We start from the raw sequence: 57,671 nt of genomic DNA on the forward strand, positions 1-57,671 counted from the left end.
ACCTGGGGTTCGAGTGGGAGGTCGCCTCCATAGCCTCCAAGGCCTTCATGGGGAATTGCAAACTGGAATCAGTCACCGCCTCCGCCGACGTCGGGTACAGGTCCTTCTCCGGATGCTCCAGTCTCAGGTCCGTCGAGCTCGGGGGGGTCTCCTCAATCGGATCCTATGCGTTCAGCGGGTGCAAGGCCCTCGAAACAGTGCATAATGACGGCACCCTCGAATCCATAGGCACGAGCGCGTTCAGCGGGTGCGCCTCCCTCTCCGACATAGACCTCAGAACAGTCAAATCCGTGGGGAAGCACGCCTTCTACTGCTGCGGGTCCCTTACAAGAGCTGACCTGAGCAGCGCCTATTCCATCGGCTACGGCGCGTTCAGCGGGACGGACCTGCAGGACATCAGATTTGGTGCACTCTCTTACGTCGACCCCAAGGCGTTCTTCAGATACGCCTTCTATGACGGCGACGGAAAGATCGGGGCCACCGCCGAGGACCTCAGCCTTCGCCACTTCACCGGCGAGGGCAAGGTCCTGAGACTGCACTCCGAACAATGAACGGCCGGGGTCCCCGGCCGAACCTTTCCATCAGACGGCTTTGCCACGGGCCGCCTTTCCCCGTTCCAATTCCCCTTCCCTTCGACCCAATTCTCTGCCCTTACCCAATCTGTTTCTGAGTAACCCCCGCTGGAATCCAGCGGTCCCTCCCAACCCTTGGGTCCCAACTGGCTATTCGAATCATCCACCCTGGCTCGGACCTTATCAGACTGAGCCATACCCATAAAAGCAATCGGCGAATTGAATGCGTTTCAGACGGGACAAAAACTTTTGAGGCGATGTGCCCGAACTGAGAGCCCTCAGCACGATCGCTCATGGGAGGCCATGTGCTCCATGAACTCCTTGGAATAAAGCGATGGCTTCACGATGTGGCCGGTGTTTGGGATCCTCAGAGTTATGCATCCCGGTATCCTGTCCGATATGAAATCGCCGAGCTTCGGCTCCACCATTATGTCGCTGAGGCCGTGAACGGACAGCGTCGGTACGGATATCGTATGGAGCCTGTCCCGCGTGTCAAAGCCATCCAGAGCGTGCATCTGGTCTTTGAGGCCCTTGGGATCCAAACCTTTCAGCGATCTGAGCGTCTTCCCTTTAGATTCCAATCCAGAGAAGAAATCCTCGGTGAAGCAGAATGCGTTGGTCATCATGCTGATGTATTCGGGATCTCCGCCCCTCAGAGCGCAGTCCACTATGCCGTTCATGAAGTAGCTCGATCTCGCCGGCCTATATGGATAGGCAGAGACGAGAGTGAGAGTGATGAGGCGCTCCGGATGCTGGATGGCGAATTCCTGTGCTATATGCCCTCCGAGAGACCATCCGAGCATATGGGCGCGGTAGATGCGAAGATAATCCATCAGCGCCAGAACGTCGTCCACGAAATCCTGGGGCTCTATGGTGTCTGAACCGTATTCGGTCGTCCCTGCGCCCCTGTTGTCGAAGACTACCACGCGATATTTGGGCGTGAGATCCGGGATTAGCTGCTTGAAGAAGCTGGTGTCCCCGGAAAAGCCTGTGATCAGCACTACCGGCGTCCCTTCTCCCTCTTCTTCGTAATGCATTCTGATTCCGTTTATCTCAGCGTATGGCATGTTGATTCGCTACGTCATCGGAATTCGGTACAAATACCCATGCACATAACCGCTTCAATTTCTTGTCTGGTAGTCGCCGAAACAATAGCAGACCTCGTTCCGAGCGCTCATTCCGGCCCTCTCCTGCCTGTTTTTTGGAAGGGACACGCAGATTGCCGGCCATTATGGAATCTTCGGGGGCTTCCTCCTTGACCGCGGAGCCCGCGCCGATAATGTATCTGCCGCCTATGGCCACCAGAAAAATGCGTCAACTTCGGACATCAGCAAGGCATCTGGAAGATGTCCGGATAATCCATGGAAGAGAAGAACTCGCAGAGCACCGGATTCATGGCGACTTCTAATCCCCCGCCGGACGGGCGCATAGCCCCTGCATATCCGCGGCGCTCTCTGGCCGCCTGGATCAGGGATTCTTCCCCGAAGAGAACATTCGCAACGAACTCTTTCTCTGGCCAGCCCCTGACTTCTGAAAGGTCGGTCTCGGTGCAGACGGAATAGCCCCGATACGCGATAGCATTGTTCCTGCTGCCCCTGACGAAGACCCTGTAGCCGCGCAGAACGAATTCTTTCCCTCCTGCGGGCACGACCTTGATGGACCGCGGGATAGCTATAATCAGCGTCCCGTCCTTCCTTCTGAAGGCGAACGTGAGGCTGCTGATTTTTGACGTGTCCGAAGGGTATCTGCGGATATCCAGGCGGTTCTCCGGATCCCCTGTTTTGACTATTCTGTAGACTGCTCCAAGATCCACGTTGTAATGGCGCAGAGAATCGTCAACGTTGGCCGGGTCGAAGATTTCCAGGTTCAGCCTCTTATGCTCTGGATCGTAATCTTTGCTGTCGATCGCTGCCAGGAACGAGCTCAGATTTGCCTTGGAATGGACCAGAACCGGCATAGCCCTCTCATCATCCGAATCTTGGTACAGGTATTGGATGTATTCGCTGCCGTTGATTTCTATGGTGCCTATCTGCGCGTAATAAGCGGTCTTGCCCCCATATCTGACGCAATGGGACATCATATCTAACCAGCGGATCTTGAGGACGTGCTTCAGCGTATCCCTGTATAAGTCGCCGTCGAACATGAAGAATTCCGGGTTCTCCCGGTCTGGGAAAAGGCTCATCTCGAACCTGTGGTCCTTGTAAGCCAGGAATTCGTCGACATTCTCGTAGCCGTTGTAAAGACGGTCGAAATCGCCGTAGTATCTCAGCAAAGCGGCGCTTTGGGTAGGGTCCAGGACGAAATATTTCCCGTCGATCTTTATGATGCTGAAAGCGTGGTTATGCATGTTTATGTGGTTCTCTATCCCCTGCCTCAGAAGAAGCTCCCCGAGGATGAGGCAATAGCCGAGGCATATGGTGCTCCCGGTGAGAAGGCCGCGCATGCTGTTGTCGTCATAGCAGGTTTTCATGCATCCGTAAGGTGGCACGGAGATGTTGAGGCCGTCCCTGTACGAATCGTTGTACTGGATCGTGGACGTTATGCGGCTGTGAAGATACGCGAATTTCTGGAAATTGTTCCAGCGGGGATTCATAGGCTTCTCTATGTCCGCGATCACCGCCAGAATGCGGACCAACTCATCCGATGCGTACATATGCGGGCCGAACAGAGTTTTCAGGGAACTGAGGGTGCAGCAATCGAAGCTGTCGGCGTTGTTTATGCGCAGACTGTTCCTGGCGATGTTCACGAAATGCTGGCGTATGAAATAGTCGGTGCCCTTGCTGAAACGATCCATCAGCCTCAGAAACTCGGCGCTCAGACCCAGCGTAGTCCTGAGACTTACATGGCGCGTTATGCCCGCCGCCGCAAGGAAGATCCCCTCCGCCTCCTCCTGAGAGAATATCCAGTTCGAGACGCGGGAATCCACCAGACGGAACAGGGCGGCGACATCCTTTTCCGCCCCGGGCATCCGGGCCGAGATCCTTTCGTATGCTTCCGCTCTCATTTCACGGTAGGGGCGGCCGCTCCAGCTTCCGGTCGGCTCATAAAACCATAGGTCGGCGAGCTCGCCGATAGCATGCTCATTCCCTTGCTAAGCTGCGATCTTGTACAGCCTGACGGCATCACTGCGAGGATTTGGCAGCCACTTCCCTTTCTCGAAAAGCTCCATCATTTTGGCCAGCGCATCCGGATCCCCTTTTTCGGCGGCCGTTCTGAACAGGCTGATGGCCTTGTCCATCGATCTGCCGACCCCGAAGCCGCTGGCATACATCTCTCCGAGAAGGAAACAGGAATGCGCATCCCCATCCTTCGCTTGACGCTCATAAAGCGCTGCCATTCTGACTGGCTGCGATTCGGATGCGTTTCCATCTTTATGGGAAACTTCCTTGGAATCAGATTGGGGATCAGTTCCTCCGGGCGGAAGGCTCTGCTCCGGAGATTCGGGTGCTGGCGGATCCGCCGGCGCGCTTTGCTTCCCCTTTCTGCGTAACCATCCGAACACCATCCCAACCGGACACGGTATCCGTCATGGAGGATAAGCCTGTTGCCGCCGGATGCAAAACCAAATAATATTGCCGAACAAGTATTACTAATATAGCCAATTAATAAAAAAGCATTCGTCCACTATATTTATGATGGACGCGATGCGAAACCATCAGGGAGTGCCGAAATGCGCGATGTATTCGGGATGATTTTGGAGAGAATGGAATCTTCGCCAGATAAATTGGCGATATGGACTGCCGAGGGGACCTTCACATATGATGAGCTGCGCGAATACTCCTCTCGGGCAGCGGCATCTCTGAAAAGGGACGGCCTTCAGAAGGGCCAGGGAATAACCATAGAGCTTCCCCGCTGCAAAGAATATATCGGCTTCATGCTTGGGGCATGGATGCTGGGGGCGTTCTTCGTCCCCTCTGACAGCGCTTATCCGGACGACAGGAAAGAATTCATCGCAAAAGACAGCGGAGCCATGATACGCGTGACCCCGGATTACGTTTCCGATCTTTCGGCGGCCCCCCTCGATCGCGATCCAGTGATCCCTTCTATGGGCGACAGAGCTTTCATCATCTACACCTCCGGATCCACGGGCCGGCCAAAAGGCGTCATCCACTCCCATCTCTCCATTTCTTCGTACGTCGAAAGGATCGAAGACATGTTCAATGTCATGGATTCCGACAGGTTCGCGAACCCTGCGGCGTTCACCTTCATCGTCGGGACCGCGATCATCCTCCCGCTGCTTGCGCTCGGGTGCGAAGACTACATAGTTCCCGCCGACGTGCGCATGAATCTCAACAAACTATCGGATTTCACCTCCGAACACGGCATAACCATGACATTCATGGCGCCGGCGATGCTCCCATACTTCCGCCAGAGGAAGAAGACGATCCGCTTGGTCATCATCGGCGGAGAGCGCGCGGTGAAGGCATGGTCTGATGATTTCGTCATTGTCAACGGATACGGGTCCTCGGAGACCTGCAGCATGGCAACCTGCTTCTTCCTCGACAGAGCTTACGACAATACCCCTCTGGGAAAACCTGCCAAAAACGTATGCGCCTACGTTCTGGACAAAGATGGAAAGGAAGCGGAGGAAGGGGAGATATGCTTCGCCGGACACTTCTCGGACGGATATCTCAACCTTCCCGAAGCCACCGCCAAGGCCTTCGTCCCCAACCCGTTCAAAAATCGCGATGGATTCGGCGTGATGATCCGCACTGGGGATATAGGACGCCGCCTGGAGGACGGGAATCTGCTGTTCCTCGAGCGCAACGATTGGATGGTGAACATCAACGGGCAGCGCGTGGAGCCCGGGGAGATATCCGGGGTCATGATGGGTTTGCCAGGCATCATCCAAGCCGCCGTGAAGGACTTCGAAGGCGCGGACGGCCAGACCTTCCTCTGCACCTATTACGCCGCGGCCGCTGACATCCCGGTGGACGCCGTACGCGACTATCTCAGAAGCAAACTGCCGGGATATATGGTTCCTGCGTATCTCATCAGGATGGATAGGCTGCCCCTGAATGCCAGCGGGAAGATCGACAGGAAATCCCTTCCGAATCCGACCGAACCAGGGAGCGGCTCGGCAATAACCGCCGGGCCGACCGATTTCGAGGAGAATGCCGTCACCAAAGGAGTGAGGGAGATTCTGAAGTCGATAACCGGAAGGGATGACTTCCGCTACGATGAGAACCTCGCATACTGCGGCCTGAGCTCTCTCACGGCAATCAAATTCACGTCGGAAGTGATGGGAAGGTTTGGCGTCGATTTGGATGTGATTTCGATGCTGGGAGGATGCTCCATCGCCTCGGTATCGGATGAGATAATCTCCAAGCTGGTGGAGAAATCCGCTTCGGCGCCCGCGGAGAGGAAAGAGCTCAGGGACATGTACCCTCTTACCGGCCCGCAGATGGGCGTATACCAGGCATGCTACGCGGATCCGGATACGGTGATGTACAACCTTCCGATGCAGGCCAGAATCCCGAAGAGCCAGCTGTCCGGCCGGAGTATCGATGATATAATCAGGAAGGTAGTAGAAGCCCATCCGGGCCTAAAATGCACCATCGGCCACGACGGCAAAGGGGAGCCGTGCATGATCCCCCACCCGGACGCGGAAGTCAGGATAGAGCGCATGGGAGGCTCGGAATCCGATCTGGAGGCATACCGCGGAACGTTCGTGAGGCCATTCGACCTGTCCGAGAGCCTGTACAGGATCGTGACCTTCGATATCGGCGATGATATCGCGCTGCTTATGGACTTCAGCCACATCATGTTCGACGGATCGTCCAGTCTGGTCCTGATGGACGACATAAAGGCCGCCATATCCGGGAGAGATCCGATAGCCGAGACTTACACCATGTTCGACCTCTCGGACGAGGAATCGGAACGTGCTGGGTCGGGAGACTATAGTCGTTCTTTGAAGTACTATAGTGAACTTCTGTCTGATGTGGACGGAACATCCCTGATACAGAGGGACGCCTACGGCGATACCAAGTCCAAAGGCCACCTGAGATCCAAGCTGAATCTGCGGCCGGAAAGCCTCAAGACGTTCGTAGAAGCGTCTGGATCCACGGAGAACGCATTCTTCCAGTCGGTGATGGGCTTCGCCCTGTCCAGATTCAACTGCACCGACGATTCGTGCCACGCCACGGTGCACAACGGCAGAAAAGGAGGGAGAACCTCGCGCTTGGTGGGGATGCTTGTCAAGACGCTTCCGGTCGTAGCCAGATACGATCTTGACGAAAGCCCGGGCGCGCTGGTAAAGCGCATGACAGACCAGCTGGCAGCCTCGATGCGGAACGACACCGTGCCTTTCTCGGAGATCAGCTCCCGCTTCGGCGTGACATCGGATGTGCTCTTCGCTTACCAGGGGATCCTGGATGATGAGGGCGTCCTCGACTCCCAGATGGAGATAAAGGATGTCAAAAACGCGCTGACCGTCCAGGTCTATCCCATGAAGGACGGCTTCCTCATTGATTTGGAGTATGACGCCTCGATGTATTCGAAAGGCATCATGGAAAGCTTCCTCGATGTCCTGCAGAGATGCTCGACGGATTTCATCGTATCGCCGACGCTGAGGGACGTCGCCATCGCCGGGGAAGATGACATCGCCCTGCTGAAGCGCGTGAACTCCACAGATTCGGATTATGACAGAAATAAGACTATAGTGGATTTATTCAGAGAAAGGGCAAAAGAGCGTCCAGATCGCCCGGCTGTTGAGTTTAATAGTACTATAGTCTCCTATTCGGAACTGGACAGGATATCGGACCACATCGCTTCGTTCATCGCGTCCAAAGGCATAGGCAAAGACCGGTTCGTCGCCATCCTGGTCCCGAGATCCGAATCCATGGTCATAGCGGCGATGGGCGTGGTGAAATCGGGCGCGGCATATCAGCCTCTGGATCCGACCTATCCGGAAGAGCGCCTCCTGTACATGATGGGAGACTCCGACGTCAAACTGCTGATCGCCGACCGCTCCTTGGCTGGCCTGGTCCGCGGATACGAATGCGACGTGCTGTACACAGACGAATTCGATGAAAGATTCGGAGGCCAGGCGCCGGACGTCCGCTCCCTGTCTCCCTCCCCGAAAGACGCGTTCGTTATCCTGTACACATCCGGAACCACCGGCAAACCCAAAGGGTGCGTCCTGGAAAACGGGAACATAGCTGCCTTCGCGAACTGGTACGGCGATGAGATCGGCCTGGGCCCAGAATCCAAATACGCGACGTACGCCAGCTTCGGATTCTATGCGTGCATGATGGACACTATGGTGCCCCTCTCCCGCGGATCCTGCGTATGCGTCATCCCGAACGAGATCCGCAGCGACCTCGCCGCGATGGACTCCTTCTTCACGGAGAAAGGAATCACCCACAGCTTCATGACCACGCAGATGGGCAGGATGTTCATGGAGACCATCCAATGCAGATCTCTGAGCCACTTCTGCACGGGCGGAGAAGCTCTGGTGCCGCTGAACCCACCGGATTGGATTGAATTCCGCAATCTGTACGGCCCCACGGAGACCACAGTCAGCGTAACATCATTCATCGTCAGAGACGACAGCCCTCTCTTGCCGATAGGGAAGCCGAACACAAACGTCAGGGTGTACGTCCTGGACAGCGACCGCAGGATAGTGCCGACTGGCGCGTGCGGGGAACTCTGCATAAGCGGGCCGCAGGTATTCAGAGGGTATCTCAACAACCCTGACAAAACCGCCTCCGTCCTCGTGGACAACCCGTATTCAGACGGGCCGGACCACCGGAAGCTTTACAGGACAGGAGACATCGTCCGTCTCCTTCCCGACGGCAACATAGATTACATAGGCCGGCGCGACGGAATGGTGAAGGTCCGCGGATTCAGGATAGAGCTCACCGAAGTCGAAAGGGCAATCCGTGCCTTCCACGGCATCAAAGATGCGACGGTGCAGGCCTTCGACGCCCCGTCCGGCGGGAAGCAGATCGCGGCGTACGTCGTCTCCGACGAAAAGGTGGATATCAAAGAATTGGAGAGCTTCATCCTCAGCACCAAACCGCCGTACATGGTCCCGGCGGTCACGATGCAGCTGGACAGCATCCCGCTCACGGTCAACAGCAAGGTCGACAGGAGGAAGCTCCCAGTCCCGGCGCTGGACTTCGGCAAGGCGACCCCGCCTCAGACGGAAACTCAGAAGCGCATATTCAAGATAGCAACGGAAGTGCTGGGCACGGATAAGTTCGGGATAGACACGGATCTGTTTCATGCAGGGCTCACATCCATAGGCAGCATCCGCTTCAACGTCCTGCTCTCCGATGAGTTCGGCATTCCCTTCAAATCGAAGGACATCAAAGAGAACAGCACCATCGAGAAACTTGAGAAACTGATAGAAAGCTCCGCCCCCGCCAAAACCTACGGGATCCAGGACGACTATCCCCTCACCAAATCGCAGGAAGGGATATTCGTAGAATGCATGGCCAGGCCGGAAAGCACCGTCTACAACATCCCGCTGCTGATCAGGTACGACGATTCGATCGATGAAGGAAAGCTGAAGGCGGCCATCGTCAAGGCGGTGAACGCCCACCCCTTCATGATGGCGACGATTTTCGCCGACCAATCCGGGGACATCCGCCTGCTCAGAAAAGGCCTGCCGACGTTCTCCGAGGAGGAGATAGAAGAGGTGACCGCAAAGTCCATCGACTCCCTGATGCCGACGCTGGCCCAGCCTTTCAGACTCATCGGCTCCAGGCTGTTCCGCATCAAGCTGATACACGCCGACAGGAACTACCTGTTCATCGAGATGCACCACATAATCAGCGACGGCACATCGATGAACATACTCACCGAAGACATCACCAAAGCCTATTCCGGCGAAGAGCTGAGCGCAGAGAAGTTCAGCGGATTCGAGGCGTCGCTCAAAGAGGCCGAGGAGAGGACCGATGAGGCCCTGTCGAAGGCGAAGAAGTACTACGATGGCCTTCTGGCCGGATACGACAGAGACTCTCTCCCCAAAGGCGACAGATACCATCCCGATCCGAGTGCCCCCAGCGTTTTCGTGATGGAAAGCGAGCTCAACTCCGCGCCCAAACTGTCCGAGAGCTGCGAGAGAGCCGGGATCACAGTCAACAGCCTCATGCTCTCGGCTTTCGGATTCGTTCTGGCGAAATACAACGGCAACGAGCATTCGGTGTTCACGACGATATACAACGGGAGGAACGACTCCAGAACCATGGATTCCATCTCGATGTACGTGAAGACGCTCCCGGTGCTCTGCGACGTCTCGGATGAGTCGATGTCACCTCTACGCCTTTCAGAGAAGACCGGTGAGCAAATTCTGAGCAGCATGGCGAACGACATCTACTCATTCGCTGAGATCAGCCGCGAGCTGGAAGTCAAGGCCGATGTGCTGTTCGTCTATCAGGGAGACGGCTTCGGATTCGACAGCTTCTGCGGGAAGCCTTCAGAGTCCGTCATGGTAAGCCTCTCCGGAGAGAAAGAACCCATGCTTTTCCAGGCCGTGATCCAGGGCGGCAGACTCGCGTACCAGGTGGAGTACGACAAAGACAGGTTCACAGAGAAATTCATAGGTTCCTTCGCGAGAGCTTTCGATAAGGCTCTGTCCGAGTTCCTGGGATGCGCGACCCTCCGCGAGATCAGCCTTTCTGACGGGAGAACAGCGGAAGCCTTCAGGAAGCTGAACGACACCGATTCGCCTTACGACAGGTCGCTGACCGTCGTCGACATGTTCAGGAAGAATGCCAGGGAGCATCCCGACAGCCTGGCCGTGGTCCACCTCGGCGAGAGCATGACCTACGGGAAGCTGGACGAGGTCACCGACCACATCGCAGGATACGTCAATTCCAAGGGCATCGGCAGGGACGAGTACGTTGCTGTGCTGGTACCCAGATCGATCCACATGGTCGTCGCGGCTGAGGGGATAATAAAGGCCGGAGCGGCATATCAGCCCCTGGATCCGACCTATCCGGAGGAGCGTCTTCTCTTCATGATGAAGGACTCCGACGTCAGGCTGCTGATAGCCGACAGAAAGCTCCGCGATATGGTCCCAGGTTATGAAGGAGAAGTGCTGTACATCGACGAGATCCCGGGCCTCTGCGCAGGCGAGCGTCCGGACGTGTCCGCGCTGGCCCCATCCCCAGAGGACGCGATCATAATTCTGTATACCTCAGGCACCACCGGGACTCCGAAGGGCTGCGTTCTCGAGCACAGGAATCTCTCCAGCTTCCTCAACTGGATGATCCCTGAGGTAAAGCTGGAGAACGGATCGAGATACGCATCGTACGCCAGCTACGGATTCGACGCGTGCATGATGGACATCCACGCATCCCTGTCCAGCGGCGCCACCGTCCACATAATCCCCGACGAGATCCGCAAGGACCTGGCCGAGGTAGACAGATACTTCATCAGCAACGGGATAACGCACGGCTTCATGACCACGCAGATGGGCAGGATGTTCATGGAGACCACCCAATGCAGATCCCTGAAGGCATTCATGTCCGGAGGGGAGAGCCTCGTGCCGCTCAACCCGCCGAAATGGGTCGACTTCTACAACATCTACGGGCCGACGGAATGCACCGTGGACGTCACCACCTTCATTGTGAAGGACGACAGCCCGCTGCTGCCGATAGGAAAGCCGAACACCAATGTGAGGCTTTACGTCATCGACAAGAGCGACAGGATCGTTCCTGTGGGTTGCTGCGGAGAGCTTTGCATCAGCGGGCCCCAGGTGTTCAGGGAATACCTCAACAACCCCGAGAAGACAGCGAAAACCGTCACCAGAAACCCGTTCTCCGACGAGCCCGGACACGAACGCCTCTACAGGACCGGAGACGTAGTACGCCTGCTGCCGGACGGCAACATAGACTACATCGGCCGCCGCGACGGAATGGTGAAAGTCCGCGGATTCAGGATAGAGCTAGGAGAAGTGGAAGGCATCGTCCGCAGCTACGAAGGCATCAAGAACGCCACCGTGAAAGCGTTCGACGACCCCGCCGGAGGGAAGTCGATAACCGCGTACGTAGTCTCAGACAATCCTGTGGATTTCAAAGGCCTTGCAGATTTCATAAGAGCATCCAAGCCTCCGTACATGGTCCCGGCGCATTTCGTGCAGCTGGATTCAATACCCATGAACGCCAACGGGAAGGTCGACAGAAGGAAGCTCCCAGAGCCTTCGTCCGAACCCAGGAGAGCCGGGAAGGAGCCTTCTGATCCGATGGAAGCCAAGCTGTGCGAGATATATGCCAGCGTCCTCGGCCTGAAGAAAGTCTATGCGGACGACGACTTCTTCGAGATCGGCGGTACATCCATCTCCGCGTCCAAGCTGGTGCTGAGCTGCATGAACTCCGGGTTCCCGATAGTCTACAAGAACGTCTTCGACAACCCGTCGCCGGAATCTTTGGCCAAGTTCATCGGGACCTTGGGACAGACCGGCAAGGAGGAAACCAGAGCGGCGATCGACGAGAGCCCGCTGTCTTGGAACGTAACGGAGAACCTGGATTCCATAAGCTCCCACAGCCCGCGCAGGATCCTTCTGACCGGAGCCACCGGATACCTCGGTTCCCACGTCCTATGGGAGCTTCTGAGAAGGAACGCCAAGCATGTCTATTGCCTGGTCAGAAGCGGGAAGGGCCAGACTTCCGAGGAAAGACTGAAAACCATGTATATGTACTACTTCGGCGGGATGGGCACCGAAGACTCCCTCAGAAACGTCACGGTCATCGACAGCGACATCACCGACCCGAATCTGATGAGCAAACTTGAGGGATGCGAGTTCGACACCATCATCAACTGCGCCGCGGTGGTGAAGCACTTCGCCGCGGACGATTCGATAGACAAGGTGAACGTCGGCGGAGTGACGAATCTCATAGGCGTGGCGGAAAAGACCGGTTCCATCTTGGTTCAGATCTCCACCGAAAGCGTGGCCGGGGAATCCGTCAACGGAAGCATACCTCCCGAACGCAAGATCAGAGAGAATGAGCTGGACTTCGGACAGAACCTGGACAACAAATACGCCCGCTCCAAGTTCATGGCCGAGGAGGAGATCATCAAGGCCATCCCGAGCGGCCTGAAGGCGAAGATAATCCGCGTGGGTAACCTGATGAGCCGCGACAGCGACGGAGAGTTCCAGATCAACTTCGGCACCAACGCGTTCATGAAGCAGATGAAATCCTATGTGAAGCTGGGATTCTTCTCGGTCACCGACATGGACTCAGAGGTGGAGTTCTCCCCCATAGACATGGTCGCGAAGGCCGTCGTCATCCTCGCTGGCACCCCCGATAAGTTTACCACGTTCCACGTGAGCAACTGCCACAAAGTCCACATGGCAAACGTGCTCAAAGTCATGAGGGACAACGGGATGCCTGTCGAGGTCGTTTCGAAGAAGGAATTCGAGAGAAGGTTCCAGGAAGCGATGAAAGACGAATCCAATGTGGAGTACATCTCCGGACTGATCAGCTATCTGGGCAACGCAGGGGAGTCGCGCAGGTTCGTGGCCGCGGACGATTCGTATACTGTGAAAGCGCTGTACAGGCTCGGGTTCTCGTGGCCGATCATATCCGACGGATACATCGACAAGGCGTTCAAAGCCCTCAAGTCCATGAGATTCTTCAGATGAAAGCGCAGAGGAGAGAGCCATGAAGACAAGGACATACTACTCGGAAACAGGCCCCTTGGATGACCCGCGGCTTTACTCCGTCCTTTATGGCAGGATGCCTGATGAGCGCAAAAGGAAAGCGGACAGATTCCTGTTCCATAAGGACAGAAGCCTCTGCGTGGGGACCTGGGCGCTTCTGCGCAAGGCCCTGGAGGATCTCGGGGAAAACCCTGATGCCGTCGCTTTAGAATATGGAGCCAACGGCAAACCATTCCTGGAGGGATCGTGGGTGAAGTTCAACCTTTCCCACTCGGAGGAAAGGGTGATGTGCTCCGTCTCCGACACGGACGTCGGCTGCGACGTTGAGACGGTAAGATATGCCGGCCTGGACATGGCCCGCAGATTCTTCCACGGCTCGGAATACGATTCCATCGCCGCAGCGGAAGGTACGGAGGAGATGCCGATGCTGTTCTGCCGCTTCTGGACGCTCAAAGAAAGCTTCATGAAAGCCACGGGGCTGGGCATGTCGCTCCCCCTCGACTCGTTCCGCGTGATCCTAGGCGATGACATACGCGCAGAGCAGAGCGTTGACGATAGAGAGTGGCTATTCAAAGAATACGATCCGCATGACGGATACCGCTGCGCCGCGTGCTCCTTCGGCGGGGGCTTCGAGCCTTCGATGAGACGCATAGAACTGACCGAACTGACGTGATACGGACTTGTTTTAACGGACGAACGACAAACAGATCAAAACCTGAAGGATGAGACGATGACCGAGACCGCCGAAAAGAAAGGCATAGCTGGATTCCTTGGCTGTCTATTCAAAAAACCCCCGTCCAATGATGTCTTAGATGAGATCTTAGCTCAGAGAGACAGCCGCGGAGACAGGATTCTGGAAATAATGATTGCCGCGGTTATCCTCATGAACATAGTATGGATCAACCTGGAAGATGAAATGCCGCACATGTATCCGATTAAAATGGATATTCTGTACGCTTCCATAGCCATTATGTTCATATGCGCGGTGGCGTGCATCCTAATCGGAAGCCGCTGGTGGACGAAATACCTTCTGATAGGCTCGATCGCCCTCAATTCGTTCATCATCGTTGGCGTAATAGACCATACCATGATGATCATGATGATCCTGCCGGTGGTATCCAGCTGCATCTACTATCGCAACAATCTGACCAAGGCAATGATCGTCTTATGCGCGTTGTTGATGCTCATCGGACTCTTCCTATACGGCAGCTCATCGCCCATAGCGTTCGGGTTATACTATGGCATGACAGAGCTCGACAGAATGGTGTCCATGATCACCACATTTTACATCGTAGATCTGCTCATCTATCTGCTCATCTGCATCCCATGCTATTACGCGACTAAGAACGGGATTGACGATATCAGAAAGGAATACGATCTCAGAAGGGAGCAGATAGGGATGGAAAAAGAGATGTCCAACGCCAGAGGCATCCAGCAGGGGCTTCTCATTAAGGACTTCCCCTGCAAGCAATACTGCGACATCTCCTCGTTCATGTCCGCCTCCAAAGAGGTCGGCGGCGACTTCTACGACTGCTTCAGGATCGGGGACGACCGCCTCGCCATCGTCATGGCCGACGTATCCGGGAAAGGCCTGTCAGCCGCCCTGTTCATGGCCACATCCATGACCCTCATAAGGTCCAACGTGCAGGCGGGAGGGGATCTGGAAAAGGCAATGGAGAAAGCTAACAGAGAATTGGCCGCGTCCAATCCCATGAAATATTTCGTCACGGTCTGGATCGGCATCATTGACCTCAGGCATGGGGGCCTTTCTTTCGTGAACGCCGGGCACAACCCCCCATTCATCCGCAAGGACGGGAAATATGAGATGCTGATTTCGAAGCCGGACTTCGTGTTCGGCAGAAAGAAAAGGATGACGTACAACAGGCACCACATAAATTTTGACGTGGGCGACGGCATTTTCCTTTATACCGACGGAGTGACCGAGGCCGCAGGGCCGGACGGAAGCATGTTCGGTGTCGACCGCCTGAAGGAATCCCTTTCCTCGGTGGGAAACCTGTCCCCGGATTACGTCCTGTCCAAAATAAAATCGGATGTGGACAACTTCGTCAGAGACGCCGACCAAAGCGACGATATGACTATGATGCAGGTGGATTACACCCACGCATACGATCTCAAGCCCGATGACGGCATAAAGGTCCGCGCGGACAGGGAAGGATACGCTCTGGTGATGGAACGCATCAAGCAGAGGATGACAGAAGGAGGCTGCCCGCCCAGGACCATCACGGAAATGGAGACGGCCTGCTCCGAGATCTACGCCAACATAGACATGTACGCATACGCGGACAAGGAAGAGAAAGGAGACGTCCTCGTCACAACCGACATCGTCAACGGAGCGGTACGCATAACGTTCAAAGATTGGGGGATCCCGTTCAATCCTATCGAACACGAAACCCCAGACCCCATAGCCAGCTTCAAAGAGCGCAAGCGCGGAGGGCTCGGCATAATGCTGGTAAAAAAGATATGCGATGACGTATCGTACGTCCGCGAAGGCAACTGCAACATTTTGAAGCTGGAAAAAGAGATGTGATACCATGGAATTCGGAATAGAGAAGAAAGACGGCGTGACCACGATAGCCCCCAAAGGCAACGTCGACTACGTGACGGCCCCGGAACTGGATGAGGTCGTGGAGAGGGAAGCCGCAACGGCCGCATCGCTGGTTTTCGACATGTCCGGCGTATCTTACATATCGTCAGCGGGACTCAGATCCCTTCTGAACGCGGACGAGCTCATGGAAGATAAGAACGGCATCAAGCTGATCAACGTGAACAAGGAAGTGAAAGCGGTCCTGGACATGACCAACTTCTCGGGGTTGCTGAATATAGAGTGAAAAACGCCACGCCACTGAGACTTGCAGACTGTGGAGGGGTTTGAAGGGCGGCCCGAAGATGAACCGCCCTGGATGCCGCGCTTTCAAGCGAGTTTCTTTCCGGCATTGGGGCTTGCGCTCTGGTCGTACACGGATTTGATGTCGAAGAGAAGGACGGATTTGATGGGAAGGTGAAGCATCTCCTGGATCTTGTTTGACATCATATCGTAGATCGGGCCGTTGAAAAGCTTGGCTTTGAGCTCGGTGTTGACGATGTAAGCTTCCATCCTTTTTGCGACGGTAAAGGCCGCTTTGGGATTGCTTTCGATGTTCTTGACGAAAACGTCCATGAAAATCTGGACGGCAACCATGGTGCTGTCGTCGAAAACGCCGATGGTTCCCGCAGGGATCGCATGGGGTTTCCCGTCCTTGCAGGCTGTCGCGATGATTTTGCATGCGTCTTTGTCGTTGAAAAGGGCTTTGACGTTCTCGGGTATTGATACCATTTTGATATCTCAGATTTTAATTTGTTCATAGATATAAACATTTATATCATTTTGATACCGAGAATCCGCCGGTTCTCAGAGGGGTTTTATGTCCCAGAGCTTGAGACCATTCTTCTCCGCCCATCTGACCGTATCGCGGTACAGCCTCGTGTCGAAGAAATCCGAATCCGAGAAAGCCAGCCGAAGCGCGCCTCCCAAAGCCCCTTCGTTGAGATTCCTGGCGTTGAAAGAGCCGAAATTGGTGGTGAGCGCCAAAAGCAATATGGAAACGGTGTCATGGCCTCTGGCGGCATGCCAAGGATCCTCGAGCTCCGCCTCCTCTTTCTGCAGAAGTTCCATCAGCAGGCCGCTTGATGCCTTCGCAGAGCCGGAATTGGATAGAACCTCCTTGATGAGGTCCTTCTTGTCGAGGCGCAGGGACTTGCGGTCGATGAATTTCCCCGCATCCAGATCGCCGAAATTGAGGTCCAGGCTCTGGCGCATGGAGATGTGCATGAGAAGCCCGATCGGGCTGCTGGAATTGACCAGAACATCTCTGACTGGACCGTATTTGGATGTGAACGCCTTCAATTTGTCGCGGTCAGCGTATTCGTCTAGCACGTCGTCCAAAGCGTTGCTCCTGATGCAGAGCATCTCCATGTCCCTGCAATCCGTGCGGAAAAGCGGAGGCGTCTCGCATTTGTGGTCCAGAAGATCCAGATCCGCGTCCACTATCCCGATGACCTCCTTGAGCCCTCTGTGCCCGGTAAGCTCCTTGACGGCCCTGCGGACGTTGTCCTTGGAATGGCACTGAACTATCCTGACGCCCTCGGCGATGAATTTTCCGTAGACGCGGTCGTCTGTGACGCCTTCTACCAGAACGAATGCGCCGCCCACAGCGGAGCGCATCATCATGACTTCGTTGCAGACGTCGCTGCTCCCCAGATTACTGCGCATTTTCAGGCTTCATCTCCCTGGCATTGTCCCAAAGGTCGTGGATGACCTGGGGAGAGTGCGTGGCGGCTATTATCTGGATGCCCCTCACCCTGCAGATGTCCGAGAATATGGCTCCGAGCTTCTGCTGCCACACTATGTGCAGCGAGATCTCCGGCTCATCGATTATGACCGCGGTCCCGGGTTCGGCGTGGAAGAGGATGATGTAGAGCATGATCATGATCTGCTTCTCGCCGGATGAGAGCCTGGAAAGCTGGAGGGCGCCCCCGCAATCCAATGTCACCGAGATCTTCCCGTTGTCGAGGATGTCGACGGTCTTGTTGATGAACAATTCGTTGATCAGATCCTTATAAATCACTATGGATTCGGCCAGGATGTAATTCTTTTCGACGTATTCGGAGATGGAATAAGCGAGATCCTCGTAATCCTTCCTGTAATTCATGAGCTCGTATCTGGACGGCGGGAACCTGTACCCAGCAGGGATATCGGGCTCGAACCCCGCATCGCTGATGAAATCCAATTTGGCCTTGAGGTCCTTGCACCAGAATTCCAGCTCGCCGTCGGTCATCTCTTTGCGCTTGCCCTCGTATGGAACCAGCTCGGAATGCTCGCGAGAGTATCTGATGCGCTCATAGAGCTCTTGGGCGTAGGTCTCGAGGGCGGGAGCCAGATGGCCGTCTTTCTTCTTGATGACGAGCCTCTCGGGGGAGATGTATGTGACATCGCATATGTCGGCCATCTCTTCCGGGGTTATCTCCGTCTCCAGCTCATTCTTCTGCATCTGGATGAGCAATTCGCCGGAATTATTCTCGATTATCAGATTCGTCCCGTCGAAGAAGCCTATGTCCAGCCTTGTAAAGGGCGTTTCCGATAGATATCTCACGTCGCCCTTCATAGCGGCATATACCATGCGCATGACCGTGCTTTTTCCGAACCCGTTCTGGGCATGGATGAAAGTGAGCCCGTCGCACAGATTCAGCGTATAATCGAACTGGTTGAACAGTCCGCTGATGTAGAGCGATTTGATGATCATATGAACGCTCCGCAATCGATTTGCAGTTATTTATTGGATGCTCCCGGCATTCTGGCGATAAAGTTATTTTCAGCTCGCCGATGCCGTGCCATGGATATGGAAGCCGAATTCGCGGCCGTCCGCAAAGACATAGCAGAAGGACGGCTGTCGGAGGTCCCAGCGAAGATCAAAGCTATCGCCGAGAATGGCAGCGACCCTTTCACCGCCGTCAAATGCATCTCCCTGATGTCGGCGGTCGGAGACCGGTCCATAATGCCGGATCTCATCGCTATAGCTGAGAAGACCGCATCCGACGACGAAACCAAGCTCCAGATAGCGCTGACCCTGAGAAGCCTCGGATTCCCTTCGAACGCTTATGGGATGCTCAAAGGGATACCGAAGACCGACGAGACGCTTAGAGCATCTGCGGAATGCCTCTCCGACATGGAAGAGTACGAATCCGCTTTGGCCTGCCTTCAGTCCATATCCTCTCCGTCGCTGTCTGACAGGTGCCTTCTTGCAGGGACGTACAGCTCGCTTGGAGAGCATTCCGATGCCATTTCCGTGTCCTCGGAGCTGATCGCGGAAAACCCTGCCAATTACGAGGCCGGGGTGGCGTATGTATCGTCCCTGATCTCCGCCGGGAAGCAGAAGGAAGCGGTCAAATACGTCCGCGCCAACCTCAAAGAGAAGACCGCCGACTCCTACGCCCTCGCGGCTTATGCGATGTGGATTGTCGGCAACGCCAAATCGGCCGGAGCATATGCATCAAGGGCGGTCCAGATAGACCACGCCCATGTCGGCGCGATGGAGATACTGGGTCTCAGCCTGGCCGAGAAGGGCGAAATCGACAAAGCCCGCATCGTCGCCGGGGCGATAAACGAAGTCAGGCCCGGAGACAAGGCCGCGCTGAACATCATCTCCTATTGCGACCTCAGAAGCTGACCGTCAGCTGGAATTCTTGGCGTTCTTCTTCCATCTGGTTTTCCTGGCATGATGGGTCCAAAGCTCCTTCCAGAACGATGGCGCGAAGAACACCAGAGCGGTCAGGATTTCGAGACGTCCTACCCACATCAGGAGCATCATGATGACCTTGGTGATCCCGCCGAGATCGCAGAAGCTTCCGTTGGGGCCGAAATAGCCGAAACCTGTCCCCAGATTCCCGACCATGGCGATGGAGATGTTTATGGAATCCAGAATATTGTATCCGGCCATCATGATGATAACAGAACCGGATAGCATGGTGACCATGAACAGCGTCATTATCGAAAAAGCGGACAGAACCGCCGCATGGTCGATGATCTGATCGTCCACCCTCACATCCCTGATGGCGTTGGGATGCAGCGTCCTGCTGATGGTGACCTTCATGAACTGATAGATCACGTTCAGCCTTCCGATTTTTATCCCTCCGCTGGTGGAACCCGATGATGCGCCTATGAATCCGACCACCAGCAATATGGTCACGCACTGCGCCGGGAACTGGGATGCGTCGCCGATCGTGACTCCCGTGCTGGTTCCCATGGACACCACCGAGAACAGGGAGGTCTCGATCAGATCGATGAATTCCCTGTCTCCCCATTTGGACACGTCGGTGTTCATCAGCATCATGGCGAAGAATACGCCCGCAGCCAGCAGGAACCAGACGACGTTGAACTTGAATTCGGAGTTCTTTCTGTAGACGCCCCTCTGCCTGCGGACTATGGCGTTGTAGTGGAGGTAGAAATTCACGCCTCCCAGGAACATGAACAGGGCGGTGACCATCTTGACTGGCGGCGAATAGCTGGCGAGGCTGTCGACGGTGTTGAGGAATCCGCCCGTTGAGATGGTCGCGAATGTGAGGCACAAGGAATCGACCGGATTAACCCCGAGCGCGATTATGATCAGATAATTGGCTATCGTAAAAATAGAATAGACCAGAATGAAGGATACCGCGGCTTTCTGGAGCTTCAGCGTATAGTCGGTGGAGCCGGAGCCGGCGAGCTCGTTGATAAGCACCGCGCGACCGATGCCGACCATGGGCATCATGTACATGAACACCAGGATGACGGTTATACCTCCGACCCACTGGGTAAAGGACCTCCAAACCATCAGCGACACCGGCATAGCGGTCGGATCGGGTATTATGGATGCGCCGGTGGTCGTGAAACCGCTTACCGATTCGAACATGGAATCGAGAAGAGGAAGACCGTACAGAGCATACGGGATCGTCCCGATAACGAAAAGCGTCAGCCAAGCCAGAGCTATCAGCAAAAGACCGTTTACCGGCTTGAAGCTCTCCGAATCCCTGAAAAGGACGAACTGCAGACCCCCCATCGTAATGAGGATGGGAACCGGAGTCAGGAATGGGGCGTAATCCTCGCCCAGAATAGCGGCCATGCCTGTCGGCAGCAACAGGCATATGCCAAGCAGGAGCTCTATCGAACCGAGATATTTGACAGTGGTGCTGGACCATACCGCAAAGTCCCTGAAATCGATTCTCCGCACGGTTTCACAACTCAGGCAGGGATATTTTCCCGAATGTGTTCTTAAGCTCGGCTTCGTTGGTCGCGGTGGTGAAAACCACCATCTTGTCATCATCCAGCAGCATCGTGTCCAATTCCGGAAAGATTATCCCGCCGTTGCGATAGATCGCCACGACTTTGGCGTTCCTGACTATCTGGATGTCCCCGAAGAACTTGTTGCGGAAATTGGGTGCTTTCATGACGTCGACGGTGAAGAACAGCTCGCTGTAGTTCCTCATCCTCATGAGAGCGACCTCGTCCGGCAGGATGCATTTGGTTATCTCGTTGGAGATTATCCTGTAGAATCCGGCGATGGTATCGAGGTTTGTATAGGCAAATATGTCCTTGTATTCGGGTTTGAAGTATCTTGTGATCACTTTCTCTGAATTGTACTTGGATGCCGACATGCTCATCAGGAGGTTGGTATCGTCGGATCCGGACGTCACTATGAGGCAATCCGCCCTGAACAGGTCCTCGTTCCTCTGGACCCTGGGGTCTTTGAAGTCCTCCTTCAGAACCAAAGCCTCCGGAATCAGCTTGGTCAGCTCCCTGCACCTGTCAGGATCGTGTTCGACGATGGTGACCAGCCTTTTGATGTCGGACCTATGGATCAGCATTTTGGCCACGTTTACACCGACTATTGACCCCCCTAAGATGGCGAATTCAACCGCCTTATGCTTCACGCCGAGGAACGTGTTGAATTTCTCCAATCCTTTCTCGCTCCCGGCCACGCAGATGCTGTCTCCGACGCGGATCTCCATCATATCCACGTCCAATTCCAGGTCCCCGCCGCGATAGATGCCGAAAATCACGCATTCCGGCGGGAGAGCCAATTCGAGAACCACTTTCCCGACGACGTTGCTGCCCAATTTCACCGAAAAAATGGCGGCTCCGATGCCGAGATGGTCCACGAAATCATAATCGGTGGCATTCTCCAGGACGGCCATCTTGTACATCTTCTCGGCTGTCCTCATCTCCGGCGACATTATCCTGTCGGCATCGATGGACCTGCCCCCCTCCATATCCAGAATATAATCAGGATTGTTGATGGAAGCTATCGTAAGTATATCCTTGTCGAACCTTTTGGCGGCCGTGCATATGAAAAGATTCACGGCATCATCCTTGAGGGTGGATACGATCGCCTCGGCCCTGTGCTTCTCTATGGCTTCCTTGAGTTTGCGAGGGTTGGAGCCATCCTCGTGGAGGACAGAAACGTTGAGATTGTTAGTCACAGCCTGGACTTTGGACGCATCGTTGTCGATCACAAGAACGTCATGGGTGCTCGCTATAGTTTCCGCTGAAACATACCCCACATCCCCTGCGCCGACGATGATGACCCTCATGCGCCTCGATTATAGCGATATTCGTTATAACGTTGTTCATGGATGAGACGTTCTCAATAGCACTTTGTACCTAAGGATTAAGTCCTTCCCATCCATTAAGACGGCATGAGCAACGAGAAAGCGAATCCCGCAGATAAACCGGCTAAATGGAAGGAAGTCGACGAGGATTTCTGGAAGACGAACCGCGAATCCAAAGTGGATCAGGTTGCCGATACCGTCCGCGGAATCATAGAGATGGTCCGCGAGAAGGGGGACGAGGCCCTCATCGAACTGGCCGAGAAATTCGACAAAGTCAGGCTGGAATCCGTGGAAGCCACCCGCGAAGACATCGAAGCCGCATACGACAAGGTCCCCCAGGACATCGTCGATGAGCTCGAGAACGCGGCCTACAACATCCAGCGCTTCCACGAGATGCAGAAGCCGGCAGACATGTGGCTGAGAGAGGTTGAGCCGGGGATAACGCTCGGAGTCAAGACCACGCCCTTGGAGAGGGTCGGATGCTATGTCCCCGGTGGGCGCGCATCCTATCCGAGCACGGTTCTGATGACCGTGATCCCGGCGAAAGTGGCCGGAGTCGACGAGGTCATCTTCTGCACCCCACCCAATCCCAACCCGATAACTCTGGTGGCAGCCGACATCGCAGGCGCCGACGAGATCTATTTCTGCGGCGGGGCCCAGGCAATCGCAGCCATGGCCCTCGGGACCGAGAGCATAGAGCCTGTCCAGAAGATCGTAGGGCCGGGAAACGTGTTCGTGACCAGCGCCAAAATGATGCTCAGGGACAAAGTCGAGATCGACTTCCCCGCCGGGCCGAGCGAAGTCGCCGTGCTGGCCGATTCCTCCGCCGACCCTGAACTGGTTGCATCCGAGCTGGTCGCTCAGGCTGAGCACGACCCTTCTTCCGCCTGCCTCCTGGTCACCACAGACAGATCGCTTCCGGATAAGGCCTGGAAATACATGGAGAAGATGATCATGGAGACCCCCAGAAGGGAGATCATCACCAAAGCCATGGGCAACTCCGGATACATCGTGTGCGACGAGCTGGACCTGGCGATAGAGGTCATGAACGGGATCGCCCCCGAGCACCTTTCCATACAGGTCCGCGACCCCTTGGACGCCCTGAGCAAAGTGAGGAACGCCGGATCGATATTCGTCGGTCCGTACACCCCCGTCGCGGCCGGGGATTACGCGTCCGGAACCAACCACGTCCTGCCTACCGCCGGCCACGCCGCAGTGTCCTCCGGGCTCAACGTGGCGCATTTCATGAAGACTTCCACCGTCCAGTACCTCTCCAAGGAAGGCCTGGCCGCGATCGCCCAGACCATAGAGGCGATATCTACCGCCGAAGGCCTCCACGCCCACTGCGAATCCGTCAGGATAAGGAACAGAGAGGAAGATTGAGATGTCCCGGAACCTGGATGAGCCTGGGCCGGACCTGTACGATGAGAAATACTACATCAACAGGGAGCTTTCCTGGCTGGAATTCAACAGGAGATGCCTCGAGCAGGCTGAGGACGCATCGAATCCGGTTCTTGAGAGGGTGAAATTCATAGCGATATGCTGCGGGAACATGGACGAGTTCTTCATGATCCGCGTCCCCGGCATCATATCCAAGACCCCCATACCCGGCCCGGACTACTTGGGCATCAACAGGAATCTCCTTCTGGAATCCATCTCCAAGACTGTGCAGGAGCTGGTGAACAGATATGCCAAATGCTGGGACGACATCAGGCAGGCGCTGGCCGACGCCGGCATTAGGATAGCCAAGGTGGATGATCTTGTCACCGATCAGATGGCCTGGGTCTCCTGGTTCTATAGGGAGAGAATACACCCTCTGCTCACCCCGCTGGCCCTTGACGTGTCCCATCCGTTCCCTTTCATATCAAACAACTCGCTGAACATAGCCGTGAAGCTGTCCGACCCCAAAGGCCAGCACTATGCGAGAGTGAAAGTTCCCGTAGGCGTCCTGCCCAGATTCATAGAGGTCCCGTCCTCCAAAGGCACCACTCTTGTGATGCTGGAGGACATAATCGAGAGCCACATCTCTTCTCTGTTCCCGGACAGGGAGATCGAAGGGGCCTACACCTTCAGGGTCACCCGCAACGCCGATGTGAAAGTGACCATCGACGAGGCCTGCGATTTCATGACCTCGGTCGAAGACGCCATCGAAGACAGGGGAGTTGGTTTCCCGGTCAGGATGGTCGCCGAGAAGACGATGCCGGACGACATGGCCCGCCTTTTTGCGAAGAATCTCAAGCTCTCCGAGGTGCAAGTGCACAAATCGGAGTTCGTGATGCTGGTCGACCTCTGGGAGATTGCCGGGATGAACTACCCGAAGCTCAAAGACAAGACCTTCGAGCCCTACGTCCCGCCCGAGCTGGCTGAAGGAACCGACATCTTCGCCGCCATCAGGCAGAAGGATTGGATACTCTTCCATCCGTACGAATCCTTCGGGACCATCGTGCGCTTCGTGGCGCAGGCCGCCGAGGATCCCACCGTCCAGAGCATCAAAATTTGCCTTTACAGGATAGGGAAGGATCCGTCCCTCGTGCGTGCTCTTATAAGAGCGAGAGAGAACGGGAAGACCGTATCCGTTCTGATGGAGCTCCGCGCGAAATTCGACGAGACCAACAACATCCGCTGGGCCAAGGAGCTGGAGAAGATCGGAGTCCACGTGGTATTCGGGCCGCTGGACCTGAAAGTACATTCCAAGCTGCTGCAGGTGGTCCGCCTGGAAGGCAGCAGGCTGGTCAGATACACGCACATGAGCTCCGGGAATTACAACACCTCCACGGCCAAGCAATACGGCGACATATCGTTCCTGACGGCCAACCAGGAGATCGGAGAGGACGTGGGCGAGCTGTTCAACGCTCTCACCGGGTTTTTCGGGCCGAGGATGTACAAGCATCTTCTGGTCGCCCCTCTGACGCTGAAGGATTCCCTCATCGCCAAGATCGACAGGGAGATATCCGTCCACAAGGAGAAGGGGAACGGATACATCGCGATGAAGGCGAACGGGCTGATAGACTCTGACATCATAGCTTCGCTGTACAAGGCATCCATAGCCGGGGTAAAGATCGACCTGAACATCAGAGGCCTATGCTGCCTGAGACCGGGGATCCCGGGGATATCCGAGAACATCCGCGTGACGAGCATAGTCGACAGATTCCTCGAACATTCCAGGATCTATTACTTCGAGAACGGCGGGGACCCGGAGATGTACATGGGATCCTCCGACATGATGCCCCGCAACCTTCTGGCCAGAGTGGAAGTGCTGTTCCCCGTGCTCGACAAGGATATGCTGGCCATGATAAGGGACTGCATACTGAAGGTCCATCTCGCCGACAACGTGAAAGCAAAGAAGCTGCTGTCTGATGGGAGCTACGTCCCCGTGGGACGCGAAGAGGGCGAGAAGAAGTTGAGATCCCAGGAATGGTTCATCAAACACAGAGGATCGTGGCATGGATCCGCAGAGCGATGAGACGGTCGGGTTCATAGACATAGGCACGAATTCCATCCACCTCTCGGTGGTCAGGTACTTCGGCGGGACCTCTGGGAAAGCGGTGTTCCAGGACAAGGAGATGATCCGCCTGGGGAAAGGGCTGTACTCGGATGGCCTCATCGGAAGGGACACCATCCGTAGGGCGGCCCTGATAGCGTCCAGGTTCTCAAGAGTCTCTAAAGGGATGGGCGCTGACGAGGTCATTGCCGTCGCCACCTGCGCCGCCCGCGAAGCCCCGGACGGAGGGGAACTGGCCAAGGCGATATCCCCTTACGCGGACGTCAGGATCATCCCCGGCGCCGAGGAGGCCAGGCTTATTTCCCTTGGGATATTCGGCTCGGACGGCCCCGAAGAAAGGTCTCTGGCCATCGACATAGGCGGCGGAAGCACCGAGGTCATCATAGCCGAGAAGGGCAGGAACCTCTTCATCGACAGCCTGAGCGTCGGGGCGGTCCGCTTCGCTTACGGGCTGGGCATAGACGTTTCCGGCACGGTCCAGGCCGAGGATTACGACCAGCTTCTCAGGGAGGTCGACGTCAGATCCTACCACGCTTTGGGCATGGTGAGGGAGACAGGCTATTCCAAAGCTTACGGGTCATCCGGCACGATGATCGCTCTGGCGGCCATGTGCGCCGCGAGAAGGGGCGACGGCGACGCCTCATACATGACCTACGAAGAACTCCGCGACCTGATGAGATATCTCTGCAAGATGGACGCCGCAAGAAGGGAGAACGTTCGCGGACTGGCCAAAGCCAGGGCGGACATAATAATCGGCGGCGGAGCCATCGCCGAGGAGCTCATGTTCCTTTTCGGGATCGAAAGGATAGAGATCACCCCCATGGGGCTGAGGGAGGGATTGCAGGCCGACTACCACCTGTCCAGAGGCGGTATGCTGTCGGACGTGCGCAAAGCTTCCGTATCCACACTGGCCCGCAGATGCGGATGCGATCTCAAGCATGCGTCGGCCGTCCAGAACTATTCCGTCCAGATCTTCGACGGCGCTGCTGCCATAGGTCTGCACGCGATGCAGCGCGACATGAGGGATATGCTGTCCTGCGCCGCGTTCCTGCACGATATTGGGGAGATAGTGAACTACAACGACCACCACATCCTCTCCCAGATGATGATCGAGAATTCTGATATGGTGGGGTTCGACACCGCCGAACTCAGGGACATGGGCCTGATGGCCAGATTCCACCACAAAAAATTCCCCGGCCCGAAAGACAGGAATCTCAGAGGACTGTCGCCAAAGGAATCCTTGGAGATCCGGCAGTGCTCCCTGTTCCTGCGTATGGGCGACATTTTGGACCGTCACCGGACATCGTCCATCGAAGGGATAACCCTGGAGAACGCGGGAGGGACGGCGATGCTGAGATTCACATGCTCAGAAGACCCTTCCATGGAGATTTGGCGCATGGAGAAAATAAAAGGAGATTTCGAGAGGCTTTTCGGTTTGGAACTGGTCTTGGTGCCGGATTATGATCCCTAAACGACGATTAACGGCGCCATCATCGAGATGAAAGCCTTCAAAACCGAAGAAATCATCCCAAATTATATAATCCGCAAATTCTTAGAGAAGTAAAGCAGGAGACATCCCCTTGCAGGGCTTTTGCCCAAATGTCGCCTGCTTCATTCTCATTTTAGTCATTGATATGGGATTCTATCCCACGCAACGATATCAATCGGTGTGTTCGTCGGACCCGACATCTTCGAACTTATTCTTCTTGGGCCTGCGCCTGGGGTCACGATCGCCCGCGACGTCGTCGAATCTGCTGTGCCTGCGGCCGATTCCGCCCTCAGACCCATCTTCGCCTTCTATTCCCCATTCCGGGGGCTTCGGCCTGTCGCTTCCCTTGAAATCTTCAGTGCCGGAACTTTCCTTTCCGTTCCACTCCGGGGGCCTGGGCCTGTCGCCGTGGGGTCCGCCTGGACCATGACCTCTCCTGTGTTTTTTCTGAAGCTCTTCATCTGTCTCGGAAGTGGATTCTTCTTCCTCTTCCTCTTCATCTTTTTTGCCGCCTAACAGATTCTTTAAGGAGTCGAGTAACATAACTTCACGACCGCCCAACGGGCATCCCAAAATGGGTTCCATAGTTTTTCAATATATGTATAAAGTTTACTGAAAAACCAATATATTAGGATTAAAATTATTCTTTTTTATGATATTATAACAAAATAATTACATGTCGCAGAGCCGATATTGCGAATCGTCCGGAATCTCGGTTCTATCGGAATGCCCTAGCATGTTTACATAATGGAAAGGATATCAGTGGCCTGATGGCCTCCGATGGGCTTTTCCAAGCTGCATTCGATGCGGACGAATCCACTGTCAAAAGCGGTTTGTGCGTGATTTGCAAGGGTTCGCGCAACCTATGCGGAAAATCTCAATGCCCATTGATGGCGAAGTTCTACGCAGGCCAGAAGAGTTTCCCTGTGGTGAATTCCAAGGACATAGCCGGATGCAGCCCGCCGTCGGTGTTCGTAGGCAGATTCGGATATCCAAAAGTTGACATAGGCCCGCTGCTCCCGCAGGAGTTCGGCGACACATCGCTGCTGGACCTCCCTGAAAGATGGGTAGGAAGAACCCAAGGCGCGATAGTCGACATGAGACTGAGATTGGTCCGCGGTAAGCACAGGATAGACGCCAGAGATTTTGCCAAGGCCGGAAGGATCGTCGACGACGTCCAAGAGCTGGCCATGATGGAAAGACCGGTAGACGTCGAGACGAGCTTCGCCTCCAAACCCAAGGGAGCGGCCGCGCTGGACGACGCGGTTCAGCCTTTCGGACCTTCCGCCCGCATGGAAACCCTTAGCGTAGGGAATGGGAGGTTCGAAAGGAGCCTGGAGCGCAGCTTCTACGACACGGATCTGAAAGCTTCCGATGCCGTGGTGGCTTCATACCGCGCCGGGACCCGCGTCACAGAGATAGAGAAGGCATTCTCGGTCGGAACCATGGGAGTCGGCAAAAACCGGCGCTTCGTCCCCACGAGATGGAGCATAACCGCAGTGGACGACATGATCTCCAAAGACATCGTTAACCGCATAAAATACAACGAGACGATCGACAAGTACAGGGTCTATTTCTGGGACCAGCTGGACAACAGGTGGGCGATCATAATGATCCCGAGCTCATGGCGCTTCGAGATGATCGAGGCGTGGTACCCCCAGTCCAGTTGGAACCAGGTCAGCTCCAAGATCAATTTCGAGGTCGACGGGGAGCATTTCGACGGCAAGAAAAAATATGCCCTCATGGGCGGCAGCTATTACGCGGCCAGATTGGCGGTCGCCGAGGCGCTGGAGAAGGAGAGGCGCAGCGCAGGGGTGATTGTCATGAGGGAGATCCACCCGGGGTACAACATCCCGCTGGGCGTGTGGAATATCAGGGAGAATTGCAGGGCGGCGTTGCTGTACGACCCCGTAGAATCTGATACTCTGGAGGGGCTCTGGCCTCATATCGACGGCTATATGGGACTGAAGCGCGACGAATGGAAGAAGCGCTCGGACATGCTCAGGGAATGGAAGGTCCAGAGGAGATTGGATGAGTTCTATCGATGCCACCCTCTTGGATTTCGACCCCAGCAAAGGCGAATGGGAGGGCGAATACAGGATTTCCGAATGCAAAAGGGCGCTCCACCCTACTGATATGCCGATGATTTACGATTACGGCCTGGACCCATACGGCGGATGCGAACACGGATGCGTCTATTGCCGCAGCTACAGAAACTCGGATCAATCGCAGCGGAGGGTCGTAAGGGTGCGCCCCAACATCCCTGAGAGACTGTCTAAAGAGCTCCCGGCCGTCCGCGGCGCCAGAATCTGCATAGGCCAGTCGTCAGACGGATACCAATATGCTGAGCGCAGATTCCTGATGACCCGCAGATGTCTGGAGGTGCTCCGGACCAGCAGCAACCCCGTATGCGTGATGACCAAATCCGATCTGGTCGCCAGAGATTCGGATATCCTGAGGGAGACCGATACCGAAGTGATCATGACGATAACATCCCTTGGCAGAAAGGAATCGCTGATGGCGGAACCCGGAGCCCCGCTTCCGGATGCCAGGCTGAAAGCGATGCGCGAACTCGCAAGGGATGGTGTGAGAACATCGGCGATGGTGATGCCAGCGACGGCGATGCTGTCAGGCAAGGAAAAAGAGCTTGCGGAGGAACTGTCATCCTCAGAAACGGAGAAGGTTTACCTGGGCGGTCTGCAGGCGCGCCAAATCGATGTGGAGCCGTTCGGAAAGAGGGGCGCGATCGATTCCCCGCAGACGCTCGAGAAAATCGCGGATGAATGCTCGTCTAGAGGGCTTCGCGTTATCCGCATTGCATGATGATTGGATGATAGCCTCAGAGCTGCTGATAGTAGTACTATAGTCTGTTAATCGAACACGGGTATCAAGAGCAAATTCATCATCTTCTCAGAAGCTGCTCCGAAGAGCTGATCCTTGGAAGCCCGCCCAATTTCCAGCCGAAGTACGCTTTCTGTAAATCGGCATCTTTGCGGATTCCTCCGATATCGGTTACTCTCGTCAAGCGTGAGGATCCGCCGGAACCACGGTCCAAAACGTAGATCTGATCGCGTCTGAGCAGATTCTTCAGATCCATCGCGGAGGTATCATACATAGAAACGATAAGCTGAGCCGAATTGGGATTGCGTTCGGAAGAGAATTGCTCGACTATCCAGCGGATCACTCTCGGATGAAGGCCCCACATATTTTTTATCACTACAGTCTTTCCAAGTTGCAGAGCTTCGCAGACTGCCGGAATGATGCCGAGAATGGCCTTTGCGCTATCCGACTCGATTTCCCAAGGGATGGAAAATGTCTTTCCCCCGCATTCGTGAGTGACAACACCGTCAGAAAAACCTACGATACCAGTGTCACAGATGCGAAGAGCACGTAAGACTATAGTATATAATTCTGAGTCAGAAACCAAATCGCACGGAGAACTATCATCGCAAAAACTTATCTTGGCAATCTCCGCCATTGTCTCGGAGCAAGCTGGATCCCCCAATTCAGCGGCCACTGGCAGATAGGCAAAGGAACTTTCTACCGATGGGGTGCCGTGGCCCTTTACCGCTCCCTTCCCGAATCTGAATTCGTTCCCCGAGCGCACGAACACCATGGAACGGCGGCCGGTCGCAAACTGGTAAAGAGATTCCGATTCTATACCGCGGTCGGAAACCTCCACTGAATAGTAGTACGGGAAATAGCGGCCCGCTACCATGACGCTGAATTCCGAGGGTCCGCCTGAGCCCAGAACACAAGGGTTTGCAAAGGATGCGGGCGAAACGTTCCCGCCCAAAATCATTTTTATAGCGCGGAGCCCGTCCAACAGCGTGGCTCTTCCGGACCCGTTGGGCCCATATACAAAGGCTGAGCCCAAAACCCCTTGCTCAGATGCCTCCGAATCCAGCGCATTCTCCGGATGCTCATCTGACGTGCTAGGAACCAAAGACATCGTAGCGACGTCTTTGAAAGGCCCGAAATTGCGTACGGAGAATTCTAGGAGCATCGCTGGGAGATATCCGCGGTAGATTATTTCATTTTCTTGCGTAGGTGTAGATGAGACGCTCCGAGGCATTTCGCCCCAGAACGGAAAGCAGGGCCGAAGCCCGGTTTCAATGGTTCGCTACTAAGGCCCCGTTCGCATACGAGAACGAGAGACCTCTCAGCGAAGTTCATTCTATGGAAAGCGCCGAATCCCTATTGCTGTTCAGTCCGGCTCTTGCCTCTTCCCTAACTTCTTTTTCAGCCACCGGCCAAAATTGCGGGCATCGAACTCCACTCCGAAAATCTTCGGATTCGACATGTCCTCTTGGATGCCGTCGAAAATCTTCAGCTTGATTCTGCGCCCTCCGACGCCGTAGAATATGACTGCCTCCTCGGACAGCGATGCGCAGCGCGTCTCCATCGACAGCAAAGGATCTTTGTTGCCGCTATCATCCCGGACTATGTCGATGACCGATCTGCCATCGATGTAAGACGCGATGATCGGCCTGTTTCCGTGGGAGTGGCTCCTCAGAACGGCCTCTTCCGTGGCGCCCTCTTTCCCTATCGCGGATGCCAGCCTCTCAGCGTCTTCCCTGATCAGATACGCGTCCGTCGCATCGCGCATCCTCTTCGAGATTGCTTCGATGGAATCGTCGAGGCTTTCCCAGATAAGGAATGCCCCGAGCTAGCGGTCCAATGAAACAACCAGGAACGCCGACACCTGAGCGATCAGAATGAAATAAATCCAAAAGCTCTTCGCCCAGAGGACGATATCCTCTATCGTCACCAGATTCGTCACCAAATATATCAGAGCGGCGCCGAGCACTACGGCAGAAAGGCACCGGATTCTGATGATGTTGTAATTCACCCCGGCGAAAAGCCCGAAACCGAAGAAGATGACCGCGCCACCCGCCATGAACATGCCCAGATAAAACACGAACACCCTGTCGTTTTCGGACATCAGGCCGACGGCCGCGTTCAAGACGATATAGGCGCCCATAAACATGGATGCTATGGCCAAGGAATCTTTGAGGCTGCTTCTGGAAGTGCGGGCGACCAAAAATGAGCCGACAATAAGCAGAACCATGCAGCCGATTCCCAAGGGAGTCCATGCATCCTCATTTTTGTTGCCCAGCCATAACAGCAATGCCGTAAGGGACATGGTCACGGCAAGAAACATTCCTTTGTGCCAGCACGTCAGCTTCAATCTAAAACCCCCGCCATGGAGATTTCATCCTCCGATTCGCCCCTTATCCTGAATCTGGATACCCTTCCGCTGCCGAATCTCACAGCAAGCTCCCCATCCTGGAATTTTGCGTCTTCCACGATGAAAACAGTGGGATCGAGGGCCGAATCATCTTCAGAGCGGTCCACGGTCATGTAGACGCGGCCGTCGTCCCATCTCTCGAGATTGTAAGTCATCCAGACCAGCCCGTCATGAGCCTTGACTCTGATTCTGGAGGTCACAGGGCCTGCCGCATGGAGATCGCCCGGGATTTCGCCGCTGACGAAACCGACGAACCTATCGATCGCCCCTTTGCGCATGGAGAGATCCAATCCGACGCTGTTGTCAACCCTCAGGGTGGTGAGAGTATTTTCCAGCTTCTCCAGATTGGTGGATCTCCTCACAGGCTCCGACCATACCAGGCCTAAATAGATCAGATACATGAACAGAGTCGCCATCAGATTGCTGGTCTCGGCCAAAAAGGACATGGTGTCCTCCGTAGACCTGAGTCTCATGATGATCTCTCCCATTATTACGGCGGAGAACAGAAAAGTCGATATTATGATGTATGTGACAGAGCGAGAATTGCGCTTGATGTATCTGTAACCCGAATACATCATGTTCAGCGCCAGAATCGTGAGTACTATGCCGCCATAGAACATAGCCAAAGAGAAAATGCTCTCTCCGCTTTCGCTCAGTATCATCGTTCCGTATTTCAGAAACCTGGAAAACCCTATTGAAATGGCGAACATGCCCACGGCGAAGAAGACGCTGCGATGCCGGTCCAAAAGGATCAGCAGCGCGCAAACGAAAGGAACCCCATAATAAATCGCGCAGCCGAAGATGCCATAAAATTTAATATTATGGTAAATCTCTGCCACGACATACAGGATCATGGCTATGGCCATCAGTATGGTGACGATTCTGAAAAGCGCGTCCCCCACCTCAACGGCCTTCGCCTTTGCGCCCTCCCTGTCCATAAGACCGCATACCGCATAATGATAAATAAACCGACGCTCGCGCACCATCGTTCAATCCTAATAACCTCAAATTTGTGAGAATTTGAGAATAGTTTATATAGAAGGAATATTGTATCCGCCTCCATAGGTGCATTCAAATGTACGGAAACGGAAACCAGCCCGTCATCGTCCTCAAAGAGGGGACCGAGAGGAGCAAGGACAAAGAAGCCCAGTTCAACAACATCTCCGCCGCCAAAGCCGTCGCCGACGCCGTCAGGTCGACCCTCGGCCCCAAAGGGATGGACAAGATGCTGGTCAACACCATCGGAGACGTCGTCATCACCAACGACGGAGTCACCATCCTGAAGGAGATCGATGTCCAGCACCCCGCCGCCAAGATGGTCGTCGAGGTCGCCAAGACCCAGGACACCGAGTGCGGAGACGGGACCACAACCTCCGTCATACTCGCCGGAGAGCTCCTCAAACAGTCCGAAGAGCTCATCGACGCCAACGTCCACCCCACCGTCATCACCAACGGGTACAAGATGGCCTCAGAGAAAGCCGTCGAGATCCTCAACGAAATCTCCGTCCCCGCCAACGACAACAAAATCCTCTGCCGCGTCGCCAAGACCGCCCTGACCGGAAAATCCGTCGGCGAAGAGGAGAATGCTCTGGCCTGCATCGTCGTCAAAGCCTGCAAAGCCGTCGCCGAGAACGGAAAGGTCGACGTCAAAAACATCCGCATCCAGAAGAAGATCGGAGGCGTCATCGCCGACACCAAATTGGTCGAGGGAGTCATCATCGACAAAGAGAAAGTCCACTCCAGGATGCCTTCCCACGTCGAGAACGCCAAAATCGCCCTTTTCTCCTGCCCTCTTGAGGTCAAGAAGACAGAGTTCGACGCTCAGATCCAGATCACCGACCCCAACTCCATGAGATCCTTCATGGACGAGGAAGAGAACAGCATGAGGGAAATGGTGAACAAAATCAAGGCAGTCGGAGCCAACGTCGTCTTCTGCCAGAAGGGTGTGGATGAGCTCGTCCAGCACTACCTCGCCAAGAACGGGATCCTCGGATACAGGAGGCTCAAGCAGAGTGACCTCGAGGCCATCGCCAAGGCCACCGGAGCCAACATCGTCGGAAACGTCATGGAGATCACCCCCGAAGATCTGGGAACCGCCGGCGCAGTCGACGAGAAGCAGATCGGAGAGGAGGGAATGGCTTTCATCTCCGAATGCAAGAACCCCAAGGCCATCACCATCTTCGCCCGCGGCGGAACCGAGCACGTGCTCGAGGAAGTCGAGAGGGCCCTGAACGATGCCATCCGCGTCGTCGGTGTCGCCATCGAAGACGGCAAAGTCGTCGCCGGAGCCGGAGCCCCCGAGAGCGAACTCGAGCTCAGGCTTCTGGATTACGCCTCGTCCGTCGGCGGAAGGGAGCAGCTGGCCATCGAGAAATTCGCCAAGGCCATGGAGATCATCCCCTGGACCCTCGCCGAGAACGCCGGTATCGATCCCATCGACGCCATCATAAAGCTGAAGAACGCCCACCAGAAGAAGGATTCCAACTCCGCTTACTACGGCATCGACCTCGATGAGGCTGAGGCCGTCAACATGCTCGCCAAGAACGTCGTCGAGCCCCTCAGAGTGAAGGTCCAGGCCATCAACTCCGCCGAGGAAGTCGCCAACATGATCCTCAGGATCGATGACGTCATCGCCGCGAGGAGATCCGCGCCTCCGGCGGGCGGCCCCGGAGCCGGAATGCCTCCAGGCGGAATGGGCGGAATGCCCGGCATGTGATTCCAGAATGAGGGGGCTAACCCCCTCCCTTTTCATTTTCACTTATGAGTCGGTCGGATTGGCTTCATCCGACCTGAATGATACGAGTTCCACGGACGTATCGACGATCTCGGAGATTTCCTCCGGGGTCTTCCCGATGGCGAACAGATGGTCGACTATGCGGGACAACTCCATCCTCGACCCTTTCCTCTCGTATATTTTGCAGAACGTCATGGCGATATCCTCGTCTTCGCACAGCTCCTCGAAGATCGCTCTGACCTGCAGCGTCGAGGAGGCAACGATCGACCCTATCTCCCCGCAGCGCTTCTCGCATTCGTCCAGAACACGGTCCAGCGCAGTTTTTGCGTCGGCTTCCCCTTCCTCCGGTATCAGGGAATCGATTATGCCGCAGATGTCGGCATATCCGCCGACGATGCCGCCTTCCATTACTGGGATCCTCTCCAGATCGGAATCGCCTCTCATATCTCCGGAGATCTTCGTGAGCTTGTAGATGGCCCTGTCATCGCCGCTGACGATCGCCGAGAAAGACATCCATTCGCGGATGCCCAAGTATTTGATGTGTTCCCTGCGGATGCCCAGATCAGACATGAAGCACTGAGCCGTCTCGGCCACGAAGAAAAGAGACCCCAGTTTGAACGATGCGGCATCCAGTTTTTTGGACTCGGAGAACAATACAAGCTTGTCTGCGACGAAGAAACCCAGTTCGTTCGTGAATCCTTTTCCGAGGACGCGCTTCAGCCTGCAGACGCAGATGTCCTCAGCGGTCGCATCCGTGTCTTCCGGATTGAGCTCCTTGTAAAGCCTGAACACGTTTTCCCTGTCCCTGAAGAAGCTTTTGAAGATGGCGTCCCTGATATTGCGTTTTATCATGTTGTTGTTCGGTTGCATCGTAGAACCTCCGTTCTCATCGGGTGAGCCGGGCGCGGAATATATCAAACCGAACGCGTGCGCTCACGCAACATCATAGAAAGCCCGGTCTGCGGCTCATATCTGCTAGACCACCGCAAGAAGACAATCGGCAGCCGAAAAATGGCTGTCGGACGGAATGGATTTCCTAATCGGGCTTAAGACTCGGTTGGCCAGCCATAGATCTTTCTGACGTCGGTCTCCTCGCCGGAATGCCCCAGAAGGACAACGCGGCTGTCGGAGCGCTCCTTGATGATTTCCATCCCGATTTTAGCGCCCAGATCGGCCGAGAATTCCTTGATCTCCGAGAAAGACGGCATGCAGGCCATCGTGAGCCTGTTTCTGGACCCCCCGACGAATACGTAGCCCTTGGGCTCCACGAGATTGGGGTCCGCGATGCGGTCGAGGCGGGCGTAATCGTCGATCCAGCCCATATTCTCGCCCTTCACCAAAGTGTGCCTGATGACCGTCCTGGTATCCAGCGACGGAAGCAATTCCAACGTCCTCATCAGCTTGTCCCACCCGCCGCTCGCCTTGGGCCTGCAGACTTTCTTATAGATCTCCTCGTTGGGAGCCGCCACCGTGACGTACGTCTGCATAGGCAGGGTATCCAACGCCTCCAGCCTGTCCGGATAGGTCCCGTTGGTTACCATGAATGTGGTCATTTTCCGCCTGTGGCATTCGGCTATGAACTCGGAAAGATACGGGTATGTGATTGGCTCCCCTGCCAGCGAGATGGCCACCTGGTTGGGGCTGCGGGCCTCCTCGAACATCTTGGGATCGCATCTGGGGTCCCCTTTGAACCCCCAGATGAGCTTCCTCTGGTGCTCTATGAGCGCGTCCAGCATCTCTTTCGGCTCCGCCCAATCCTTGACCTCGAAGTCGTGCTCCTGGATCCTCCAGCAGAACGTGCACATATGGCTGCACTCGTTGATCGCCGGTGTCATCTGGAGGCAGCGATGGCTTTGAATGCCGTAGAAATCCTGCTTGTAGCAGTGCCTCTCGTGGAGCATGCTCTCTTTCATCCAATGGCAGAGCTTCACCGCGGCGTGGTCTTTGTAAAGGCGGTATTGCTGCTTTATGAGAAGGTCCCTGTACGCTTCGTCCATTTTGATGCCTCAGAAATCGAAGATTGAGCGCTGGCTCTTTTTGGGCGGGTCGGCCTCCGGTTCGGGCTTCTTCTTCGCTGCCTTAGGGGAAAGATCCACAGCCGGAGCAGGCGGCTTCGTCTCAGCGGGAGGCGCGACGAACGCAGGTTGTTTGGGGGTCTCGGATGGTTTCGCCATCTGCGACGATATCCTCCTTGACTCGGCCCTCTCCGCGACCTCCTTGAACATGCTTTTTATGGCCGAGGAATCCGCCTTCGCATCCATCAGGAAAGCCATCTCCTCTGGTTCCAGCCCCAAAGCCTCAGCCAGCGGGACTCTGATCTCTGGGTCGTTCGCCATGATCGCCTTGATGTATGGGAGCATATCCGACGCGGCGCGCTTCGTGGAGGTATGGTAAGTCACCGCAATCTTTTGGACTACGGCCTTCTTCATCGCACGGACGGACTTGGACTTCGACATCTTGGAGAGATACATCGGGAAGCGTATCCTTTCCCTGGAGCCTCTGTCCGTCATCCTGGCGTTGGCTACCCCCATGCTCATCATATCCCCGGCATAGGACCAGAAGCGGTAGTATTGGCGCCTTACGACCCTGGAAAGATACAGGTCTGCGCGTGTCAGAGCCTCATATCCGCGGACGAGATCGCCGGTATCGGGATACTCGAAAGGTAGATTCTCATCGACCCAGATCTCCACGTCTTTAGGCTCGGCATCGACATCCAGCATGACTCTGCGGGCAGCTCCTGGATCGTTCCTGCGGAATATGGCTGTCATTAGGTCGTACATATCCTTGCGGGAGTCGCGCTGGGAAAGGCCCAACGACATCTCCTCTGTCACGGTATCCGCGCCCAACGCAAGGGACTGCAGGTTTCTGATCGCCGCGCGCATGTCACCTGAGGCGTTGGCCACGATATTCTCCATTGCGGCCGGCTCCACCTTGATGCCTTCGGCTTCCGCAATTTTTCCGAGAGCCTTCGCCATGGACGAAGCTGTAGATCTCTTGAACGTAATCTGAAGCGTCCCGTTCTTGATTGCGCTGCTCTTTCTGCTGAGCTCGTAGAAATCGTTGACGATGAGGATGACCGGCTGCTTGGTCGACTTGATGAGATCGTTGACTGAAGACAAAGCCCCCCTATCAGAGTTCCCGAAGAAATTGTCGGCTTCGTCCAATATTATGAGCTTCCTTTTGCCCTCGGAAACTGGCATATAGCTGCCGTCCTCGCCGAAGGTGTTGAATTGGGAGCCGCGCAGAGCTATCTGCTCTATGTCTTTCCCGGTGCGCTGGTCGGAGGCGTTCATCTCCACGACATCCCAGCCCATCTCCTCCGCGAGAGCCAAAGCCGAGGTGGTCTTCCCTATCCCCGGCGATCCCATCAGGACTACCGCACGGAATTTGGGAATGCCTGTTTCCCACTGCTTCGCCCATTGCCTCAGAGAATTGACCGCAGAGGGATTTCCGATCACTCCGTCGAGAGTGTGAGGGCGGTATTTCTCGGTCCAATCGCTCATTTGTAAGGCCCCTCATGATGACGATCCTGAATATGTCGACCGCCTGATAGATGTAAAGGCCGACGTTCAGCAGGACCATAATAAGGCTGTTCCCCGCCGAGAGGATGATGTACCAATATATGGCGGTCATCGACAGGAACATTCCTCCCCTTATCCATTCCTTCATGATGAGATGTCCCAGCCCCAGTATCGGAATGAAACCGGCGATGAGCGCGGTGAACATAGCGATGGCCCCATACTTTCCGAATCCGATTCTGATCGGGGCGGCCGTAGGAAGCTTGGCGCCGCATTTGCCGCAGTAAAGCTCTCCGATCCCGGTCTCCGCGCCGCAGCTGGGGCAAAAGCTGGCCTGACCGCCGTCGTCATTGATGGGATACGCCTTCGATTTCAGGCATCCGCACTTGTAGCAGAAATCAGAATCGCCTGGTATCTCGCTTCCGCATTCAGAGCATATGTATCTCATTCGGTTCCTCCGGCCAATCTCATCGAGTACAATCCGTCATGGAAACCAACCTTTATATTGTCTCCATATAGCTCGGAGATCTAAGCGTCGGTGAGGAGATCTTCTTTCCTTCCGTCGCAGAAGACCTCGCCGTCTTTGATCATTATGATGCGGCCCATGGATTCTGGGATGTCGGTAAGGTCATGGGTGATCATCGCTATGCTAACCCCTCTGGCCATGAGGATGTCGAACATCGCGCGGAACTTCGATTTCATCACGATGTCAAGGCCGGTCATGGGCTCATCCAGCACAAGAAGGTCTGGCGAAGTGGCCATTGCCCTGGCGATCAGGACGCGCCTCATCTCTCCCAAAGACAGGTTCTCGATTGCCCTGTCCAGAACGTCCTCCACGCCCATCATCACCGCCGCCGACCTGGCAGCCGAAGCCATCTCCGGGGTGACCTGCATGTTGCGGAAGATATCCATGCTGCTGAAGAACCCTGAGCAGATGACCTCGAACGAAGTTGTGTCCGGACGGAATCTGTTCTGAAGATCCATTGACACCACGCCCATCTTGCCGCGTATATCGAAGATATTCCAGCGGTCCCTGCCGAATATCCTTATTCTGCCTGGTTTGTCCTCGTCATAGTACGGGAGTATGTCCCCGCGGAGAAGCTTGATCAATGTCGTCTTTCCGGAACCGTTGGGGCCGATGACCGCGACATTCTCGCCTTTGCGGATGGTCATGGTCACGTTTTTGAGTATGTACTTGCCGTCCCTTCTCACGGAAACGTTCTCAAGCTCCAGCGCGGATTCCATGGATGCCCATCGCCAAGCCGTACTTAGTTTGTTCCTTTTGGGATGGGAAAGCCTATGGGAAAACCGAAAATGAAGGGGGCGCTAACCCCCGTTTTGGCTCAGGTTGATAGCCGCTCTTTCTTCGTCATCATAACCATGATGGCCATGGTCAGAATCGACACCGGCAGAGCGATCACCAGCGGATCGACGTAAGCGATCATATTGTCGGGCATGAGCACCGCCTGCCCGGTGAGCATCTTGCAGATCGGAAGGAATATGCTCATTCCGCTGTTCACGAAGAGCGCGAGGAACACATAGCTGACCGTGCCGACGGTGATGCTGGCCAATGCGGCCTTCTTGCTGGGATTCTTGGAGTATACCGCGTGGAAATAAGCCGGAAGCAGCGCCGCGGCCGTCATCCCCATGAAGAGGGAGGTTGCCTTGGCAATGATGTCCTTGGGCATCACGTAGCAATACACGACGACGATGACCATCATGACGGCGATGACTATGCGGCTGATGCGCACAGAGGATTCGTGGGTCTCCTTGCCCTGCCTCTTCGACCTTATGATTTCGTACAGATCGTACCCTCCGGCGGCACCGATGGTGTGCATCAGGGCGCTGATGGTGGATATCGAAGCGCAAATCAGGGACAGGAGGAACAGGGAGACGAAGATGTCGCCGTAGGTGGTTCCTGAGAATATCTCGAGGATGTACTGCGGGATGATGAAATCCGTCCCCAATCCGAGCCCGCTGATGTATTGGAACGAAGTGAGCCCGTATTGGTCGTCGAAATATCCGTTGCTGAGGGATCCGACGGTGTATGCGGAACCGACGATCACGAACATGAAGATGGATCCGATGATCAGTGATTTGTTCAGGTCTCTGTCGCTCTTGGCGGACATGAACCTGACCACGAGCTGGGGCTGGGTGAGCGCACCTATGCCGACTCCCATCAGGAACGAGGTGACCACAGTGAGCCACTCTTTGGATCCGAACTCTGCGCTGGACGTCCATCCGCGGAACCCATCCAGCACGCCCAGATTGGTCTCGCCTATCTTCTCGTCCCAAAGGTTGGTGAGCTGCTCCGAGCCTGCTCCGAAGCCTCCGAAGTAAACGATGGTGACGACGAATATCGCGACCATTCCTACGAACATGATCGCGGCCTGGAACGCGTCGTTGTACATGACGGCGATTATCCCTCCGTAGACGACATAGACGGCCACGATGAGCGAGAGAGCAAGCAGAATGTAGTTGTAATAATCGGTGAGGCCGGTGATGACCGCCAGGGAATTGACCCCGCCCTTGAGGACCGCGGCGGTGTAAATGGGCATCATCACGAAGATGACGATCGCGGTGAAAGCGCGGATCCCTTTGGAATCGTAGGCTTTCCCGAGAAGGTCCGCGAAGGTGGACGCCCCAAGCTTCTTGCCCAGGCGCCTGGTCCTCCTTCCGAACACGAGGAACGCCACGATCAGACCGACGGCCAGATTCAGGAAGCAGAGCCACATCAGAGTCATTCCGTGGACCGCGGACTGGCCGCCGAATCCGATGACCGCGGATGCGCTGAGGAAAGTTGCTCCGTAGGAAAGCGCTATGACGATCGGCCCGGTCTTCCCCCTTCCCAGAAGGAACTCGTTCTGATCGTTCTTTGTATTCTTATAGCCGTACCAGCCCAGAAGGACGGTTATGATGACGAAAACGACCGTCATCGCTCCGAAGAGAGTCAGATTGACGCCTTCAACTGCCATCCTCTTCATCCTCCTCCGCGGATCCGCCTTTCATATAGCCGTATATGCAGCAAAATACGACGCACGCAAAGCAGCCGATATAGGCCATCCAGATCCATGGGTCGGGTATTCCTAACAGAGTCATTTGATTCACCGTGTTGCGTGCTAACAATTGTCACGCTTAACAGCCAATAGGCGATTCCATATATAATAGTTGCAGAAAAGGCGATAAGAAGTTTGGGAGGGGAGACCCCTCAGATCTCCCTTCCGATGGCTTCGCAGAACTTCCTGTAATTGCCCGGGTTCCTCTCGAAATACTCGCGGGAACCGGCGAGGCTGTCGGATATGCCTTTCGCCACGGCATGCTTGAGGTCGTTGGGGTGGAGGCCGTTCTGGTAGGCCTTCTCGAGCTCCTCGTAGCTGGCGACCTCGAAGGATCCGCCGTATTTCTCCGGCCTCTCGATCCTGAGCTTGGCGCCGTTCGAGAAGAGGAGCAGCCTGGCGATCTCCAAGACCGGGTTGCCGGTGGTGGCTTCTCCGCCTTCCTCGGTCTTGTCCACCTTGATGACGGAATTGTCGTATTCTCCCGGCATCGGGCAGAAGGCTCCGCGGAGCTTCTTCTCTATGTCCTCTGGCTTATCGTGGATGAGAATTCCGGAATCCGGCTTGGATTTGGACATCTTTGATGCGGCCGGATCCATGCGGTTCATCGCTTTGAGTCCGGGGACAAGCGGGGTGTGTATAGCAACAGGAGCTTTCCATCCGCATTTCTTGGCGACGTCGCGGGCGAGCATATGCGCCCTCCTCTGATCCAATCCGCCGTATCCGATGTCTATGTCCATCTTGAAAATGTCGGCTGGCTGCATGAGAGGATAGAGCATCATGGAGGTCTTGACCTCGTCGTTGTCCGCTTTGCGTCCCATGATGGTCATGGCGCGCTTGACTCTGGCGATGGAAGTCTCGCTGCCGATTTTGATGACGGTCGCCCAGTAATCGTTGTCGAGAATCTCGGATGCCATGACGAAGTTTACTTTATCCCTGGGGATGCCGAGGGATTCGAAGCTGTCCTTCATGTATTCGGCGCAGAGCTGGATGGTTTCGAGCGAGCCTCCGAGCTTCCCGTTGATCTGGGCGTGCCAATCGGCGAAGAAGATTATGACCTCCAATCCCGCCTCGATATAATCCCTGATTTTATTGGCTACGAGCATCCACCCGAAGTGGCAGAGGCCGGATGGTTCGAACCCGATGTACAGCCTTGGGTGCTCCTTCTCGGCGAGCAGCTTTTTCAGGGACTCCTCGTCGACGACTTCGAGCGTGTTCCTCGTGATGAGGTTGAATCTTTCTTCGATGTCCATGCCCACACGCATGCGGAAACGGTATAAAAACTGCCCGAAATCGCTGGCAAATTTCTTATTCAACGCTGGCGTTTACCCTTCGGGGGATAATATGGCCGTCGGCAAGGCGACTCTCCAAGTCAACGAGGAAATGGATAAGCTCTTCCGCATGCTCAGCATGATCCGCATGATAGAGGCGAACCAGCCGATAGGGATCATCAAACTGTCGGAGGCGCTGGATCAGCCCCGCCATAAAGTGAGATATCTCCTGCGCCTTCTGGAAAAGGACGGTGTCATCGCCCCTTCCTCCAACGGATGCGTCCTCAAGCCCGGATACGAGGAATATGTCAGAGACCAGCTGTCCGAATTGGGCAAGCTCAGAGACAGGATCGACGAGATCGAAGCGGCTTTTGACGACAATCTCTGAATCTTCTGCGCTTCTGCTGGATGGGCTAGCCGGACCCTCTCATCCTTTGCATGCTCTGATTGCGAATCCCTTGGATGATATTCTATCCGCGCTCGGGGGCAGGGTCGGATCCTTGAACGGCTTCGCGGATGCCGGCATGCCCAAACGAGCAAGAACCTCCAGATCCCATTGCGGTCTCATCTCCTCGGTCAGAGGGAGGCGGGACATGATATCCTCCGTGATGGAAGTGCCTCCGAAACCAAGATCGCGGCGGACGTACATGGGCATATCTTCGGCGGATATCCCGCTCAGCTCTTTCTTCCATTGGCCGTCTGTGACTAGAAGAACCCCGCCTTTCCTCAGCACGCGGCAGGCTTCCCTATAAGCTCCCTCTGGATTGTGCAGACACCAAACGGCATTGCGCATGACGACGGCGTCGAATGTCCCGCTATCGAAGGGCAGATCGGCAGCATCGCCGACTTGCATGATCCCTTCCGGCGAATTGAGCCGGGCCAATTCTATGGCAAGCCTGTTCGAATCGATGCCGATCGCTTCATACCCTGCTCTGCGAAGGGCCTCAGTAACAGCGCCTCCTCCGCATCCGACATCAAGGACCTTAGACCCTTCCGGCAGCCCCAGGGAGCGGACATATGCTTCGGCAGACCCGTTTTCCAGCGCCATCGCCGAATGCGCGCTCATGCATCCTGAAATCCCGCCCCAATACTCGTCCAAGAATACTCTGTCATACTCTTCTGGCGATGGTTTGCGGGCTGAGACCGAGAAATATTCCATCAGCTGGTATGTGCTCTTGGAATTCGGCTTTTTAAGGGAGGGGATCTCATCGTTTGCTGCAATGTCGACGAAACGCAGCTTCTTGAGGACGTTGGCATCCCATTTCGGGCGGTCGGTGCCGGCCATGGGGCGGGTCTCCCAGTATTCGGCTCTGATGTGGAAATCATCGCGGTCATCATCGTGGAGCCTGCCATCCAATATGTCCTGGCGCATAAGACGGAGGTAATCCAACCCAATAGATTCGTCGAACTGGTTGCGATAGTAGTTCGCGTCTACAACCAGGATAACGCCGTTCGGAGCGAGAACTCTGCGCCACTCTCTGTAACAGACTTCCAAATCCGGAAGCGTCCAAGTGACGTTGCGATTGACTATCAGATCGAAGGTATCGTCAGGGAAATCCAGATCATCCGCGCTCATCAGACGGAACTCCGCCTTGACGCCCTGCTGCCTGGCGTTGTCCCTGGCAGCTTCGACCATCGCTTCCGTCGCATCTATCCCGATGCAATCATGGCCGGCCCTGTTCAGAATGACCGTGAAAAATCCTGGGCCGGTTCCGATGTCCAAAACCTTGAGGCGATCTTTTTTGGGGGCGAAAGAAAGCAGGTATCCCAGCCACATCTCTTCCTCCTCATTCTGAAATGAATCTTGGATGTGTTTCTTATATCCCTTCGCGGAACGGGTCCAGTAGTCTATCGTGATCTCCTCGGCGTCCATGCTTGCACCTGATAATAGGATTACTATGACAACTAAAATAAAATGCTGTTGACAACACTAAAATAACAATTAAATGAAAAAAGCATACGCTACATATCAAATTTAGAATTACTTATAGTAATTTAAAAGATATTATCAATTGAATACATCTAAATAATTTGATATTTATATTTTTCTTAGTACTATTGTAAGGAGAAGTATTTATAAAATCAAATAGTTAAGATACTGGATAGTATATCCAGTGATATCATGAACGGTAAAACGATAGCTATTATCTGCGCGATCGTAGTGATCGTCGTAGCAATAGCTGCCGCAGCTTTGCTCCTGAATGGAGACTCAAAAAGCGGTGGCGGAGACAAATACACTGTGGGAGAGGACGTAAAAGCCGATCCCCTTTATGAGAAATTTGATGTTGAAAACGTAGAGAACCTCGTTTTCGGCAATGCTAACAACGATGGCTACCTTAACAACGAAGATCTGACCCTCCTCAAACAGTTTGTCGCTGGAACCAAAACTTGGAGCATCGATGCTAACCCGCTCGCCGATACCAACGCAGATGGAAAGGTGACGCAAGAAGATGTGGATATGCTCCAGAGAATGCTCAACGCCACTTCCAGCACCGAGCAATTCGAAGTTAAATACCTCAACTATTACAAGCGCGTTGCGACATCTCTCTTCCCCCTGAGAGGCAACATTACTGTCCAGTACAACACTGGATACGATGTTGCGGTTGTCCTCGGCGTTCTTGACGATGTCGTCGGAACTGGACATGGCGGAGAGAACCACATAAAAGGACTCAGCGAGACCCTTTATCCCGGCCTCAAGAGTCACCTCACCTACATCGACAACGATGCCGGAGACTTCGACGCAGAGAAAATCCTCGCTACCAAGACCAAGATTGTTCTCGGTGACCCCTATGGAACCACAGACGAATTCGCCAGCGAGATGAAGAAGCTGGACTCAACCTGTACTGTTCTTAACTTGCCTCTAAACAGATACCTGAACGGCGTCGACTACACACAGACAATCATTACAATGGGAGTCCTCATGGGGCTTCAGGCTAACACAGCAAAATACGTCGAATATATCAAAGACATCAACACCTCCATTGATAATGCCATAAAGAATGCTCACGCGTCCTCTAAAACGTATGTCATCTCTTTCCAGCCCTCATCCGCCACAAACATCGATCTGGACTGTGTGAACACGATGGCAATGCAGTACAACGACGTCATGAACATGGAAAAGCTCCCCGTTACCTACGCGCTTCCCCCTGTGACCAGGTACTACGGCGGAATGTACACCGGACTTGAAGCGGAATATCTCGCTACCAAGAACCCTGAATTCGTCATTTTGGAGCACTATGGCATCGCAGGAAGCGACACGAGCCTCGAAGATTTCAAGAAAAAAGTCTCGCCTGTAGTCGACTATTTCAGCGTCACCAACGCTTACATGAACGACAAGATTATCGTCATGCCGTTCGAGCTTATAGGCGGCATTCACGGGCTTGCAACCATATGCTACATCGGATACCTCATGTGGGGCGACGATTACTTCCCCGAAGAGGATGCGATGAACAAGGTGAACTACTACTTCCAGAACTTCACCAACATGGGCAAAGACATCGACATGTCTGCCGACTACCACTACCTCCCGATAAAGTGCGGTGAGAACCAGAAGCTCAACGACTACACTCCCGGCGCTTGAGATCAATTGATGGCCCCTTCGGGGTGCCATCCCCTTCTTTCAAAGTGGTGCTGAAATGACATATTATGAGGATACCACGAAGGACCCGATGCTCAGCTCTAAAGTGATAGATCTGGTTGACACATGGGACGAAGGTATCGAAAGCACGGATGCTCAATTCAAGAGCACGCTGAAGCAATATAACAAGCTGATAAAATACAAGTATCTGTTCATCGCCATCTGTGTCGCGATCATTTTCATAGTCGCGGGTTATTCCATTTCTCTTGGCGCATACGACATCTCTTTCTGGGACACATACGATTACCTTTGGAGACACATCACGGGTTCGATAGGCGATTCCGCTGAGGACATGGCGAAAGACCGCATAATATGGGACTACAGGCTCCCGCGCATAATATTCGCTATAGCAGGCGGTGCGGCGCTTGCAGTTGTCGGTGCCGTGATGCAGAGCATTCTGAAGAATCCTTTGGCGGATTCTTATACAACCGGAGTCTCCTCTGGGGCTGGCTTTGGAGCTGCCTTCGCCATCTCCTTAGGCCTCACGATGGGAAACTCCTGGATCCTCATAATTTTCGCGTTCTGCTTCGCGCTTATCCCCACTATGGTGATCATAGCGGTCTCGAGGCTTTCCAATGCGGCTCCGACCACCATGATAATGGCCGGGATAGGCATCATGTACGTGTTCAACGCTGCGACTTCCGTCCTCATGCTTTGGTCGGATCCCAACGCGATGAAAGATATCTACGCCTGGCAGATAGGATCTCTCAGCAACAAAGGGGTCACGATAGACAACGTCCCATTGGTGCTGATCTGCAGCATAGTAGGCGTGTTCATCCTTTGGCTGAGCTCCGGAAAGATAAACGTTCTTGCTACAGGCGACGAAAGCTCCAAAGCCCTTGGGATAGACGCTGACAAGCTCAGGATAATCCTTCTGCTGATCTCAGGCGTCCTCGCCTCTGCCATCGTCAGTTTCGTCGGATTGGTGGGATTCGTTGGGCTGGTGACGCCGCACATATGCCGCATATTCATCGGAGCGGACAACAAATACCTCATCCCAGCCTCCGCCATATCCGGAGGGATGATAATGCTGTGCGCGGATCAGATAGGAAGAAGCTTGATATCGACCCCGTTGCCGGTCGGTGTTGTCATGGCATTCATCGGCGGACCTGTGTTCCTCTGGCTCATACTCAGAAGAAGCGAGAAGGTGTGGTGAGAATGACCAAAATAGAGCTCAAAGACGTATCGTTCGGATACAGCAATGATAAGATCGTTCTCAGAGATGTGAATCTTCTTCTGGAGGAGCCGGGACTTTACTGCATAGTCGGGCCTAACGGAGTTGGGAAGTCCACCATAGTCAAATGTCTCAACAAGATCAATATCCCGCAGAAAGGAAAGATCTTCGTAGACGACGTGGACATATCCACGATGCATTTCAAAGAACTGGCCAAGAAAATCGGCTACGTTCCCGTCTTCTCTCAGGACGCATTCTCGATGAGCGTAGTAGATACGATAATGGTCGGGAGATACAACCATAACAAAGACTGCACCAGAGAAGAGAACCTCAAGAAAGTCTACGAAGCCATGAAGCTCCTGCATGTCGAAGGCTTGGCATACAAGAAATTCAACCAGATCTCCGCGGGGCAGCACCAAAAAGTTGCCATCGCCAGAGGAATCGTCCAAGAGACCCCGGTCCTTATTCTTGACGAGCCGACAGCCAACTTGGACGTCAAATATCAGGTCTATGTGATGGAGATGCTCAGAGCCATCGCAGAGAAACGTGATATGATTGTGCTCACCATCAGCCACGATCTGAACATAACCGCAAAGTATGCGCATAAAGTGATAATGCTGGCCAGACCGGGAGTCATCCATGCAGTAGGGTCCCCAGAGGAAGTCCTCACAGCGGAGAACATAACCGAGGTCTATGGCGTCAACTGCCGCGTAATCGAAGACGATACAGACACGCCCAATGACAATATCCCCACTTCCAAGATCAAAGTCCCTCACATAATACTGGGAGAGGCATTGATCGTCGATGGCGAGGAATGAAACCATTCGCACGGACTGGTTCCGTGCATTTTCCTTATCCTCCGCATATAGAAACAAAAAGAAAGCTATTTTAAACAGACTGCTATACGGTATTGTCTGGCTTGGCCGGGGCGCTTGGCGTGCCCTACACCCGAAATCGTCAATACGCGGGGGCGACAGCAGGGGACGGCCCCGCTGAACCATCAAGCCCATCGAGTGACAATGATATCTTGTCCTGTAGAGTCGGAGTAAGCGTGGAAGACGGTCGGAGGGTCGTTGTTCGCGCCTTATCGGGGGAACCGGGTCAGGTCCTGACGGGAGCAGCCTTACCTTGAGCGGCTGACGTTTACGGGAAAGCAGGGTTGAGAAGCGGAATGGCAAACTTGGTGCGGGATGAGGAGTCAACCTCTGTGGCCAGGCTCTCTATTTCATTCTAAGCGCTTAAGAGCCTCGGCGGCGATTTTCAGACCCTGATCGGCCGCTTTGGAGTACCAAAAGATCGCATCCCCATCGACCGTACCGTTCTCGCATAGCTCGGCGTAACTTAGCTGCGCTTGGGCGTGCCCGTTCTCCGCGGCCTTAAGATACATTGCGGCGGCCTTCGCCATAGACTGCGGAACACCGTACCCATTCTCGTACATCTGCCCCAAAGCGTATTGGGCCTCCGGATGTCCTTGATCGGCGGCCTTGGAATACCAATAGACTGCTTTCTCATAGCTCCTGCCGGCCATCGGAGACTTATAATAGCAATATCCCAGCATGTATTGCGCTTCTATGTGGCCGGCCATCGCGGCTTCCTCGAATCTCTCCGCCGCAGCCTTGAATGATTCGGAATCGTCCTCTCCCTCGATCAAAGTCATCCCGGCTTTGAAAGCCTTATCAGCTTTGGCTTCCGATAAGGGAGCGTCGCTTCTGCCGCCGAAAAGCCTCATTCCAAAGGCCTCCCGACAACGCATCCGGTGATGATATCCTCGCGGAAATCGAATACCACTGCGGTCTCATCCCCGTCGGTTATGCGCAGAACGCGAGAAGCATCGACTTTGCCGACGATGGCGCCTTCGCATCCGCATCCTGCGAAAATGGAAATTATCTCCGCAGAGTTTTCGTGGGGGCAGGCGAACACGAAACCGCATCCTTGGTAGGTGAAAGCCCATCTGATGGGATCGACGCCTTCTGGGATCGGTATGCTGCGGATATCGACCGTTCCGCCTCTGGCCGAAGACTCCAGCATCATGCCCAACGTGCCGATGTGCCCGGGGTTGCTCATGTCCTTGCATGCGTGGGCCAGATGCCTCTCGCCAACGATGGCCACGGCTTCCATCTGCGCCCTCACGATCTCATCGGTTTTGTCCATGGTGGTGACGTATGCGTACGGGATGTTGTCCGGATACCATCCGACGGTGTCTATTACGAACACGATGTCGTCGCCCGCCACTGCCGTGCTGCTGAGCAGGATGGCATCCTTGCGGACTATCCCGACGATGGACATGTCGATGGCGTCGTAATCGCAGTCGGGATGCGTGTGGCCTCCGACCACCGGCACCGCGAATTTCCTTATCCCTTCCTGGATCCCGCGGATGATGCCAGACGAATCCCCTCCTCCGCCGAGGGACATGACATCGACCATACCCAACGGCCTTCCGCCCATGGCCGCTATGTCGTTGACGTTGACGAGGACGGAGAAATAGCCGGCCATATACGGATCGGATTCCATAAGGGACTGCATGATCCCGTCGGCCGCGAAAAGGATGTATTGGTCGCCGACATCCAGCGCCGCGGCATCCTCGCCTTCCGCCGCGAATACGTGAGGGAATCCGGCGGTGGGAAGGAGATCCACTACGTCGCGTATCTTCCTCTTCCTCGTGACGCCTGGGAAAGATCTTATCGCATCGGCCATTTCTTTGACGGACATTCATAACCACCCTGAGCGAGATCGCACTTTCTTCTTTTTCCAAAGGTTTCCTGTGCGCAGGAACACCGCCGCGATAAGGCACCCGATTATCATGACCACCACGATCAGCTTCCACATGTCGTAGTAATCGGCCAATGGAAGCCTGACGTTCATGCCGAAGAAGCTGGCTATGATCGTCGGTATCGACATTATGAGAGTGATGATCGTGAGGGACTTCATGACGGTGGACAGGGAATTGTTCATGTCCGCCTCCACCAGCTGGCGGGTACCTTTGACGATCTGGCTGTAGGTGTCGGTCATCTCCAGAGCCTGGTTCATCTCGATTATCACGTCGTCCAGCAGGTCCTTGTCCTCCTCGCTGGAGACGAAACGTGATTGTCTTGCCAGCCTTCCGACGACGGTCGAATTGACCGACAGAGACGTCTTGAAGTATACCAGGTTGGATTCCAGCTCGTGCAGCTCGAAAAGATCGTCCCTCTCGGTTTTGACGCGGATCGACCTTTCCATCGCGAGCCTTCTGGACTCGATGTACTTGAGATCGGTCTGATAGTCCTGCGCAATCTTGTAAAGCATCTGCAGGACGAAGCGGGGCCTGTTCGCTATGTTGACCGGCCCGTGGACGCTGACCTTATTCTTGATGAGGCCGCCCATCCCCAGCGTCTCCACCAGGGATACGGTGACGATGGCGGTATCTGTGATCGCTATGGCCAGGGGGAACGTGGTGTATTCCAATTTGTCGTTCCTCCATTCCTGCGCGGGGACGTCTATGACTATGAGGGTGTAGTCTATGTCGACCTCAGCCCTCGACCCTTCCTCGTCGTCGAGAGCCGCCGTGAGAACCTCCACATCTATGCCCAGAGCGTTCTGGATTTTAGCAATCTCTTCCTTTGAAGGATTGGTCATCTTTATCCATACATCCTCGCCGATATCGCTCACCTCCACCGGCCCCATATCTCCCATGGCATAGATGCTAAGCATTTCCTCCCTCCTTGATCAGATGATGAGCGAGATTATCAGCAACAAGAACATCAGCAGCACGACGTTGGATACCGCGGATGCAATGTTCCCTCCGGTTTTGCTCCTTTTCTCTTCGTCCCTCACTCCGAGCTTCTCAAGCAGCCAGTCAATCCCGCCGGCAAATATGAATCCTCCGTCGAACGGATACGCGGGAAGGGCGTTGGAGATGGCCAAAAGGATGTCTATCCAAAACAACCAATAGAGAAGCGACAGAATAACCCATCCCACATCGCCCATCGGCATATCATACCACCATCTCATGCTGTCGTTGATGGGGGTCATTCCATCCATAGGGCCGGATAGATAGCTGAAAAACGATTTCACATAGGATATGGCGCTTCCATCAGCAGCCGCGAACGGGTTGGAAGCGATGCTTTTGATATTGTCCGGAGTCGTCAGAGTGAATCCGCCCATGGTCACGGAGACCCCAAGGAACCCATTTCCGGAGGAATCCGAAAGCGCGACTTTATCATGGTAGACGATCTCCGGGGAATCGCCGACCGAAACGGTGGCGATGGTTGCCATGTCCCCTGGCGAAGTGGTCTTCATGAATTCGGAGAACTCTTGCGAAGATCCTATCAGCGTCTCTGAGCCGTTGATCGTAATGGAATAGATGAAATTGCCGTACTGAAGGCCCGCTTTCTCCGCCGGACTGTTTTGGACCACGGTTTTAATGTACGCGCCCATTTGGACGGGGACCTGGGAATCCCTCTCGTCCCCTTCCATTATGTAGCGCAGATAATACCGATGGGTCGGATCGAATTTGTAAGCGCTATCTTCGAATCCGAACGATACCACGTTGTTCAGAGTCGTCGAGGTTATCGGAAGCGTCACATCGGATCCGTCTTCCCTCGCGCCGACTATCAGCGCGGAAAGGGGAACGCCCGAATCCAAGGCAGGGGAATCCTTGTCCATACTGTAGACTCCGGCCTCGTCTCCGTAAGGGGATGCGATAGCGCCGCAGGAGAGGATGACCGCTACGACCGAGATTATCGCGACCACAGTGTTGACGGTTATCCCTGCGGCGTAGATATCCATCTTAGGCCTGCGGGGAGCGGATTCCACCTGCTTCTCGTTGGGTTCCACGAACGCCCCGAGGGGTACCACGCCATAGAGCAGACCTGTCGAATCCACGTCTATCCCGTTGGAACGGGACTGTATCCCATGGGCCATCTCGTGCACGACGACCGCGACGACCAAAGCCGCTATCCCATAGCTCAATGGAAGTATGGGGTTGAAGCCGGGAATCGCCAAAGCGTATTCGATCCCTATGCCCTTGGTCCCGATGCTGGAGGGCAGCGCAAGCATCGCCACGATCAGCATGTACATGATGAGGAAAAGCAGGACTGCCGACGTAAGCTTCGAGAAGAATCCGAACGCCCTCCAAAACCTGTGATAGCGTCCGATGCGGCCCATCCATTCTATGCCCATGTGGGTCTTTATCATGAGCGCTGGGCCGTACTTCTGCAGATGGTACTTCTCTGCTTTCTCCTTATGAGTAAGAACCCACAGATAGATGGGCACATAAATTATGAGAAGAACCAGAAGTACCGCATAAGCCGTGCTCATCTTCTGCCGTTATATCTTCTTGATATAAAGGCATGTCATCGATAGACCAGTTCGATCCCAGAAGGATTCATGCCTTCTATTATCCTCTTGGCCCAGGCCAGTTTTTTGGCTTTGGTCTCGGGATCGGAACCTTCTTTGGGCATCGGATGGGAATAATCGAATCCGGGAAGGAAAATTCTCCTGCATCCGAAATGCCTTGCCAAGCAGACCGCGCGGTCCCCGTCAGTGAACCCGCCGTAATCGTAGGCTATCAGCGTAGGTACGGACTGGGTGGTCAGGACTACCGGCCCTTTGAACAGCCCGGCGTATTTCGCTGCCAGCTCCCGGTTGTCGCCGTGCGCATGCAGGAACGTCACCGCGCCGCGGGAGCTCACCTCCAACTGCGCCGATATGTCGCCGTCCATGTCCGTGACTACGATGTCAGGTGTTATCCCCATGGCCAGCAGACGCCCGACAGACGAACCGGAAGCTATTAGAGTCCCTTTAGTCCCCAGCCTTTCCACGTCTCTCTCCAGCCCCGGGGAATTCCCGAACACGGTGCATTCGGCTCCGATGAGCTCCCCCGCCTCTTCACCAGAAATCAGATCGCAATTCAGAGTCGCCATCTCAAGCACGCGGACGCTTCCCTCGTCGTCTGCGCGAGAATAACCCATGTCGCCGAGGATCTCCTCGTAAACAGGCTCCCATTCAGAGAATAGCATCGGAATCTCTCCCAACCTTCTTGGAGCCTGAGATCTTCCTTCTGCTCTTTCTCTTCTCCTTCCTGCGCTTCTTGACCGTGCGGTTGGTGATTCCGCTGGAGACCAGCCATATAGCCACGCCCAGAACCGCCTCTATCATTCCCAAGGCGATGGTGTCCTGGAAACTGATGTATGTCAGAGCGATGTCGAACATGCCCGTGACGAGGAAGCAGCATGCCGCGAGCGTAACGCAATACATCACGTTGAGAGTGTTGAATCTTTTGGATTCCTGGTAATCCACCACTATTTTACCTGTGAAGTAAAGCATGAGGGCGATGCCGATCGGCCAAGCCATGGATTGGAGGAAGAACGCCAAACTCGCAGTCAAGTTGGGGAAATAAAGCGAGGTCGTGTCAAGATAGGCCCATATGGCCGACATGATAATGGTGAAAGCCGAAAGTATCAGGAAAATCAGCTGGGTAGATTGCTTGAATACGTTGTCGTAGATGTATGTCTTGAATTTGGACGCTTTGTTCCAGACGTCATACCCATAAAGCAAGAGGACCAGACCTATGCTGAAGACGCAGAGGCTCCCGGACATCTTCAGCAGATACGAAGCATCCCCGTCCCCCAGATACATAAGCAGATTGGGTATGATGAAGAACAAAGAGATCAACATCACCAGCATGCCTATGGGCGCGATGAAGCGCTTCCTTTTGCCTGGGTCGGCCAGCATCCTTGATATTATGTAGAAGGAGCCTTCGATGCCCGGAACCTGCCTGATATAGACTTTGCGGACGGAATCGACGCGTGCTCTGGACGATATTATAGGGTAGACATACTCGTCTTCGGCGCCGTCGCCGACCAGAACGATCCCGTCGGGGTTGACACGCTCCAGAATCGATTCGAATTCCTTCACGAGGCGCTCGTCAGATCTGTGGCCGACTGTCTCGTCCCCGCATATGAGCGCGACTTCTGCGTCGCCGCCATCGTCGCGGATTTCCAGGCATACCTTTATCGCGGCATAGAGGGCGTTGGTGTCTGAATCTTCTGGGTCCGCGATACCCAATGCGGCGGCGGCTTCTTTGCACCTGTTGATGCCGACTACGGGCGTTTGGACCTTCCCCTTTCCGCCGAAGTCGTTGTCCCTGTCCACCGCAAGAACCAGAACCTTCCTCATAACAACGCGAATGTGGTTTGGATTATTATTGATAGCGATGGATGCTATCGAACCGGGCGGTAAGAGTTATTAAGGGAACCCAATGATTAGGCCCCATGCGTATCAGATGGCACGGGCATGCCTGCTTTGAGTTGGGGGATGCCGAGCGTACGATAATCATAGACCCGCACGATGGGCGTTCCCTTGGCATAAAGCCTCCGGCGGCATCCGCCGATGTAGTTCTGATGACGCACGACCATTACGATCATAGGGCAGCCTGGATAATCGGCGGGAAACATACCGATATAATGGCCAAAGAAGGCATTTTTGAAGCCAGAGGCATGGAATTTGAGGGCCTGAAGACCTACCACGACACCTCTCAGGGCAGCGAAAGAGGCATCAACATGATGTATCTGTTCGAGATGGAAGGCCTCAGAATCTGCCATTGCGGCGATCTGGGCTGCATCCCGGACGACAGCGTCTTATCCAAGATCAAAGGCGCCGACATATTGATGGTTCCGACCGGCGAGGTCTTCACGATGGTCCTGCCTGAGGTCCGCAGATTCATAGAGATCGTGAACCCCAACATAATAATCCCCATGCATTACAGGGTCGGAGGGCTGACGCTGCCGATCACTCCGCTTGACGATTTCTTGGAGATGATGCCCGAGGATTACGTCGACTATGTCGGCAACGAGATAGACGTCGCCTCCGACGACCTGACTGAAATGAAGGAATGCTGGGTCTTCGACCGCTGAAAAAAGAAAAGGATGGGCCCTTCCGAGCCGATCCTCAGTACAGGACGAGCCCGTCCTCGATTTTCCCCAGCTCGATAGGCGTGGAGTCATCGCCGACGACGGCGCCGTTGGAATTGGCGACAAGCCCGGCCCCGACCATCCGCGAGCCGCGGTTAACCGAAGCTCTGAGAGGTTCCACCTTCAGGACGTCGGCTATGAGAGCCAGATCGTCGTCGGAAGCGTCGGCGTGGCAGACGCATCCCTTGTTGGTGGCGACGCATACGGATCCCACCGTGTCGCATCCCGCGATGGCGGACCTGACGCATTCGACCCCGAGGAAATCTTCCAGCGACCTTACGGTTTCGTCGGAATATCCGGGATGCACGATTGCCCCTTTGTCGTTGACGAGTATGTTGTTTCCCGCGGCGTTGAGGGCTTCTGACAGCTTCATGCAGGGAATCTGCGAAACCATCCTGCTGAACTCATCCTCTTCTACGAGCCCGGTGACCACCGCCCCGTTGGAATTCATTGCGACCAGAGAGCCGACGACGTACGAACCCGAGACCGTCAAAGTCACGGTGCGCACGCCGAGGGCCTCTTCGATGTCCCTCAAGAATTCGGGCGACGAATTCTCGGCGACGAAAGAGAGGCTCTCGTTGGCCGACGCGAACACGCCTATGTTGGGATTGCCGCCGCAGCGCGAGAGCCTCATCATATAGATCACTCGGTAAGGGAAACTTCGACAAGTCCGTCGTCGTATTTGACGGCCTTGACGGTGATCTTGGAAGGGGGGTTGCGAATTCCGTTCTCCCAAAGCTTCTCGTTGACGCTGGCGTCGATCCAAACTTTGTCTTCGCCGGTCTTCATGTGCCTGGCGATGAAAGTCCTGACCTCTTTGACGGCGCGGTTGGTCCTGCGGGTGCGGGGAGCCATCTTGGCCTTCCTCAGAGGGACGACGATCTTCCTCTCGATCTCATCTGCCATTGGAATCACTCCTTAAGTTTGCTCATGCGCCACGACCTTCTCTTGGGGTGGCGGAGGAACTGCCTGTTCGTTCTCATCATGACCCAAGCGGGAACGCGGCGGTTCTGCTTGATCTTCTTGTTAAGCCTTGTCTTCATCGCGGGGGGCTTTGTGCTTGACATGATTATCTCCTCTCTATGGTGATCTCCCTCTTCTGGGGAATGATCTGCGCAAGGATGTTCTTCAGCATGGCGTCGTCTATGACACCCCTGAGTCTTCCGCTCTGTGCGAGCTGGATAAGCTGCATCTCAACCGACTCTGCCAACTGGGGGTTGGCAAGCCTGATGTTCGCGAGCCTGTCTCTGGCTTCGGGGGACAAAATCTGCCTCAATACAGATTGCCTCTGCGTCTCGGCTCTTTTGGCCTGCTCCTCTTGGGCGGCCTGACTCTGGGCCTGCTGCTGCAGTTCCATGAGCCTTTTCTGTCTGAGCGCTGCCAATTCAGGGTCATCCATGCCGATACCTCCCTCAGGCTGTCATCTCGTCGTAAACCTCTTTCGCGGCATTGTCCAGTAAGGACTGCCCGGAGGGGCTGATTGAGCGACCTTCCTTCTCTTTCGAAACGAGGAATCCCGCCGCCTCGAGCTGCTGCATGCATTTTCTGGCGATGTTGCGGCTTCCTTTGACGGCCTTGTTGGGCATAGAACCTTTGTCGGCGTATCCGCCGTATTCGGCCGCGAGCTTGGAGGATCCCATCGGACCTTTCACATAGAGTTTCCTCAGGATAGATGCGGCCCTAGTGTACCACCAGTCGTCCTGGGACGGGGCTCTCTCAGTGTGCCTGCCAGTCTTAGCGAACTCTGCCCACTCAGGGGGAACG

General features: G+C 54.9%; 48 protein-coding genes and 1 other RNA gene (1 of these 49 running past the window's edge). 18 read left to right on the forward strand and 31 right to left on the reverse strand.

What is annotated here, in order from left to right:
* Positions 1-551: leucine-rich repeat domain-containing protein (locus IKP20_05895; protein ID MBR4504485.1), on the forward strand; the 551-nt coding region annotated here is incomplete at its 5' end.
* 299 nt (positions 552-850) lie between these two features.
* Here IKP20_05895 and IKP20_05900 read toward each other — a convergent pair.
* The 3 genes from IKP20_05900 to IKP20_05910 all read right to left on the reverse strand — a co-directional run bounded on the left by IKP20_05900 (position 851) and on the right by IKP20_05910 (position 3,909).
* Positions 851-1,609, reverse strand: coding sequence for an alpha/beta hydrolase (locus IKP20_05900; GenBank protein ID MBR4504486.1), 759 nt, complete (start codon positions 1,607-1,609; stop codon positions 851-853).
* Positions 1,610-1,899: 290 nt separating this feature from the next.
* On the reverse strand, positions 1,900-3,576 hold the full coding sequence (locus IKP20_05905) for a hypothetical protein (protein MBR4504487.1): 1,677 nt from the start codon (positions 3,574-3,576) through the stop codon (positions 1,900-1,902).
* An 87-nt stretch (positions 3,577-3,663) separates the two neighbouring features.
* Entirely contained in the window at positions 3,664-3,909 is a 246-nt protein-coding gene (locus tag IKP20_05910) for a sel1 repeat family protein (protein ID MBR4504488.1), read from the reverse strand.
* 333 nt (positions 3,910-4,242) lie between these two features.
* Here IKP20_05910 and IKP20_05915 point away from each other — a divergent pair, with 333 nt between their 5' ends.
* Genes IKP20_05915 through IKP20_05930 form a run of 4 tightly spaced genes read left to right on the forward strand, consistent with a single transcriptional unit; the run spans position 4,243 to position 16,034 of the window.
* Entirely contained in the window at positions 4,243-13,167 is an 8,925-nt protein-coding gene (locus IKP20_05915; GenBank protein ID MBR4504489.1) for an amino acid adenylation domain-containing protein, read from the forward strand.
* 19 nt (positions 13,168-13,186) lie between these two features.
* On the forward strand, positions 13,187-13,858 hold the full coding sequence (locus IKP20_05920) for a 4'-phosphopantetheinyl transferase superfamily protein (GenBank protein MBR4504490.1): 672 nt from the start codon (positions 13,187-13,189) through the stop codon (positions 13,856-13,858).
* A gap of 57 nt (positions 13,859-13,915) precedes the next feature.
* Positions 13,916-15,733 carry a SpoIIE family protein phosphatase gene (locus tag IKP20_05925; protein MBR4504491.1) on the forward strand — a complete coding sequence of 606 codons (1,818 nt, stop codon included), beginning with the start codon at positions 13,916-13,918 and terminating at the stop codon, positions 15,731-15,733.
* A gap of 4 nt (positions 15,734-15,737) precedes the next feature.
* Positions 15,738-16,034 (forward strand): STAS domain-containing protein, encoded by a 297-nt coding sequence (locus tag IKP20_05930; GenBank protein MBR4504492.1) that lies wholly within the window; start codon positions 15,738-15,740, stop codon positions 16,032-16,034.
* 83 nt (positions 16,035-16,117) lie between these two features.
* Here IKP20_05930 and IKP20_05935 read toward each other — a convergent pair whose 3' ends face one another.
* The 3 genes from IKP20_05935 to IKP20_05945 all read right to left on the reverse strand — a co-directional run bounded on the left by IKP20_05935 (position 16,118) and on the right by IKP20_05945 (position 18,485).
* Positions 16,118-16,519 (reverse strand): pyridoxamine 5'-phosphate oxidase family protein, encoded by a 402-nt coding sequence (locus IKP20_05935; GenBank protein ID MBR4504493.1) that lies wholly within the window; start codon positions 16,517-16,519, stop codon positions 16,118-16,120.
* Between the two features lie 75 nt (positions 16,520-16,594).
* Positions 16,595-17,455 (reverse strand): DUF4435 domain-containing protein, encoded by an 861-nt coding sequence (locus IKP20_05940; GenBank protein MBR4504494.1) that lies wholly within the window; start codon positions 17,453-17,455, stop codon positions 16,595-16,597.
* A complete protein-coding gene (locus tag IKP20_05945) occupies positions 17,445-18,485 on the reverse strand; it encodes an ATP-binding protein (GenBank protein ID MBR4504495.1) in 1,041 nt (346 codons plus the stop codon). The genes IKP20_05940 and IKP20_05945 overlap by 11 nt, the downstream gene beginning before the upstream one ends.
* Before the next feature lie 96 nt (positions 18,486-18,581).
* Here IKP20_05945 and IKP20_05950 point away from each other — a divergent pair, with 96 nt between their 5' ends.
* Positions 18,582-19,409, forward strand: coding sequence for a hypothetical protein (locus IKP20_05950; protein ID MBR4504496.1), 828 nt, complete (start codon positions 18,582-18,584; stop codon positions 19,407-19,409).
* A 3-nt stretch (positions 19,410-19,412) separates the two neighbouring features.
* Here IKP20_05950 and IKP20_05955 read toward each other — a convergent pair whose 3' ends face one another.
* On the reverse strand, positions 19,413-20,948 hold the full coding sequence (locus IKP20_05955; protein ID MBR4504497.1) for a TrkH family potassium uptake protein: 1,536 nt from the start codon (positions 20,946-20,948) through the stop codon (positions 19,413-19,415).
* A 4-nt stretch (positions 20,949-20,952) separates the two neighbouring features.
* A complete protein-coding gene (locus IKP20_05960; protein MBR4504498.1) occupies positions 20,953-22,308 on the reverse strand; it encodes an NAD-binding protein in 1,356 nt (451 codons plus the stop codon).
* 105 nt (positions 22,309-22,413) lie between these two features.
* On the opposite strand from IKP20_05960, the gene hisD reads away from it, so the two are divergent.
* From hisD to IKP20_05975, 3 genes are read left to right on the forward strand one after another with little or no spacing between them, the layout of a single operon-like run.
* Positions 22,414-23,709: a histidinol dehydrogenase gene (gene hisD, locus IKP20_05965; protein ID MBR4504499.1), complete on the forward strand. Its 1,296-nt coding sequence runs from the start codon at positions 22,414-22,416 to the stop codon at positions 23,707-23,709.
* Position 23,710: 1 nt separating this feature from the next.
* Entirely contained in the window at positions 23,711-25,789 is a 2,079-nt protein-coding gene (gene ppk1 / locus IKP20_05970; protein MBR4504500.1) for a polyphosphate kinase 1, read from the forward strand.
* Positions 25,770-27,299 (forward strand): Ppx/GppA family phosphatase, encoded by a 1,530-nt coding sequence (locus tag IKP20_05975; protein ID MBR4504501.1) that lies wholly within the window; start codon positions 25,770-25,772, stop codon positions 27,297-27,299. Before ppk1 ends, IKP20_05975 begins: the two co-directional genes overlap by 20 nt.
* Positions 27,300-27,488: 189 nt before the next feature.
* On the opposite strand, the gene IKP20_05980 is transcribed toward IKP20_05975, so the two are convergent.
* Complete coding sequence (locus IKP20_05980) at positions 27,489-27,860, reverse strand: hypothetical protein (protein ID MBR4504502.1); 372 nt, start codon at positions 27,858-27,860, stop codon at positions 27,489-27,491.
* A gap of 227 nt (positions 27,861-28,087) precedes the next feature.
* Here IKP20_05980 and IKP20_05985 point away from each other — a divergent pair, with 227 nt between their 5' ends.
* On the forward strand, positions 28,088-29,452 hold the full coding sequence (locus IKP20_05985; protein MBR4504503.1) for a hypothetical protein: 1,365 nt from the start codon (positions 28,088-28,090) through the stop codon (positions 29,450-29,452).
* Positions 29,349-30,140, forward strand: coding sequence for a radical SAM protein (locus IKP20_05990; protein ID MBR4504504.1), 792 nt, complete (start codon positions 29,349-29,351; stop codon positions 30,138-30,140). Before IKP20_05985 ends, IKP20_05990 begins: the two co-directional genes overlap by 104 nt.
* Positions 30,141-30,219: 79 nt before the next feature.
* Here the strand turns inward: IKP20_05990 and IKP20_05995 are convergent, their stop codons facing one another.
* The 4 genes from IKP20_05995 to IKP20_06010 all read right to left on the reverse strand — a co-directional run bounded on the left by IKP20_05995 (position 30,220) and on the right by IKP20_06010 (position 33,506).
* Complete coding sequence (locus IKP20_05995; protein ID MBR4504505.1) at positions 30,220-31,323, reverse strand: ATP-binding protein; 1,104 nt, start codon at positions 31,321-31,323, stop codon at positions 30,220-30,222.
* 201 nt (positions 31,324-31,524) lie between these two features.
* Positions 31,525-31,926 carry a hypothetical protein gene (locus IKP20_06000; GenBank protein MBR4504506.1) on the reverse strand — a complete coding sequence of 134 codons (402 nt, stop codon included), beginning with the start codon at positions 31,924-31,926 and terminating at the stop codon, positions 31,525-31,527.
* Between the two features lie 60 nt (positions 31,927-31,986).
* A complete protein-coding gene (locus IKP20_06005) occupies positions 31,987-32,508 on the reverse strand; it encodes a hypothetical protein (protein ID MBR4504507.1) in 522 nt (173 codons plus the stop codon).
* Complete coding sequence (locus IKP20_06010) at positions 32,505-33,506, reverse strand: hypothetical protein (protein ID MBR4504508.1); 1,002 nt, start codon at positions 33,504-33,506, stop codon at positions 32,505-32,507. Before IKP20_06010 ends, IKP20_06005 begins: the two co-directional genes overlap by 4 nt.
* A 137-nt stretch (positions 33,507-33,643) precedes the next feature.
* Between IKP20_06010 and IKP20_06015 the strand changes: the two genes are divergently transcribed.
* Positions 33,644-35,284, forward strand: coding sequence for a TCP-1/cpn60 chaperonin family protein (locus tag IKP20_06015; GenBank protein ID MBR4504509.1), 1,641 nt, complete (start codon positions 33,644-33,646; stop codon positions 35,282-35,284).
* Between the two features lie 42 nt (positions 35,285-35,326).
* Here IKP20_06015 and IKP20_06020 read toward each other — a convergent pair whose 3' ends face one another.
* The 6 genes from IKP20_06020 to IKP20_06045 form a co-directional block, all read right to left on the reverse strand.
* On the reverse strand, positions 35,327-36,172 hold the full coding sequence (locus IKP20_06020; GenBank protein ID MBR4504510.1) for a hypothetical protein: 846 nt from the start codon (positions 36,170-36,172) through the stop codon (positions 35,327-35,329).
* A gap of 176 nt (positions 36,173-36,348) precedes the next feature.
* A complete protein-coding gene (twy1, locus tag IKP20_06025; protein ID MBR4504511.1) occupies positions 36,349-37,299 on the reverse strand; it encodes a 4-demethylwyosine synthase TYW1 in 951 nt (316 codons plus the stop codon).
* Between the two features lie 9 nt (positions 37,300-37,308).
* On the reverse strand, positions 37,309-38,760 hold the full coding sequence (locus IKP20_06030) for a replication factor C large subunit (GenBank protein ID MBR4504512.1): 1,452 nt from the start codon (positions 38,758-38,760) through the stop codon (positions 37,309-37,311).
* A gap of 588 nt (positions 38,761-39,348) precedes the next feature.
* Positions 39,349-40,065, reverse strand: a complete 717-nt coding sequence (locus IKP20_06035; GenBank protein ID MBR4504513.1) for an ATP-binding cassette domain-containing protein — start codon at positions 40,063-40,065, stop codon at positions 39,349-39,351.
* A gap of 98 nt (positions 40,066-40,163) precedes the next feature.
* A complete protein-coding gene (locus tag IKP20_06040; GenBank protein MBR4504514.1) occupies positions 40,164-41,795 on the reverse strand; it encodes a sodium:solute symporter family protein in 1,632 nt (543 codons plus the stop codon).
* Positions 41,796-42,028: 233 nt separating this feature from the next.
* Positions 42,029-43,129: a tyrosine--tRNA ligase gene (locus tag IKP20_06045; protein ID MBR4504515.1), complete on the reverse strand. Its 1,101-nt coding sequence runs from the start codon at positions 43,127-43,129 to the stop codon at positions 42,029-42,031.
* 91 nt (positions 43,130-43,220) lie between these two features.
* Here IKP20_06045 and IKP20_06050 point away from each other — a divergent pair, with 91 nt between their 5' ends.
* Positions 43,221-43,535 carry a hypothetical protein gene (locus IKP20_06050; protein ID MBR4504516.1) on the forward strand — a complete coding sequence of 105 codons (315 nt, stop codon included), beginning with the start codon at positions 43,221-43,223 and terminating at the stop codon, positions 43,533-43,535.
* A 39-nt stretch (positions 43,536-43,574) separates the two neighbouring features.
* Here IKP20_06050 and IKP20_06055 read toward each other — a convergent pair whose 3' ends face one another.
* On the reverse strand, positions 43,575-45,020 hold the full coding sequence (locus IKP20_06055) for a methyltransferase domain-containing protein (GenBank protein MBR4504517.1): 1,446 nt from the start codon (positions 45,018-45,020) through the stop codon (positions 43,575-43,577).
* Positions 45,021-45,386: 366 nt separating this feature from the next.
* Between IKP20_06055 and IKP20_06060 the strand changes: the two genes are divergently transcribed.
* From IKP20_06060 to ffs, 4 genes are all read left to right on the forward strand, one after another.
* On the forward strand, positions 45,387-46,727 hold the full coding sequence (locus tag IKP20_06060; GenBank protein MBR4504518.1) for a hypothetical protein: 1,341 nt from the start codon (positions 45,387-45,389) through the stop codon (positions 46,725-46,727).
* Between the two features lie 55 nt (positions 46,728-46,782).
* Positions 46,783-47,940 carry an iron ABC transporter permease gene (locus tag IKP20_06065; protein MBR4504519.1) on the forward strand — a complete coding sequence of 386 codons (1,158 nt, stop codon included), beginning with the start codon at positions 46,783-46,785 and terminating at the stop codon, positions 47,938-47,940.
* Between the two features lie 2 nt (positions 47,941-47,942).
* Positions 47,943-48,776 carry an ABC transporter ATP-binding protein gene (locus IKP20_06070; protein ID MBR4504520.1) on the forward strand — a complete coding sequence of 278 codons (834 nt, stop codon included), beginning with the start codon at positions 47,943-47,945 and terminating at the stop codon, positions 48,774-48,776.
* 93 nt (positions 48,777-48,869) lie between these two features.
* An RNA gene (gene ffs, locus IKP20_06075) (signal recognition particle sRNA) lies at positions 48,870-49,176 on the forward strand.
* Positions 49,177-49,183: 7 nt separating this feature from the next.
* Here ffs and IKP20_06080 read toward each other — a convergent pair.
* Genes IKP20_06080 through IKP20_06105 form a run of 6 tightly spaced genes read right to left on the reverse strand, consistent with a single transcriptional unit; the run spans position 49,184 to position 55,113 of the window.
* On the reverse strand, positions 49,184-49,687 hold the full coding sequence (locus IKP20_06080) for a sel1 repeat family protein (protein ID MBR4504521.1): 504 nt from the start codon (positions 49,685-49,687) through the stop codon (positions 49,184-49,186).
* Positions 49,684-50,667, reverse strand: coding sequence for a methanogenesis marker 2 protein (locus tag IKP20_06085; GenBank protein MBR4504522.1), 984 nt, complete (start codon positions 50,665-50,667; stop codon positions 49,684-49,686). Before IKP20_06085 ends, IKP20_06080 begins: the two co-directional genes overlap by 4 nt.
* Positions 50,668-51,645 carry a magnesium transporter CorA family protein gene (locus tag IKP20_06090; GenBank protein ID MBR4504523.1) on the reverse strand — a complete coding sequence of 326 codons (978 nt, stop codon included), beginning with the start codon at positions 51,643-51,645 and terminating at the stop codon, positions 50,668-50,670.
* Between the two features lie 15 nt (positions 51,646-51,660).
* A complete protein-coding gene (locus tag IKP20_06095) occupies positions 51,661-53,253 on the reverse strand; it encodes a site-2 protease family protein (GenBank protein ID MBR4504524.1) in 1,593 nt (530 codons plus the stop codon).
* 35 nt (positions 53,254-53,288) lie between these two features.
* Positions 53,289-53,954: a DUF115 domain-containing protein gene (locus IKP20_06100; protein MBR4504525.1), complete on the reverse strand. Its 666-nt coding sequence runs from the start codon at positions 53,952-53,954 to the stop codon at positions 53,289-53,291.
* Complete coding sequence (locus IKP20_06105; protein ID MBR4504526.1) at positions 53,941-55,113, reverse strand: DUF373 family protein; 1,173 nt, start codon at positions 55,111-55,113, stop codon at positions 53,941-53,943. Before IKP20_06105 ends, IKP20_06100 begins: the two co-directional genes overlap by 14 nt.
* Positions 55,114-55,208: 95 nt before the next feature.
* Between IKP20_06105 and IKP20_06110 the strand changes: the two genes are divergently transcribed.
* Positions 55,209-55,850, forward strand: a complete 642-nt coding sequence (locus IKP20_06110; protein ID MBR4504527.1) for an MBL fold metallo-hydrolase — start codon at positions 55,209-55,211, stop codon at positions 55,848-55,850.
* 34 nt (positions 55,851-55,884) lie between these two features.
* On the opposite strand, the gene IKP20_06115 is transcribed toward IKP20_06110, so the two are convergent.
* The 5 genes in view from IKP20_06115 to IKP20_06135 are tightly spaced (at most 13 nt apart) and all read right to left on the reverse strand, a layout consistent with a single transcriptional unit that may run on beyond the window.
* The gene (locus IKP20_06115) at positions 55,885-56,541 is read right to left on the reverse strand and encodes a translation initiation factor IF-6 (protein MBR4504528.1); all 657 of its coding nucleotides are present in this window, start codon (positions 56,539-56,541) and stop codon (positions 55,885-55,887) included.
* An 8-nt stretch (positions 56,542-56,549) separates the two neighbouring features.
* Positions 56,550-56,813 (reverse strand): 50S ribosomal protein L31e, encoded by a 264-nt coding sequence (locus IKP20_06120; GenBank protein ID MBR4504529.1) that lies wholly within the window; start codon positions 56,811-56,813, stop codon positions 56,550-56,552.
* A 5-nt stretch (positions 56,814-56,818) separates the two neighbouring features.
* Positions 56,819-56,974 carry a 50S ribosomal protein L39e gene (locus tag IKP20_06125; GenBank protein ID MBR4504530.1) on the reverse strand — a complete coding sequence of 52 codons (156 nt, stop codon included), beginning with the start codon at positions 56,972-56,974 and terminating at the stop codon, positions 56,819-56,821.
* A gap of 2 nt (positions 56,975-56,976) precedes the next feature.
* Positions 56,977-57,306: a DNA-binding protein gene (locus IKP20_06130; protein MBR4504531.1), complete on the reverse strand. Its 330-nt coding sequence runs from the start codon at positions 57,304-57,306 to the stop codon at positions 56,977-56,979.
* A 13-nt stretch (positions 57,307-57,319) separates the two neighbouring features.
* Positions 57,320-57,671, reverse strand: partial view of a 30S ribosomal protein S19e gene (locus tag IKP20_06135; protein MBR4504532.1) — the 3' portion only. 77 nt of this gene lie beyond the right edge of the window; the window shows 352 of its 429 coding nt (coding positions 78-429); its start codon lies off the right edge, out of view — the gene reads right to left on this strand; it ends in the stop codon at positions 57,320-57,322.

The organism is Candidatus Methanomethylophilaceae archaeon, from assembly GCA_017524805.1.
GTDB lineage: Archaea > Thermoplasmatota > Thermoplasmata > Methanomassiliicoccales > Methanomethylophilaceae > Methanoprimaticola.

Coding starts and splice junctions, on each gene's coding strand:
- IKP20_05900 (MBR4504486.1), bottom strand. CDS start 1,609: ATGCATTACGAAGAAGAGGGAGAAGGGACGCCGGTAGTGCTGATCACA.
- IKP20_05905 (MBR4504487.1), bottom strand. CDS start 3,576: ATGAGAGCGGAAGCATACGAAAGGATCTCGGCCCGGATGCCCGGGGCG.
- IKP20_05910 (MBR4504488.1), bottom strand. CDS start 3,909: ATGGCAGCGCTTTATGAGCGTCAAGCGAAGGATGGGGATGCGCATTCC.
- IKP20_05915 (MBR4504489.1), top strand. CDS start 4,243: ATGCGCGATGTATTCGGGATGATTTTGGAGAGAATGGAATCTTCGCCA.
- IKP20_05920 (MBR4504490.1), top strand. CDS start 13,187: ATGAAGACAAGGACATACTACTCGGAAACAGGCCCCTTGGATGACCCG.
- IKP20_05925 (MBR4504491.1), top strand. CDS start 13,916: ATGACCGAGACCGCCGAAAAGAAAGGCATAGCTGGATTCCTTGGCTGT.
- IKP20_05930 (MBR4504492.1), top strand. CDS start 15,738: ATGGAATTCGGAATAGAGAAGAAAGACGGCGTGACCACGATAGCCCCC.
- IKP20_05935 (MBR4504493.1), bottom strand. CDS start 16,519: ATGGTATCAATACCCGAGAACGTCAAAGCCCTTTTCAACGACAAAGAC.
- IKP20_05940 (MBR4504494.1), bottom strand. CDS start 17,455: ATGCGCAGTAATCTGGGGAGCAGCGACGTCTGCAACGAAGTCATGATG.
- IKP20_05945 (MBR4504495.1), bottom strand. CDS start 18,485: ATGATCATCAAATCGCTCTACATCAGCGGACTGTTCAACCAGTTCGAT.
- IKP20_05950 (MBR4504496.1), top strand. CDS start 18,582: ATGGAAGCCGAATTCGCGGCCGTCCGCAAAGACATAGCAGAAGGACGG.
- IKP20_05960 (MBR4504498.1), bottom strand. CDS start 22,308: ATGAGGGTCATCATCGTCGGCGCAGGGGATGTGGGGTATGTTTCAGCG.
- hisD (MBR4504499.1), top strand. CDS start 22,414: ATGAGCAACGAGAAAGCGAATCCCGCAGATAAACCGGCTAAATGGAAG.
- ppk1 (MBR4504500.1), top strand. CDS start 23,711: ATGTCCCGGAACCTGGATGAGCCTGGGCCGGACCTGTACGATGAGAAA.
- IKP20_05975 (MBR4504501.1), top strand. CDS start 25,770: ATGGATCCGCAGAGCGATGAGACGGTCGGGTTCATAGACATAGGCACG.
- IKP20_05980 (MBR4504502.1), bottom strand. CDS start 27,860: ATGTTACTCGACTCCTTAAAGAATCTGTTAGGCGGCAAAAAAGATGAA.
- IKP20_05985 (MBR4504503.1), top strand. CDS start 28,088: ATGGCCTCCGATGGGCTTTTCCAAGCTGCATTCGATGCGGACGAATCC.
- IKP20_05990 (MBR4504504.1), top strand. CDS start 29,349: ATGAGTTCTATCGATGCCACCCTCTTGGATTTCGACCCCAGCAAAGGC.
- IKP20_05995 (MBR4504505.1), bottom strand. CDS start 31,323: ATGCTCCTAGAATTCTCCGTACGCAATTTCGGGCCTTTCAAAGACGTC.
- IKP20_06000 (MBR4504506.1), bottom strand. CDS start 31,926: ATGCGCGATGCGACGGACGCGTATCTGATCAGGGAAGACGCTGAGAGG.
- IKP20_06010 (MBR4504508.1), bottom strand. CDS start 33,506: ATGGACAGGGAGGGCGCAAAGGCGAAGGCCGTTGAGGTGGGGGACGCG.
- IKP20_06015 (MBR4504509.1), top strand. CDS start 33,644: ATGTACGGAAACGGAAACCAGCCCGTCATCGTCCTCAAAGAGGGGACC.
- IKP20_06020 (MBR4504510.1), bottom strand. CDS start 36,172: ATGCAACCGAACAACAACATGATAAAACGCAATATCAGGGACGCCATC.
- twy1 (MBR4504511.1), bottom strand. CDS start 37,299: ATGGACGAAGCGTACAGGGACCTTCTCATAAAGCAGCAATACCGCCTT.
- IKP20_06035 (MBR4504513.1), bottom strand. CDS start 40,065: ATGGAATCCGCGCTGGAGCTTGAGAACGTTTCCGTGAGAAGGGACGGC.
- IKP20_06040 (MBR4504514.1), bottom strand. CDS start 41,795: ATGGCAGTTGAAGGCGTCAATCTGACTCTCTTCGGAGCGATGACGGTC.
- IKP20_06045 (MBR4504515.1), bottom strand. CDS start 43,129: ATGGACATCGAAGAAAGATTCAACCTCATCACGAGGAACACGCTCGAA.
- IKP20_06050 (MBR4504516.1), top strand. CDS start 43,221: ATGGCCGTCGGCAAGGCGACTCTCCAAGTCAACGAGGAAATGGATAAG.
- IKP20_06055 (MBR4504517.1), bottom strand. CDS start 45,020: ATGGACGCCGAGGAGATCACGATAGACTACTGGACCCGTTCCGCGAAG.
- IKP20_06065 (MBR4504519.1), top strand. CDS start 46,783: ATGACATATTATGAGGATACCACGAAGGACCCGATGCTCAGCTCTAAA.
- IKP20_06070 (MBR4504520.1), top strand. CDS start 47,943: ATGACCAAAATAGAGCTCAAAGACGTATCGTTCGGATACAGCAATGAT.
- IKP20_06080 (MBR4504521.1), bottom strand. CDS start 49,687: ATGAGGCTTTTCGGCGGCAGAAGCGACGCTCCCTTATCGGAAGCCAAA.
- IKP20_06085 (MBR4504522.1), bottom strand. CDS start 50,667: ATGTCCGTCAAAGAAATGGCCGATGCGATAAGATCTTTCCCAGGCGTC.
- IKP20_06090 (MBR4504523.1), bottom strand. CDS start 51,645: ATGCTTAGCATCTATGCCATGGGAGATATGGGGCCGGTGGAGGTGAGC.
- IKP20_06095 (MBR4504524.1), bottom strand. CDS start 53,253: ATGAGCACGGCTTATGCGGTACTTCTGGTTCTTCTCATAATTTATGTG.
- IKP20_06100 (MBR4504525.1), bottom strand. CDS start 53,954: ATGCTATTCTCTGAATGGGAGCCTGTTTACGAGGAGATCCTCGGCGAC.
- IKP20_06105 (MBR4504526.1), bottom strand. CDS start 55,113: ATGAGGAAGGTTCTGGTTCTTGCGGTGGACAGGGACAACGACTTCGGC.
- IKP20_06110 (MBR4504527.1), top strand. CDS start 55,209: ATGCGTATCAGATGGCACGGGCATGCCTGCTTTGAGTTGGGGGATGCC.
- IKP20_06115 (MBR4504528.1), bottom strand. CDS start 56,541: ATGAGGCTCTCGCGCTGCGGCGGCAATCCCAACATAGGCGTGTTCGCG.
- IKP20_06120 (MBR4504529.1), bottom strand. CDS start 56,813: ATGGCAGATGAGATCGAGAGGAAGATCGTCGTCCCTCTGAGGAAGGCC.
- IKP20_06125 (MBR4504530.1), bottom strand. CDS start 56,974: ATGTCAAGCACAAAGCCCCCCGCGATGAAGACAAGGCTTAACAAGAAG.
- IKP20_06130 (MBR4504531.1), bottom strand. CDS start 57,306: ATGGATGACCCTGAATTGGCAGCGCTCAGACAGAAAAGGCTCATGGAA.